The sequence below is a fragment of the Janibacter sp. CoH_79_TC_3 genome (assembly GCF_058197955.1).
On record NZ_JBXWIV010000012.1, the window covers coordinates 1 to 56,126 of the forward strand.

Consider the following 56,126-nt stretch of genomic DNA (forward strand, 5'->3'; position numbering starts at 1 on the left):
TTATGATAGTTTAATCCTGTCAGGTATTGCTGCCTGACTCAAGTAAATCACTCTCCGATATACTCGGGGCGGTTCAAATGCGACTTCAAAGTCGTCAAATAAAAATGCATAAATATAAGCACGTTGATAACACGCATAAAACCCATGGAAACCTATTGAACCGTAACTTTAGCCCAACAGCACCCAATCAAGTTTGGACAAGTGATGTGACCTATATTCGCATCAAAGGCGGCTGGTGCTACCTAGCCGTTGCTTTAGACCTGTATGCCCGTCGTATTGTTGGCTTTGCTGTATCAGATTCCCCTGATAGCGTACTGACCGCTAAGGCGTTGCAGATGGCGTATCAGCCGCGCTTAAAGCCAAGTGGCGTGTTGTTTCACTCTGATCAGGGAACCCATTACACCAGTGCAAGGTTCGCTGAATCTGTGGCAAGTTGTGAGGGAATGATACAAAGTATGAGCCGTCGTGGAAATTGTTGGGACAACGCGCCAACTGAAAGGTTCTTCAGGAGCTTTAAAACCGAATGGATGCCCAAGGGCGGCTACGAGAATATCGCTGAGGCTAAAAGCGCCATTATTGATTATATCTGGGGCTATTATCAAACCGTAAGACCGCACCGTTTTAATGATTATTTGCCACCAGCAGAGAAAGAGAAATGCTACTTTAACAAAAACCTCTTATCAGGTGTCCTAAATTAGTTGACCACTACACATTGACTTTTTGCTTTATAAGTAGCTTTCGTAACCATTCTAAGAGTGATCCTCACTTCGTAGCGTTTAGATATTACTAATCTCCTCTCAATCGGCATTTGGCGTTCAAAAAATATCTGAACTAAAATTATTTTTAGGATATAAATATTGCTACATAAATTAATCGATGATATTAGGGCGTGTCCCTAATTGGTAAAAGCGCCGATATCCTCTAAAATAAAGCATGTACTTTAGAAGATATGGGCATATAAGAAAAATGGCAAGACAAGCATTAACCGATAATCTCTGGAAACAGCTACAAATGACTATGAAAGATCATGGTTGCTATCAAACCCAAAATAGCCGAGAAGTCATGGAAGCCATTCTTTGGAAGCTGCGCACAGGTGCACCGTGGCGTGACATACCCGAAGAGTTATGCTCGTGGAAGACAGCTTATAACCGTTTTAACCGATGGTCAAAGACGGGTTTGTGGGAGAAATTTTTTTTAGCCTACGAAAAGAAATTGATACGGAATGGGTATTCATCGACGGAAGCTATATACGCTGTCACCAGCATGCAAGTGGAGCTCGGCTTGGTGAAGACCGAGCAATTGGACAAAGCCGTGGCGGAGCAACTACAAAGATACACCTATGCTGTGATGCCGATGGATATCCGCTCGATTTTAAAATCACTGGGGGTGAAGTCCACGACAGTCAAGTTGCAGGTGAATTGATTGACATGATTGGACAAGCTGATTACTTTATCGCTGATAAAGGCTATGACTCAGAAGCTATAGTGTATTAAATATAAAAAATGTTATAGGATAAAACATCTCAACAGACATACTCATTTATCATGACTTACTCACTAGATTTCCGCAAACAAGTACTAAAAAGCTTAGATGACGGTATGACCTTTGCCGAGGCGGCTGAGTTCTATAATCTTAGCCCAACCACCATACAAAACTGGAAGAGACGTGTTCATAGCAAAACAACCCGGCAAACCAAACCCTATAAAATACCAGATGAAGCACTACGAAAAGACGTTGAGAGTTACCCTGATGACTATCACTATGAACGAGCAAGACGGTTCAATTGTACTGCCCCAGCCATTTGTGAGGCGTTGAAACGCTTAGGTATTAGTCAAAAAAAAGACCTTAGAGCACCCAAAAGCGTGTCCAATAAAAAGAGCGGCATATCAGAGAAAGCTTGATAGCTTTACGCAGCAAGGCTATCCCATTGTCTATATGGACGAAAGTGGCTTTGAGCATGAGACCATCCGCTCTCATGGTTATTCACTAAAAGGCACACCTTGTATTGATCGCTACAACTGGCAAGGTAAAAAGCGAACCAACGTTATCGGTGCTCTATATGAAAAGATGCTGTTTGCACTGGATTACTTTGAGCACAACATTAACAGCAGCATATTCTACGATTGGTGCAAACACACGCTAATCCCAAGTCTTAAAACTAAATGCGTAATTGTCATGGATAATGCCAGGTTTCATAAAAATAAGCGTATTCAAAAGCTACTTAATAGACACGGTCATCGTATTTTATGGTTGCCCCCGTACAGCCCAGACTTGAATCGTATCGAGAAGAAATGGGCACAGGTGAAGTTTCTACGACAAGGGTGGATGGAAAATGACTTATCCAAATTATTTTATGATATTTGTCCAAGGCATAACATTTTTATTTTGAACTGACTATATCAGAGACAAAGCCCGTACCCATGATATGGTGCCTGTCATCCCTAAAAGGAAAAATGCCAAACAGCCTAATCCAGAGTTTGATAGCTATTTATACAAACTGCGTCATCTTGTAGAAAATATGTTTGCAAGGCTCAAGCATTTTCGTAGCATCGCTACTCGCTATGAGAAGTTGGCTCGCAACTTTAAGTCTATGCTTTACCTAGCGTGTACCATTATTCATTGCAAGATGAATTGAGGACACGCCCTAGATTAAAAATAGGGCTACATTTATAATGGGCTTTCCTTTGACCCAATCTTTTAAAACATATCATTTATTGATACTTAACAAGGAAAGCTCAATGTTAAACCGCAAAATAGTGGCAGTCGGATTTTCAGCACTTATATTTCTAAGCATAGGTTGCAGCAATACAGAATCTAATAGTGTACAAGAAGCCCCGTCTGAAACTATAACAGAGCAAATCCCAGCGGATGTGATGATACGTGGGCACTTTAAAAGAAGTTTTGAGATTCATGAGCTAGAAGCGAATGGTAAGATTTACTATGTGTCGGATCCAAAACAGCTATTAATGAAAGAATCAAACGGAATTGGTCAAGATGGCTATTACAAAGCTTTTGATGCGTGTGTTATTGGAACCACTGGTTCTGAAGGCGGATATGGCCCGACCGGTAAATACGAGAATGAAATTACTGTAAGCGAAATATGTGTATAAAAAATATAGTCGATAGTCTGATTGTTATGAGATTTTCGAGCCTACGTCACTCATATAGTAGGATGCTACCACTCCATGATAATCATTCAAAATTTGTAATGCTATGTTTATAAGAAGATGTCCTAGCTGTCATAGTAAGGTAATAAAACCCTTATATTTTAAAAAATCTGAGTCTTATCAGTGTTCAGCATGTCTATGCTACGTAGATTCCAACATTTTGCTATCTGGGTTCTTATCTATTGGCTTAGCTCTATATGTCGGTTATCTATACAGCTTAGATATGTTTTATGGTGGGTTAGGTATTTTTCTAGTATTACTCATACGTTGGCTGTTTTTGGACAAGGTTGATGCTGTATTACTACCTCTGTATATAAGGGAATCCGATGATAGATGAAATAGGTACGATGATTGCTGGTTACATATCAGGAAATAGTGCTGACAAAAGTAAAAAACTGAAATTCTGGGCAAGTGTAACTATAGGTCTACTATTTTTCTTAATGAATTTTCTGCTGGATTTATTTGGACGTAATCCTATAGTTTTAGATGGTTTTTTGGTGCTAATTGGTTTATCTATAGTTATAAGTATAGTGGTTTACATTCTTCTAACAATATCTAGCAAGGAAAATACAGGTTAAAAATTATGTTCGAAATATTAGTCGTACACTTCTTTCTAGGCATAGTTTTACTGGCATATCTTGCCCATATTCCTTACCGAAACCTTGCTTTATATGTACTATGGGCGGTTGATATTGTCTTACTTGGATCGTCTTCAGGGTACATTATTAACTTGTTCAGTACCTCTGAACTAATAATTTTTATATTATCTACAATCAGTGCTTTTATTTTGTTTTTTTTCTTATTTAAAAAATTTCCCAGTAGAATCCATTAACCACCCAACCAACCTTTATTCAAACCACATTCTATCCAGTTAAGTTTTATATATTCCCCTGTGAGTCTGCCATTAGGATAAGTAAACACACCACCGCCAAGATAAAGCTCATCTCCAATCTTGTATGGCTTTCCTTCAAAGGTTAAAACCTCTTTATTCGCATCCCATGAGAATGAAGTATCCGCCAGTACCAGTAAATAAGCATTTTCTTTCGTTGTTACCTCTTTATTATCTCTAGTCAAAGCAAGACAGTTGTTAAAAACAGTTAGATACCCATCTGTCATAGCCAGATATCGACCGTTATATTTAGTGGGAGACCAAGTAGCAATCTGCAACGGCTGCTTAGCCTCAACAGCCACTGGTACGACTGCTTGAACGACTGGAAGATTCTCTAACCTTTGAGTAACGCAACCAGAAAGTGATAGGACGGCTAATACTGCGATTAACAAAGTGGGAAAACTTGGCAAAGGTTGCTCCTAAATTATTGAGAATCACTGTGCTATTTTATTTTATATAAATCATTATGAGTAAGGATGAAATGATGACCCCTGCCGTCAATCCCGTAGACTTAAACTTGGGAGATTTTAGTTACGCAGCTTGACGATAATAATCAAACCACACCTGTCTTGGTGATTGATAGCCCAAACCCTTTTGAATCCTCGTCTGATTGTAGTACAGCTCGATATAACTGATAATATCATTGATGGCTGTGAACCTTGTTTTATAGTCTTGATGATATACCAGCTCATTCTTTAATACGCCCCAGAAGCTCTCTATGGGTGCGTTATCAAAGCAGTTGCCCTTGCCACTCATTGAGCCTGTAAACTGATGCTGCTTGATGATCTTGTGGTAGGCATGACTACAATACTGGCTGCCTCTGTCAGAGTGCACAATCAATCTTTGGCTTGGACGTTTATTTTTGACTGCCATATTAAGTGCACGACATACTAAATCTGCGGTCATTCGCTTATTGATAGCATAGCCGACAAGCTCTTTGGTGTATAAATCTTTGACTCCAGCTAAATACAACCAACCCTCATTGGTCCAGATATAAGTAATATCACTGACCCACGATTTATTAGGACGACTGGCATCAAAATTCTGATTTAGTATGTTTTGATAGACAAGCTTGTTGTGGTTGGAGTCGGTAGTAATTTTAAAGCGTTTGTGACGACGGCATTTGATGCCATGTTCTTCTTTAATGCTTCTGACCATATACAAGCTAATATCGTGCCCTTGCTCTACTAGCTTTGCTCAGCACCATAACGTGCTTTTGTTTCACTATGTGCCGCTCTGACCAGTAGCTCAGACTGGTTACGGTGTATCTGTTGCTCACTAATATCACGACTCAGCCAGTCATAGTAGCTAGAATGCTTAACCTTTAGTACACGACACATAGTAGTGATACTAAAGAAGAGATCGTTGTTTTTGATAAAGGCGTACTTCACTAACTGTGCTTGGCAAAGTACGCCGTCGCCTTTTTTAGTATCTCTCGTTCCTCTTCGGCTACTTTAAGCTGTCGTTTGAGCTGCTTTATTTCCTGAAGAGCCATCATAAGATCAGGATCATATTGTTCTGTACCGATAAGCTTGCCTTGATTGGCTTTATTATGCCAATTAGATAAGGTCTGCATGGCGATGCCAAGCTGCTTTGCGGTCGCTGAGATATTGCCATTATTACCTGCTATCTTCTTAACGGCTTCAGCTTTAAACTCTGCACTGTAGGTTCTTATTTTCTTGGTCATGGTAAACTCCTGCGAATATGCTTAGTTTACCAAGTTTAGGTGTACGGTTTCTTCAGCATAGCTCAATCTGCCTAAACTGTTTTGTGATATGGGCTGTATTTCTTTTATTGTGAACTGACTATAGCTGTACGCATCCAAAATTTGGATGAGGATTTGCGGCGATGACCATCTCAATGATAACTTCAGGCAATTTCGGTAATTCGAACAGAAGGGGATTATTCTCAGGTGTCAGCACTGTCATTTGACCTAAACTACTTTGGGCAACGACCGTAATACAATGACCTGCCATAACTAAACTGCCTATTGCGCCAACGCTATTAGCACTACAAATAACCTAGCTAATTATATTTATTTGGTTCAAACCTTCAATAGCCGCGTGGTGAAAATGACAGCTTTCTTAAAACAAAACCAATAACACCTTATTATCTTTTTTATAGTTCTCTTTTAGTTGCTCAATATCGCCATTGAAAGACCAAACCCCTTTATCCTGGTGTAAAAACTGCCCTACCTCTCCTCTTTAGCCGATGCGCGCGATACAATAGCGGTATCCAAAGTACCCAAACTTAGCATTTCTCTTAAGTGCATAGAGCTATGGCAATGAATGTGAATAGGTAAGTTGGGTTCATAGTTACGGATATGAGTAATCACTTTGGGTAATATAATCAACGTGTTTTACATAGAATTAACTCATTCTTGTGGGCTAAGTTTATAATTTGACAAACGTCACGATCTATTTGAACCTTACTATATCTATAAACTTGACCACTGTTGCTTGAAACCAATAAAATGAATTGCACCAATTAATAAACATACTACTGAACTCCATAACCAAAACTTAGGACTTCTTCCAATAGGGTTATTAATAAAGAACAGCCCAACGAGGCTACGACTGAAATATATAAAAGTTATTACAATGAGAGCTGTACGTGTGAATGGTAATTTACCAACCAAACCTGCAGCGGAAAAAGCATAAAGTGCCCAAATTGAAAAAATGAGTACGATTACAGAGGTAATGACAGTTGGTTCGACGCTACCACGTTCAGAGAGAACAGCCATTTGTTCTCCAGCACCAAAAAATCGATACCATGAACCACCAAATATGATGCAACATATATGAAGAGCTGCAGTAATAGCACTTAAAACGCCTGCAAAAACTAAAAATATGTTCATAATTCAAAAATTCCTATATTACATTCTCAACTTCAAAAGTGACTTTATATTCTAAAAGAATAATAAACGTCTTTTAGGCTATAAAATCAGTCACTTTTTGCAGAACTATCTCAGACTTCATAATTTTCCTGTGCCCAAGATTTTGCGTGGCAAAGAACTCTCCGTTGATTAGCTTGTCTTCATACCTGCGCCCCTGTAAAAACGGTACTTCCAAATCATTCTCGTCATGCACGATTAGTACAAATTGATCTACATTACCTATCCTTGATGTCATGTCTATTTCTGAAAAAGTTAACTGAACTTCTTGCTCTGTTTGTTTCATAAAGTGACCTAACACTTTACCGTGTAAACCAATAAGAGCAGCAAATGATTCAACACTATGCTGAAAATTTGATGGCCCAGCTATCGAAATAATTTTCTCAACCTCTAGGCCTTCAATAGCAGCGTATACTGCTGCACCGCCACCCATCGAGTGACCTATGATAGCTTTTAGAGGACCGAAATATTTTTGGGCTTCAAAAATGGCCTTGATGAATTTGTTTGGATTGCTTCTAGTTTCCTGGCTATCGCCATGAGCTGGAGCATTAATAGCAATTAACATATATTTAGTGGATAAAAAAGGTAAAAAAACAGACATCTGACTGGCTCTGCCTTCCCACCCATGCATGAGCAAAATCGGCTCACCTTGACCCCATACTAAACAATTAATACCGCTATCCAATACCACTGTTCGCGCTGTATCCTGCGCAGTTATTTCCCAAGGCTTCTGCGCATGTTTTCTTGGCGTAAAAAATATACTCTGTGCCTTTTTTGCAGCCATTTCAGGTGCCACATAACCCAGTATACTTATATAACTTTTTAACAAGATAAAACTCAAATTATTCATATGGCATCGGAACCTTTCGTATTTGGTATCTTTAAGAGACTATAATAATTATTTGGTATCTTCAAGATACTAATTTAATAAATTTAAATAAAAATTAGAATAGTTAGTCTCCCTTGACCATAAAAGGGTTAGAGCATGCCATAATGGTTTTTTACAAAAATCTATATCAGGCTATTATGACTAGAACATCATTTAACGAAATTAATTGTAGCTTAGCAAGAACAGTCGATATCATTGGTGACAAGTGGTCTCTACTTATTATTCGTGATGCCTTTTTTGGGGTACAGCGGTTTTCTGAATTTGAAGATAGATTGGGAATAGCCAAAACAGTATTATCCAATCGTTTAAATATTCTTGTAGAGAATGAGATATTAAAGAAGGTATCAACCAATCCAGAAGTAGATCGATTTATATATAAGCTGACGCCAAGAGGAAGAGATTTGCTTGTGACTGTTGTCTCTCTAGTCCAGTGGGGTGATAAATGGGTTTTTGGAGAAGGGCAAGAGCCGATAGAGATTTGGGATAAAGAAGAGCTAGCATCAATTCAGCAGTTAGGTCTACAAGCACGCTCAGGTAAAATTTTGGAAGCGCGCGATGTGGTGTTTAAACCAGGCCCTGGAGCCACTAGCGAAATGATATCAATGTTTGAAGATTATTATTTACAAAAATCGCAGGATGAAAGCTAACGTAATAATAATCTCATTTTTGAGTATTTATATTCACACGATTTTCACGCTTAATTCTTTTTTCTGAAGAATCGATAAGAAAAGTGGCATAATAACTCTCATGGTACTCAGCTCTAAGCTTTGGCTGCCCAGCATCAGTGATGCCTTGAGCATAAAAAGCGTCAACTTTTTCTTTTTCATAGACACGGAAACACTAACGATTGGCAAGGCTGCTATTGGGGTTTCGCACTTTAAAGACAGTTAAATAACTATGGTCATGAGCAGCTGGCGTGTTCCGAACGCCATATCTTTTTATAAATTTTTGCGATATTGCATCATATCAGTTTGAGTTGCTAAGGTGTCATAGAGAGCCCGAACTGGCGTATTACCTTCGTGAGTCACCCAATAAACACGGTTACACCCTTTATCACTAGCAACGTTATAAACGTGCTCAATAAGTTTACGACCTACTCTTTGACCACGAATGGCATCATCAACGTATAAGTCCCCCAAATAACAATATTCAGTAGTGTTCCACGTATTAGGGTGTAGTACTACATGTGTGATACCTATTAACCTATTGTCACTCCACGCCCCAAACCTATAAATAGCTACATTTTCATCAAGTAAATTTTTCCATGTCTGGTCAATCGTACTTATTGGTAAATTAGTCTCATAAAAATTTAGATAGCTTTGCCATAATCTTAACCAATCGTTGAAATCAACACCTGATAAATCAATGATTTGAATGGGTCCATTATTTTCCATATTTACCTCAATTTGGGAATTTTAGACATTTGATAGAGTATCCAGTATTGTTGCTAACCATGCGTTATTATCCTCGATATATTTATTACCATGCTCTATTATCTCAGCAGGTGATTGGACAGATTTAGGATAGTTATTAAGTTCGTTTTGGATTTCATCACGCCCATGCTCTACCATTTTGAGCATACTTTCTTGGGTCACCTCAAAGTGACACTGCCAGCCGATAACAAAAGATCCAAGTTCTTTATGTAGCGATGTTTGGTAAATAAACCCTTGGTTAGCCCACGCACCTGATGTTGCAATAGCAGTTGCTCCCTTCGGACAGTCAAAACCATCGCCATGCCAATGGAATACAGTGAACGCTTGCTTGGCTAACTTTTGCAGTAAAGGATGACTCTTTCCTTCTTCTGTCAATTCAATAGGTAACCAGCCTATCTCTTTGACACCAGAAGGCTTAACAATAGCACCCAAACAATGCGCAATGAGCTGCGCCCCTAAACAGATACCAATGACGTTCTTACTATTATCGATACTTTGTTGAATAAACTGTTTTTCATCGGCTAACCAAGGAAACTCTTCTTCATCGTGAATAGTCATCGGTCCACCCATGACTATGAGCCAATCAAAAGTGTCTTGCTCTGGCAGTGATGCCTGACTATAGAATCGAGTATAGCTGATGGTATGGCCGTGGTTATTTGCCCACTGTTCGATAAAACCAAGATCTTCAAAATCAACATGAAGTAATGCATGAATACGTATAATCATAAGATACCTTTTATTGGTCATTTAAATTGATGAAGACTAAAATTTTGATATTATACAGCGATTAAAAGTCTGTGTATGACCTAGAAGAAATACAAAGATTATGATTACTCCATTTAACCTATAAGCACGAACTATCATAAGGGTAAAAATAATGAGCTTACGAGATAAAAAACCGGCTTTGCTAGTTATTGATGTTCAAAAAGGCTTCGAAGATGAAGCCTATTGGGGTGGTAATCGTAATAATAAAAATGCTGAAAAGATTTGCGGAGAGATACTACAGAAATGGCGAGAGCATAAGTTGCCTGTTTTTCATGTACGTCATAGCTCACTTAATCCTAATTCTCGATTGCATCCTACCCATTCAGGATTTGAGTTCAGCGAATATACCCTGCCTAATAAAGATGAGACCGTGATTACCAAACAGGTGAATAGCGCCTTCATTGGTACCGATTTAAAACAACAATTAGATAATCAAAATATATCAACGGTAGTCATTATTGGATTGACGACCAACCACTGTATTTCTACTAGTACTCGTATGTCAGGTAACTATGGCTATGAGACTTATTTGATAGCTGATGCTACTGCCACATTTGATAGAGTAGGTATCAACGGTGAAAAGTATGAAGCAGAGCTTATGCATCAGACTACGATGGCAAGCTTAAATGAGGAGTTTGCTAGGGTCATTACTACTAAGGCTTTATTGCAAGCTCTTTAAGCAAAAACCTTAAAAAACTCAGCATCTAATTCCAATGACTCCTGGCCCGTTTGTGCTGCAACAATAATACCTTCCCCAAATACGAACAGAGTATCAGATTTCTGCTTAGCATTTTCCACACCTACCTGTTCAAACTTAGCAAGTAGCCATTGTCTGACTTCAGTTTTATGCTGTTTGGCTATTTGATGCGTGCAAGACTCAGCATCTGAATACTCTGCGCAAGCATTGATAAACATACAACCATAAAAATCCTCTGATGACGTCCAGTCTTTTAAGAAGGTTAAGTAGCACCTTGCAATACCTGACACATCTTTAAGCTCAAAAATATCGAAGTAATCTTTTAGCTGATCCATAAACATCTGTTGACGATATTTAAGCACCTCCTCAATAAGTCCCTCTTTATTACCAAAATGAGCGTACAAAGTCCGCTTAGTAGTCCCTGCTCTCTTTGATAAAAGCTCCACTCCACTGTTGTGAAAGCCTTGCTTATAAAAAAGCTCATAGCTTTTTCGTAAAATAGTGTCTCGTAATTGCATTGGCTAAATCTCCTATTCTTTTCGTTCCTATTATTTTATTCAATAAAAAACTATTATTTTTATATACCGTTCGGTATACTTAAATAATATACTGACCAGTATACCAGCAGTAATACCTTTAAATTGTTTATTTATCATAGTAGTTAACATGCATTCATTTTTTAATTGGTACAAATTAAATGGTCAAGTCAGTTCATGCCCAAAAAGATTGCCGTTATCGATGATACTAGTGGCTTGGCTCGGCGGAACCCTCGCAACGGCAACGCTTGCTATGCTAGGAAGTTCGGTAGAATTAATAATGATACTGGGATCATTTGGTGCTAGTTGTTTATTGATATTTGCGTATCCTGCCAGCCCTTTTGCGCAGCTAAGAAACGTCATAGGCGGACATGTTATTGCGACTTTTACAGGACTGGTATTTATGATGTTATTTGGCATTCACTGGTGGAGTATGGCAAGCGCTGTAGGCACCGCCATTGCGCTAATGCTGGTATTTAGAATGCCGCACCCGCCTGCGGGGTCCAACCCTTTGATAGTCATGCTGGGTGCGGTGAATTGGGGGTTTTGATAACACCTACCCTGCTCGGTTCTATTATTTTGGTCATGGTAGCGCTTATTTATAACAATTTAGGTAAGGATAAGCAGTATCCAACGTATTGGTGGTAGAAGACTACCTTTAATGGAAAACGAGTGTTTGTATTCAATTATCTAAATACTTCTCTAACCAAGCCAAAAACTCATCGTTAGTTGTCGATACATTGAGTCGCAGATATGTCGAAGTACGAACATCTGGGTAAAACAGTTGCCCTGGCGCGACTAGCCAGCCGTCTTTATACGCATCCAATGCTAACGGTCCGGTATCCTGCCCTGTGTCTACCCAAACAAAAAGACCTGCTTGTGTATGCTCAGGATAAATAAGCCCAATCCTTGGCAATAATTTACGCAGTCTTTCGTGCGCAGCATATATAAGCTGCTGAACCTTTTTAATTTGCCGGCGATACTCACCATGCGTCCATAATCTATGGATAACTCGCTCACCAAATTCTGGGGTGTTCAAATTACTCAAAGTTTTGATCCTCAGCATATCATCAACGAATTTATCGGGACTTACCAGCATACCGACGCGCCAACCAGACGACATCGACTTTGAAAACCCTGTTGCATAGAACACTCGTTCAAACTGATCTAGACTTGCGTAGCGTAGTGTCTGATTATTCGGTACAAAGGCGGCATATAAATCATCTTCGAATATATAAGCATCGTATTCATGAATCAAATTAATGACCTGATGCGCGCGGGCAGGATGTAGATTATAGGATGTTGGGTTGTGCAGCACGCTATTAGTGAGATAGAGCTTGGGTCGGTGCACGGCAAACAGCTTTTGCATTTGCTCAATATTAGGTCCTTGATAATCACGCTCAATCGCTATTACATTTAGGCCTTGTTGTTGTAGGCAGCTTGATAACCAATACCAACCTGGCCCATCGACTAAGACGGTATCGCCAGCTTGGGTAAGCAGCTGTGCGGCCATCGTGACCGCTTGTGAGACACCCGCTGTGGTAATAACATTATCAGTAGAGGTTTGCATACCTTGAGTACTTAAGTGTTGCACCAGCTGCTGACGTAGCGGCAAATAGCCTTGAACATTACCATAATCATAGATAAAGCTATCGGCTTGCTGGGTTACCTGCCGTATTGCCCATTCCATCTTATCATTACGTACCCAGTCTCTCGGTAATGTTCCCACCCCTGGTGAGCGATAGTGCGGGATATCACTAAAAACTTGCTGCACCAGCCAGCGCGTATCTATTACTGGGTACTTAATGACCGCTCTTTTATCATCATTCGGCTGAGCTAATTTTGCTTGCGTATTGACATAATAGCCTGAGCTGGGCTTAGCGATTAATACGTTAGTAGCAACCAGCTGCTCATAAGCTTGTACCACCGTAAAGCTTGATATGTCTAATAGTTTTGCTAATTTTCGCACTGAAGGCACGCGCTGATTGGGTAGGTAAATCTGCCAGTCAATACGCTGCTGGAGCCATTCAGTGACAGCAGCAGTTTTGGTCAAGTTGGGATTGAGAGTATAAGTTTCGACCATAATGAATGCGCTTCTTTTCTTGTCTAATTATAAATAGGCAAATAATTAAATTGTAATGTTGGGAGCAACTATACACTTTGTTCACCACTCGTGAAACTGTAGCGGGTCTGTTATGGGTATTTAAATTATAGTTGAGTTCATCAACAACTTAAAACCATAAGGACAATATACAAATGGGGTCAACCGTAAGCTTTGAAGGCAGTATAACGGCATTAGCTATTTTTATGCTGGTCAATTCTATCACCCCAGGTCCCAATAACTTGATGCTACTGCATGGCAGTATTAAACGTGGATTTTGGGCATGTCGCTGGCACATGCTTGGGATTACTCTCGGCGTCACGATTATGCTTTGGCTGAGCTATTGGGGGATGGCGGCGTTAGTCGTTAGTTTCCCTGCCGTTATGTTGATTATAAAAGTGTTGGGCACGCTATATCTATTGTGGCTCACCTATCAGATGGCTAAAACCGACTTTACTGCTATCATTAATGAGGCGCTACTACAGGAACGACAACGTCAACAAGCTGGTGAGAGTGTTATTGAGGTAAAAAAAAGCTTCGGTGAATTGCCTTTAAGTTTTGGACAAGCGCTACTGTTTCAATGGCTCAATCCCAAAGCATGGACGATGACCGTGGTCGCTCCTAGTCTAGCGATGTTTAATGCTGGCAGGCCTTGGTTAGATAACTATTCATTACTCGCGATGAGTGCAGTCATTAGTATCTTATCCATCAGCTGTTGGGCGGCTGGTGGTCACTGGCTACGTAAATTGGTGCATTTACCGCGAGTAATGCGGGTAATTCATGCGGTGATTGTACTGATGACGCTATATTGTGCTCTAACGCTTTGGCTATAGATAATAATTGCTTAACGCTTAAAATTCGACTTTAGATAGAGGCTATATGCAAACCAATAACAAACTACCCAACCATGTCTATTTTTTATTAATTGGTCAAAGTATTAATCTAACGACAGCGGTGCTATCGGTAACGGTAGCCGCTTTGGTCGGGTTATCTTTAGCGCCAACAGTGAGCTATGCCACTATTCCTTATGGGTTGCAATTTTTAGCCATTCTAGTCAGCACCGTTTTATTCTCAAAACTCATGAAAAAATTCGGTAGATATCGTATTTTTAATGCAGGTATTGGGTTTTTATTTTTGTCAGGCATTATTGGATTTTTATCTTTAACACATAATAACTTTTTGTATTTATGCTTAAGTCACTTTTTACTAGGGCTTTTTATCTCAACCGCTAACTTTTATAGATTTGCTGCTACAGATACTATAAGTAGTGAGCTTGTTCCCAAAGCCACGTCAATGGTCATCTCAGGTGGGGTGTTTGCTGCGATAGTCGCGCCATTATTGGCTATCAATTTAGCCAAAGCGTCAGACTTACCTGATTATTCGCTCATTTATCTAGCTTTGTCAGCGCTTGCCATTATTTTATTTGTCATTATTCATCTTTGGAATCGAGCAAACGTTCTTCACGGTAAAAGCAGTCTAAAAACAAAAACAGTACCCTTAAACACGACAGAGGTTAGAAAATACATCATTGTCATCGGTATATTAGGCGGTGCTCTAGGCTACTACATCATGAACCTTATGATGATAGCGTCGTCACTATTTTTAAAGCAAAGCCATTCTTTTGATTATGCGTCTTACGCGATTCAAATGCATGTACTTGCCATGTTTTTGCCCTCATTTTTTGTGGCAAAGATTATCAATCTCGTCAATAGCGTTAACACAATCATATTTGGCTTTGTTTTGATCTCCATCTCTTGCTTATTGCCTATTATTTTTGTTGACACTATTTTTATTAATATCGCTTTAGTTATTTTAGGCATTGGCTGGAATTTTACTTATTCAGGAGGATCAACGCTGCTAAGTAATATTCAAGGGGAACGAAGGCTAAGATTTCAAGGCATTAATGAAACCGTCATTGCTTTTTTTGCAACCTTAGGCGCTTTTCTTCCTGCGCCTATACTGAGCTATTTTGGCTGGATAAATACCAACTTAGTGTTCTTTATATTTTCTATTTCGATATCGGCTCTATTTATCCTATTTGTATTTGCCTTCAAAAAAAGAGGCTATTAATAGAGTGATAATTAATTAGCTTTATAGCTCGTGTAGAACTTTGAATTTAAAAGTATTTTTTCAGGATGCTCATTTTTAGAATAACAACCTTAGGATAGTGTATGACCCCAATCCACATCACCTTAGCGGTACTGGTGACCTTTGTTTGGGGTGTGAACTTTACCTTTATTGTGTGGGCGCTCGAAAGCTTTCCACCACTAATGCTCACGGCACTACGTTTTTTCTTTACCGCTGTACCACTGGTTTTTTTCCTCAAGCCACCCAAATTTAACCGTACGCTATTTATATATGCCATCGGTACGTTTGTCATGCAGTATGCGTTTGTATTCACCGCCGTGCATTTGGGTGCCTCGGCAGGATTAACAGCACTATTGCTACAAGTTCAGATATTTATCACGGTATTACTGGCGTGTGTCATCTTAGGGGAGGCAGTAAATCGCATGCAGATCGTCGGTATGTTAGTTGGTGTGCTGGGGCTTAGCGTCATTGCATTAAACCTTGGCGGTGATATGCCTTTGATCGGGTTTATCTGTATCTTAATTGCGGCAATCGGTTGGAGCTTTGGCAACATTGCATCAAAGCAAGTATCAACACAAACAATTGCACAGACGATGCAGCAAGGCGCTAGCCTGCATACTGGTTCACCTACTAACAGCAAGAATAAAGCATCGGCACTGTCTGCGTTAGCACTGGTGGCATGGGGCGGTCTGATCGCTTGTGTGATTTTGGCTCTATCGTCTCTTATATTTGAGAGCGCTGCGTGGCAGGTGGCGACGTTTACGCAAGCATCAATTAAGTCTTGGCTGTCGCTTGGGTTTATCGTGTACATCTCAACGCTGATTGGCTTTGGACTGTGGTCACACTTGCTCGCGCAAAATACGGCCTCAAAGGTTACACCATTTGCCTTGCTGGTGCCCGTATTCGGTATGGCGACCTCAGTGCTGCTTATGGGGGAAGTCGTGACGTGGTGGGCTGTGAAGGTTATGCTGTTTATTCTATCAGGGTTGGTATTAGCTAATGTGAAGATTAGTGGTGGTAAAAAACTTATTCATTCGTAGAATCAAACGACTGGTTTTTGCACTATTGCGCAAATTTATTGATGCTTTTAACTTATATCAAACTCCATACGTCTTGCAGTTGTTTGCATGGTTTGACTATCTATTAATTTCTCCACACAGTACAGGCTAGCGTGAATACCTGCACTTATTCCTGCTGAGGTGATAATATTAGTCGTCTTATCGCTAGCATCGACAAAACGAGTGTTAGCGATAACTTCAATATTGGGATAGGATGCTAAATTTTCCAAATCCATCCAATGGGTGGTTGCAGACTTGCCAGCCAGCAATCCAGCTTTAGCTAATAGCAAAGCGCCCGTACAAACTGAAAGCGTTAACTTGGTAAGCTTTGCTTGAGAGATGATCCAAGCAATAACCACTGGATTGTTTATCTCAACCTTCTCAGCACCATAACCGCCAGGAATAACTAATATGTCTATATTGGGATGATTGTCGAAGCTATAATCAGGGATTACTTTTAGCCCATTTCTAGCAGATATCGATGCTTGATGTTCAGCAATGGTAATGACCTTGAAGTACTTATCACTGGTATTAGCAGCCTCAGCCAACGAAAAAACCTCAAAAGGCCCTGCAAAGTCTAATACTTCAACTTCGTTAAAAAGTAATATGCCAACGGTTCGCATAGTTGTCATGGGGTGTCCTTCAGTTAAGATTCTTAGATTAAATATCGCTCATTCATACCCTTATAATCAAGCTTAATCTTCATTTACCTTTTCAACTAACATCGCCATCCTACCAGCCTTAAACGTTCCAAGCTGTCGTAAACCGTGGATTATCCCTGCCCTATTCTCAACCGTTTTATTTTGACTCAGCTTAAACTGGGCTTGAACATCAGTTATATCGACACGAATACCAACGATGGCGCGGCACATCGCCTGAATGTACTCTACAGGCGCATCATCAAGTGACCAAGGATGTGGTTGGCTAGCTTCAAAATCGGCCGTTTGCTTTGATAAGATTTCAATAAGTGCTTCAGGCGTGGTTAATAAGCTGACATTACCCGTAATATATACGCTTTGATAATTCCAGGTCGGCACTTCTTTATGGGTCACTGCTTTACTAGGATACCAATTAGGGCTAATGTAATGCCCAGCATCTTGAAAGATAACCAGCCACGGCGCAGCAAGATTGACACTGTTATTTAGCGCATTTACCTTAGCAATATGACCATATAGGCAACCAAACTTACTACCATCATCTTGCCAGTACATGGGAATATGACAAGCTTCCAGTACGTTGCCCGTTTGTGCAATGACCGTCGCTAGCGGTTTTTCTTTAATAAAGGCTTGTATGGTCTCAAAGTTATCTTCTCTAAAGGATTTTGGTGTAAACATCGTAGCTCCAAGTCGTTTTGTGGTATATCTGGAGTAATAGTATTACCTTACGACCTGGCCGTACCGATGCATTTTTTAAAATTACCAACAAAGTGTATAGTTAGATAGCCCTTGACAGTTATGGGCATAAGAACTGACCTCTGATAAGCCAACTATCTATGAATGACACTCTCACTCTTAATCCTAATATCAGTAAAACAGCCGCTGTGGCCGAATGGATTCAGCAGCGGATTGATAGTCAAGTCTACAAACCCTACCAGAGAGTGCCTTCCGTACGTAAACTAGCCATGATTTTGGATGTTTCGAGCTTTACCGTGACCCAAGCTTATGAGCAACTAGTCGCTACGAATGTGTTAATGGCTAAGCCAAATTCCGGCTATTATATTTTACCTCAAGTGAATTATGATAGAAATCCAGAGCTTGTGGAAAAGGAAGCTATGGTTGATACCAGCTGGCTAGTACAGCAGATGTTGAACGATATTCCTAATCACCGAGCACCAGGATCAGGTGAGCTGCCTGTTGAGTGGATTAAGAATGATAGGATGCAATGGGCGGTTAGACAGGTTAATCAAGATATCGATAGCTTTATATATAACTACGGTGAAACTCAAGGTTATTTACCTTTACGTGAGCAATTAGTACAGTACTTAGACTTGCTAGGCATTCATACTAGTGCCGATAATATTATTACTACAACAGGAGTTTCGCAGGCTATTTTGACGGTTACTCAGCTCCTACTAAACGTAGGCGACACGGTCTTAGTGGATAGTCCTGGTTGGTATTGGACATCAAGTACCTTGCAGCAACAAGGTTATCAGGTGGTATCAGTTGCACGTGACCACCAAGGCCCAAATATTGAACAAATGAGACAGATTTTAGAAGAATATCGTCCCAAGTTATACATTACTAACAGCGTACTTCATAATCCAACATCCTATAATTTGCAACCTGCCCGCGCCCATCAAGTTTTAAACTTAATGCATGAATACGATGTTTCTATTTTTGAGGATGATTTATACGCCGCATTTTTACCTGATGAAAAGCCGCTTAGGTACGCTAATATAGACCAGTTCGAGCGAGTGTTTTATGCTACTGGTTTTTCAAAGTCGATGGCATCAGGATGGCGCGTGGGCATCTTGGTAAGCCCTGATAAATTCATTAATCAAATAATTAAGCTTAAAACCCTTAGCAATATGACCTCACCAGAGTTTGGCGAGCGCGTGGTTCATCGGCTATGGACGCAAGGAGAATATCGCCGTCAGCTTAAGAAAGTACAGCAGAAACTCTATACTGCTCATCAGGATATGCGCGATGCCTTATCAAAAATAGGTCTAACCTACCCTGAACATACCAATCCGGGTATTTTTGTGTGGATAGATACTGCTGTGGATTCTGGTAAGCTGGCTTTAGATGCTTATAAAGACGGTTGGCTTGTTGCGCCTGGTCAGTTGTTTGATCCAAGTGCTCAGCCTTCAACTTATTTAAGATTAAATGTGGCGACGACGAGTCATGAGTTTCTGAAGTGGTTATGCGTGTATTTAAACCAAGTCAATAATTACTTATGAAAACTCATCTCGGATTTAAATACTTATTGTATAAGGACAACTTATGACTGCCGCTCACACGCCTATCTTTTGGCGCGATTCTAGAATGCCACATATAGAGCTGCGTAAAGTCACGGATGGATGTAAGGTTTATTATAACCTTCATAGTCATACCCATTGGTCGTTAGGTGCAATTACACAAGGCGTAAGTACCTTTATCTACCGCGAAAATAGCTATCATGTCACAGAAGGCGATTTGGTACTGATGAATCCAGACTGGCCGCATGCCTGTAACCCTATCGAAAACCAGCCTTGGGCTTATCTCATGCTCTATGTAGATACTACTTGGCTGACGCAGCTGCGCTATGATGAAGGTCTATTACAACGACCGCGCTGGCAAGATATCGCTAATGCGGTTATTACTGATAATCACCTATATCAAGGCTACTGTACAATGGCGGCGACTCTTTTGGACGATACCCGAGAGCTACTTGATAAGCAAACGCAAGTGATTGAATACTTATCTACTCTTATGCATACACTTGATAATCAAAAATTAGTACTTGATAGACAGACGCCCGCAGCATTGAATAAGTTAGCCATCTACTTAAATGAGCACTGCACTGAGGAATTATCGCTTGATGAATTATGTACATTGAGTGGCTATAGTCCCAGTTATCTTATTCGAAGCTTTAGGCAACACTTTGGCATGACGCCCCATGCTTATATTGTCAATAAACGCATTCAATACGGTCAGCAACAACTGAAAAAAGGGATATCTATTATCGATACTGCTTTAAATGCCGGGTTTTCTGATCAAGCGCACTTTCAGCGTACTTTTAAACGTTTAGTAGCAGCCACACCCAACCAATATCGCAAATCCTCAACCAATCACTAACAATACGCAACTGCCTGCAAGCAACACGGCTAACACTCGATTGATAGCCCTCAATGTTTTAGGCTGCTGAACCTTTTGGCGCATAAAAGCACCAGCATAAACCCAACAACTTAAAGACAGCCAGCATATAGGCAGATATAGCCCAGCAAATAACAAAACCTGAGCAAGCTCTCCATTATTAGTATAAGCACCGATACTAGCGGCAGAAGCAATCCATGCTTTTGGATTGAGCCATTGCATTAAAAATCCGGTAAAAAACCCAGGTACTTTTGTTATGGCTTCTGCGTTTATCTTGCCATCATCACGCGCTAAGCGGTAACTCAGATATAACAAAAAAGCGATACCTGCCCACGTCAACCATTTTTCAAAATTTGGAAAAGTGACTAGCAAAGCACTAAGACCGTAACCTATAGCTAAAAATAAGATAACGAAACCAAGTGTGGCACCAGTAATAAAAATTAAGCCTTTAGATAAAGGATAGCGTGCACCACTACTCAAACCAACGATATTCACAGGGCCAGGAGAAATAGAAGCTACTAAGGCGAAGGCAGACATCGGTAAAATTAAGGATAGGCTCATAACCATTACTCGAATAAAATAACAATTTTGCCTGAGAACTATTATGAAATATTGAATAAAATTACTTAAGAAATACCCTATCAGTAAATGGTGTGCTAGTTGCCGTTCATACCTATCTTATCAAAGCGAAGGTTTACTTTATGACTCCTAAATTTTGGAAAAATGCATGGCAAAAGAGCCAAACTAATTTCACTCAGAAAAAACTAAACCCCATGTTAATAAATTTTCTCAAAGCAATTAACACACCTAAAAATAGTCGTGCTTTTATGCTTTTATGCTTTTATGCTTTTATGCTTTTATGCGGATCGTAATGGCTTTATCGATAAGAATATTCCAAACAACATTATTTATTTATACTTTTTTTAACTGAAATTATCTCGCATTCTAAGCTTGTAAAAGTCATATTCATACTCTATATTTTTTCCATATCAGGTCGCACATGACAAAAATAATTGATTCGTTAATACAAGCAAAAGCTACTCAAGCACCGCCATTATTAAAAAGAATATATACTAAAACAGATCTGTATAAGCAATGTGCTCATGAGCTTCAAGAAGATATAGAAAGACTGGAAAGTGACCACTTAGCATTATTATTCGCCCAATACGCATTTATTACTGGTCGGCATCCATCAGAATACAAAACCCGTTTAATTAACTGCGACAATGGCAATATTGCATTATGTGGTATTCGCTTTCGTGGTATGGATATCTCCCAACCATTTGTCACTGTAACGACTACGCTAAAACCCCTCAGTGTAAATAGCATTAATATATTGGTAGATAATATCTCAAAGGCATTTCATGCCTTTAAGCCCCAATATGCTCAATTCTATATTCCAAGCTATTTAGACATTGAGCCTGCAAACTTTTCCTCAGCCCATTGGGACAATCGTATACTAGCAAATTCCTTGTATACGCTAGTCGAAAACGAAGTACAAGATATAGCCTGTCCTGCTCATACCAAATGTGAGCTATTATCTGCAAACTCTCTTACGTTTTATAACCAATATGAAATGACATATAACAAGTTGCTTGATGAATTCCCTCAACATGCTGTGATGATGGAATTAAAGCCGATAGAGGATATGAGAGCTTGGGTGGCTCAGGGCTTTGTTAATCTGTTATGTGTCAACGATAAGTTAGCAGGCGTGATAATAGTAGAGCCTAATAATAGCTTAGGAATGACAGGATTTTATATTATTGAGAACATTATATTTTCTGAATATAGAGGACAGGGTTTAGGGAAATGGATGCAACAGGCTATGATATATCAGTTGGTTAATAATCAAAGTAGACAATCAAAAAGACAGAAAACCGATATGTTGTTTGGAACAATCCATTTTGATAATACCTCAGCTATTCAGTGTGCAAAAAGCATCGGGCGTGGTGATATCGGAGGATATTTGTGGGTGGCAACAGGTATCGAATAGGATGGTGGCAGGCTTCCTTTTTATTGCAATTAACGGTTTATATAACTCACTTTAATAGAACTAGAAAAAAGGCATATAAGATAATTAGGCATTAAACTACTTTAGCAAGCTTAGTACCGTCCATAGTAAAAGAACAAGGCGGAATCAGTCTATTACAATAAAGGTTAATGTTATGAATCCTGAATTTTGGAAAAATGCATGGCAGAAGAGCCAAACTAATTTTACTCAGAAAAAACCGAACCCTATGTTAATGCATCATTTCAAAGCACTTAATACATTTAAAAATGGACGCGTTTTTGTGCCTTTATGCGGTAAGAGCGTAGATATGCTATGGTTTACAAGTCAGGGTTTTGACATTATTGGTGTTGAGCTGTCAGAGATAGCAGTCATACAGTTTTTTGCCGAAAACGATTTGCAAGCGCTAGTATCACTACATCCCACTACTCCTAATCTCACTTGTTATCAATCTGAACACCAAGGACAAACTCTCAAAATTTGGGTGGGTGATATCTTTGATTTAAGTGCTATTGATATTGGAATAATAGATGCTGTCTATGATCGTGGTGCATTAGTAGCTCTTCCAGATATTGAGCCTGATAATCTACGTACACGCTATACACAGAAAATTATGGCGCTTAGTAATAAAGCAAGCCAACTTCTCTTATCTTTTGCTTATGACGGCGAAAAGCAGCGCAGCGATAATCATAAAAACTTACCACCTTTCTTAGTGACACGATCTCAACTTGAACAATATTATGCTGAATATTATGAGATAAACTTGATAGCAGAAGAGAAAGCAGACTATGTTTCGACCGCAGGTGATTCAGGATATCGCCTTGTATATACCTTAGTATCTAAAAATTAATTCCTAATCTACATCTGGCTTGTCTAATCAAGAAATGATCTAGAATGTTCGCTGTTTTAGTAAAGAGTTTTGATGATAAAGTTGATATTAAGAATTAAAAATCCTGCTTTAAAGTTAATAAATCTTTTAGTCAAAGCGAACAATAACTCGTTAAAGCCAACGTTAGAGGGCATCATATGTTAAACGTTAAGATTAAAATTTTGAGCGTGGATGAGTCTAACGATTTCAGAACTATCAGACTTTCAGCTTTGGAAAAGTCTCCAGAAATGTTTGGATCCACCTATATAGCAGAAGTAGAGAAACCGTTGGTTTTTTTCAAAAACTGTTTGTCAAGTTCAACTGTATTTGGCGCCTATTATAAAAATAAAATTATAGGTTTAGCAACCTTAACACAAGAGAATGGAATAAAATTCTCTCATAAAGCCTCTTTATCAGGTGTATTTATTGAACCTGAGTTTCAACAAAAAGGTGTAGCAAGCAGCTTACTCAGCGCAGTAATAGAGTATGGTGAAAAATATGCGGAGCAAATTTTACTTACTGTTGCCGATGATAATAAGCCTGCGATTCATCTATACAAAAAATTTGGTTTTGAAACTTATGGTATAGAAACACAGGCAATGAAAGATAATGGGCAATATATTAATGAAATCTTGATGAAACGGTTTATGTCTTAATAATTTTCACTATATTTAAAGACATATGTTCATAAAACTATAAGGAAAATATCTCCCAGCGAGGATTTGACAATTTGGCAATAAACCCTATTATTAACGATTTTACTTGTTAAGATAAAATCGATGTACTTTACAATATACCTATCGGGCAGATTAAGCGCTTTTTAACTCAATGCCTAACATCCATTACCAGTCTTGTTTGGGCAAGCTCATCAAGATACTGATCTATGATTTGAGTATTTTCTTTATCCAGATGGGCATCCCACTCATCAAGCATGACAATCGTACTTCGGTCGTCCTCTCTAATTTCTTGAATTTGCTTGATGAGTTGTTGTCCTGTTGAACCTCTATGGGCTTTGTCTGTTTTGTAATTGAAATACAAATTGTGCTTGGCAGGTAAATAGTAAGCCTGTTCTTGGTAGTGGTCTTTGAGCTTAAGCAACATACAAGATTTACCAACGCCATTATTACCAACCAACGTTACTCTACCTTGCTTGGGTAATTGTGTTAAATCAAAAATATCCCCTGTTTGCTTCACACGTATTTGGTCTGCCTGAATGTAGGTATCTAAATCCACAGTGGCAGGTTGTAAAACCTCTAAAATACCATCTAGCATCGTTTTGATAACGCCAATACTGGTATGGTAGCCAATCAAGGCATAGCACATTTGTAGTAGCTGAATTTGTCTTGGCAGCGTGGCGATTAGCACAGCCATCGTCGCAGCATCATGCCAATTTTTATTAAAAATAAAAGCAGTGACCACAAAGACAGGCAGCATAAGTATGATCATGCCTAAGCTTGAATTCATATGCTGGATCGAGGTGGATTTAACGCTATTATTCTTGGCTGTTGCAAAGCTTTTTTCAACAATGTTGTTATAGAGCGTGTAATTATGCTTATTGAAAATAACGACATTATCCCAACTGTCAAAAAGTTTAGCGGCTAAATTCAGCCGTGATTGCTGGTCTGTTTTGGCAGCCGTTTTTAGGGTTTGTCGTCTGAAATGCACAAACATGGAGGCAAAAATAATACCTACTGCATAACCAAGCAGTAATGTACCATCTAAGAACCAAGCAATAACCAACACATTAAATAAGACATTGAGTACCAAAGCTGAAATATCAAAAATACTATCAATGACTGTTTCAAGGGTGTAATTACTTTCTTGGGCGAGCGTTGTCGTTGCCGTACTCTGTAAATCGTCGCTGGATAGCAAATATGTCTTGCCTAAAAAGACAGTATGAAAGCTATCGTTGTACAGCTTATGAGCGTCATACTTGGCGCGCTCTGTATTGGTAACACAAAAATATGCAGGCACATAAACCGCTACTAAAGAGAGGGCAAATAGCACCATATATAAAATTGAAATAGTGTCCTCGGTCAGACTTTGTGCAAGGCGAGCAATAAAATACGTTGATGACGCCACAATAATTTGCTGGATTAGCAAAAATACTAATGCTATACGCAAATGCTTGTTTGAGATAATTTTATAGATCAAGACTTTTGATATCCCTTAAAATTGAAGCACGTGAATCTCGCAAAGAATGGCTTATTGCTGACATACAATCTTATTATTAACTTTCAGAGTTTTTTGACTATACAAGGGAACCAGTAGTTTAATGTCATATTGAGTAGTCATTGCTTATTTTCCAGTTAATGGCTTATAAGCAGTTACCCATTTTTTATGAAAGGCTCTACAAAAAAATTATGGATACTTTACGCCTCGAACTTCTATCCTCATAAACTTATCGAGTAGGCAGTGAGACGGTCCTTCAGTGATAAATTTGCCAACATATTTTTTTGCCAAAGGCTGCGCAGAAACATCTCCGTTTTCTCCTATATTATACGTTTTGTTGCCTACCCTTATCTGAGCGTCACCTTTTGTATATTTCGTATATTTCGCTGGAAGTATAGGCGTATGAAGCTCATTATCTGCCTCAAATAATAAACACTCGTTTTGCGTGACAAACTTACCTATTAAAAAGTATTCTACGGGTAGGTAATATCGTGCAGGGTCGTCATAGTAAGTAAATATTCCGCTGGGTATAGTGGACTTATCTATATCAGGCTCAGTTTCACTGTTATTGTCTTTCATATTGCTCGTTGACGCACAACCAGCTAGAAGACAAGTTGCCACAATTACACTTAGTGTTTTATTCATCAGTGAAACCTTTAAGTTAAAAGTTATTTTCTTTATTCCTAATTTATTGGCTTATAGCTAGAGTAACACCTATTTCAGAAAGGTAGTCAAGAGAAGATAGATATACGTTTGTAATTCCGTTAGTCACTGTGCCGCCACTGAGTATATTTAAAATAATAGATATTAGAGTAATTTTACCATTCTAATATCTGTTATTTTGGTGTCCTCGTATAACTCTTCATCACATTGGCCGTCAGACTCAAAACCAAATTTTCCATAGAAACTAATCGCAGATAGATTGGTTTTTAACACCCATAAAGATAGACTAGAGCAGCTATTACATTGAGAAGCGTCAATTAGCGCTGCGTTCATTAAATTAGTACCTATCCCTAAATTTTGGTACTGCGGTAAGAGATACAGAGTGGTTATTTCACACTCGTGATCTTTCTTAAAGTAAGAGATAAATCCTACAGCAGTATCCTCAGAATCATATGCTATCCAGGTATCCACACCAGAGCTAGGTAATACCTTTTCCCACATTTCCATTTTTTGAGATAAGTTATTTTCTTTGTCTCTATACGTTTCAGGTAAAAGGTTCGAATACGTAGCGTTCCAACTTTCATAGTGTATATGAGCAATATCTGATACATCGTTCTGGTTTGCCTTCCGTATAAAAAACATGTGGCACTCCATAGTTAAAGGTTAGGGTAATACCACAGCGTAGCAAAATTCATCATCTAAGATCTCTAAACAGCTTCGATATTGTCGGAGACTAAATCTCATTCATCGAATCGCATAAAGGTAGCTTATGGCAAATCGGTTTTGGTAGTGACTTTTTACATTTATGCATAACACTGAAATAAGCTATCTTAGATATAAACTTTATCAGCATCATCCATTTTTAGCTTTTCGAATTCTTGCCATCTGATAGGCATTGACATACTCGCCGTTGCGATAAGCGTAATCCACCATTTCACCTTCTATCACAAAGCCCAAGCTTTTATATAAACCAATGCCTCCGGTGTTATCGGTGTAAGCAGTAATCTCAATACGTTTTATATCCAGCCAATTATCGGCCAAATCCAGTGCTGCAGTTATAAGCGCTCGACCCACACCTTTGCCTTGTGACGCAGATTCTACGCTGACTTCAAAGCTTGCTACATGACGTCAACGTTTTGATATCATGGTCTCAAGCCTTAGACCCCCTACTATTTCACCCTCAACTTCAGCCACCAATAAATGACTATTATCAGGTATATCCGCCAGTCTCTTGCGCCATAAAGTTTTAGATGGCATAGGCAACTGCAATGCCTCTGCATCTTCTAGCTCAGCATGACGTATTTCAATTTTCATTATACTTATCCTTATATACGAATTATTATGTTGACTAGTGTCGACTTTGGCAGTAAAACGAACAATATTTTGCTATTGACAACCCAAATATTGAACCTTTAATTTATCCCAATTGACAGCAACTTGCCATAAAGGTTTAAGTTCCTACTAAGATGCAAAACGCTTAGTATTGAAGTAAGACTCTTCCATTAAAGAGTGTCAATTTCATTGTAGAATTTCTTAATTTAGTCGATAATAATCTATTAAAAGAAGAATTGTGTTTATATTTATAACCAGATTTTTTTACCTCGTTTTATATGAAGTCTAATTTATTAATATCTTTTACAGGAAAAGCTCAATTTCTAACTTCAGATTGGCAGTAGCAGGGTTTGCGACACTTATATTTATGAGTATAGGTTGCAGCAATAAAGAGTCTAATAGCGTTAATGAAGTCAAAGAAAACTCATCAGAAACCATAACAAATAAAATTCTAGAAGAAGCAGAAGTGCGTGGAATCTTTAAAAGAAGCTTTGAAATACATGAGCTAGATGCGAATGGCAAATTCTACTATGTGGCAGATCCCAAACAGCTTTTGGTGGAAGACTCAAATAAAACTGGTCAAGACGGCTATTACAAGTTGTTTGAAACTTGCGTGGTCGGAGTGATCGGCTCTGAAGGTAGTTACGGACCTACTGGTAAGTACGAAAACGAAATTACGGTTAGCAAAATCTGTGTATAAAGAAGGGTATACCCTTACTTCAGCGTTTTGCTAATATGATGAGGCGTTAATTAAAATAGGGATTGGTAATGATCTATTTGAAACCATTTATACCTGATGACTATGATTTTTTGAATAGCTGGATTAGTAATGAACATGAATTGATTCAATTTAGCGGTGGTATTTTTCAATACCCTATTGATAGAGAGCAAATAAAAGAATATTTAAACGATAGTCTAAGGTATTCATTTAAAGTTATTTTCACAGAAAGTTATGATAATGGATTACTAAACACCCAAATTATAGGAATGGCAGAGATTTACCGTGAGAATAATGAGACGGCTAAGTTATGTAGAGTTCTAATTGGTCATCCTGATATGCGGGATAAAGGTTTAGGTAAAAAAATCATACGACTATTACTGAACAAGGCTTTCGATGATATGGCGTGTGAATACGTGCATTTGAATGTATATGATTGGAATGTAGGGGCTATCAAATGCTATGAGCAAGTTGGCTTTGTCAAAAACCCACTGATAAATCAACATGTAATGGTTGATGGTAAGCAATGGACGACTATTAATATGTCTATTGACAAATCTAGGTGGAAGTCTGTTATCTATGAATAAGTGTTATTAACTTTAATTAAACCACCCCGAGATTGCCATATACTTAAAACTCTGAGAGACAGCCGATAGTTCGATGCCTGTATAGCGCACCGAACATGTTCCCATAACAGAAGTTATTGTAAATGGTGGTTAGATGTGGATGAAAAGAAACTAAAAAATCTCTTTAAAAGGCTTTTTTTGAGACAGTGTTTTTGAATAGATGAATCTATATTTGTTGTTTTATAAGCCTCCTAGCTTTATATTTAGCGACCATAAACTGAGCTAACAGTATGCCTGTAAGCATTATTATGGCACCTATCACTTGGATTACAGATAAGTTCTGGCTCAAAAGTAAAGCTGCGAAAACAGTAGAAAAAATAACCTCTAAGGTTGCAATTTGACTTACAACTGCTAGCGCTAGGTACTGCTGCGCAGTTATGCCTGCTAGATAAGCAAAAACAGTAGATACTACAGACAGCCAGATCAGTAATACCCATATTGGTATATATAAGTCACCAATCAAAGCAACATCATGTACAACAGATAGCCAAGGAAAGCTGGTTATAGGACTCAAAATGTTGAGAGCAATTAAACCTATAGGCGTACCCAAAGCTGTTAGTAAAAGAGGCTTATGAGTTTTTAGACCATGTTCCGATAGTAAGAACCTTGCAGCTAAAGCAATTGCTGTACCTAATCCTGCTACGACACCAATTACGTCTAAATGAAACCCTGACCAAGCTTCGCCTACCATGAATAAGCCTATAAGAACAGACGCCACGCCTATCCATATAGCTGGTGGAAAAGATATTTTTCGAACAAATCTTATCCATAAAATGATCAGTACTGGAGCAAGATATTCTAATAATAGGGCAATACCTACGGGTACTCTTGAAACTGCTACCCTATAAAGAAATTGGTTAACACAAAAAGCAAGTAGACCGAAGCTTATTAGCATAAGCCACTCTGAACGAGCTACTAGTAATTGTTTAGGATACTTGAATAGGACTAATAGTAGTCATAATAATGCAGCTACTGTCATTCTAGCTTGTGTAATCTGTAAGGCAGTCATATCAGCAGAAGCTAGAGCTTTTGTGACTGGAGCGCCAATGCCAAAAAATAGTGCCGAGCTTGCTGCTAGTAAGATACCAAAAATTATAGGGTTGATAACTTTAGGCGATGTAGGTTTCTGTATATCAGGTGCTTTAATTTGCATTTATACTCTCATAACTTATGATGGTGGTAAGTCTTATACTTAGAAATGATGAGTGTTTAAAGGCGAGACAAAGCCATTATTTAACTAATCGTTAAAGAGCCTCAAAGTACCTGTGAGTGGTTGATACGATAATTAGCAAGTTCACTGATATCTAATACGTTATAGATTTTAAATTAATTAGTATGCAAGCTGCCAATAAGCCTTACCTTTCCTCTTGTAACCAAAATTAAGGTGTCTACCTTAGCATTTGTATAACACAGGCATAAAAATTGCCATTAAGGTTTAATGACCTAAAAACAGCTATTAGACTTCTTTGATTGGTTTTGTATGAAGTGATCCAATAAATTCTTGATAATTGTTTACGATATTGAATATAGGTAGAGCTTTCCTTAAAACCTCTTTGGAAGGTGAAAACAAATACCCCTGAGAGACTGCTTTTAGCATAGTAAAATCGTTAAATGCATCACCCATCGCAATACTATTTTCTAAGGATAGGGGATATCTTTCTATAATCTCATGCTTACCTTCTTGACGACTATAAAGCACGTTCTTAATATAGCCGTCATCATCAACCTTTAAACGATGGCAGTATACCGTCTCCATCGGGACTTCTAGCTTTTGTAAAAAACCTTCTAGTAATTCATGAAAGCAGTCCGATACAATCTGAATATCAAACCCCTTCACTCTCAATGTTTGTAAAAACTCTACTGCGCCTTCTATAGGGTTAAATTGACTAATAATATCTTGTATTTTTAGTAGAGTAATCTGATTTTTATTCAAAATATCGATGCGATATAGCATTGGTTTTTTGTAATCTTCTACCTCTCTTGTGGTTATGCTCAGCTCAGCTATATTTAGCTGACTAGCCAAGAACTTCCATATTTCCGGAACTAAAACCCCTTCCATATCGATAAAAGCAACTTTATTCATGTTTAATTCCTCTAGTTTAAGTTTGCAAAGAGCAGGAACACACCTAATAGCCCTAATATAAAACCAATGACACGATTAATTGCGACTTGCTGCTGTAGCATTTTTTCTCTTAGCGTCCGTTGAGAGAACAATAAAGCCACTAAAGCGAACCATACGAAGTGAGCTAGTGACATGAACAAGCCATAACCGATTAAAATAGATTTTGGGGTACTGGCGCTAACAATCTGCGTATACGTGCTAATGACAAATAATGTGGTTTTAGGATTCAAGGCATTGGTAAAAAAACCATAGCGCAATGCTTGTCCGGAACTGATGCGCGCAGAAGAACCTACGTCATGTACAGGCTTTTGTGTGAATGTCTTATAACCAATATAAATAAGATAAAGTGCACCAAGATATTTTATGATGGTTAAAAAATTTGGTGCAAGTTTCATTACAATGGCAACGGCTACTAGAGTATAGGTAACGTGTACTAAGACACCTAATGCTATGCCAATAGACGTTAATACACCGACCGAACGCCCATATAGATAGCTGTTTTTAGTGACAATAGCGAAATCAGCCCCAGGGCTAATTACAGCAAGAACGGTAATCATGATAACGGTAAAAAATTCTGTCATTTATTTAACTCTGTAAAGGAAATACCAATATATAAAGAGTTTTATCTTAAGAAACATAGCTGTTATGCCTTTATCTATATTTTCTCTACTCACTATCAAAGCTCTAAGTCAGTAATTCTTCATATATCAGTTTTTCATGTTATTAATTTAAGTGCATTCTCCTACATTTACAGATAAACTAAAATTGAGTTTATTACATCATCATCTATGAGTTTTTGGCATGATAGAAAAAATATCGTTGAATTCATTAAGGTTCTTTTACTACGTTGCAGAGCACAATAGTGTGACGCTTGCTTCTCAGAAACTGTTTGTGACACAAAGTGCAGTGAGTAAACAGATTAAGAATTTGGAAGATGCTTTAGGTATCCCATTATTTAATCGAGTCAATAAGAAACTGGTGCTCACAGCCAATGGCAATCTACTTTTTTCTTGTTGTCAGCAAGTTTTTGCGAAATTAGATGACTGTCTTGTGGATCTAACGAGGCAAGATCATCGAAAAAAACAACTGGTACTCTCTTGTGAGCCCACTATTTCAATGAAATGGTTAATACCGCGTTTGGCTGAATTTAATGCATTAAATTATGGGTTTGAAATTGTATTGCTGACGGGTGGTGGAACAGTAGATTTTCAAGGAAAATCTATCGATATTGCTTTGCGTAGAAATGATTTTGAATGGGACAAGAATATATTCCATGAGAAAATTATTGAAGAATATATAGTCGCTGTCCGCAACCCTAGAACTGAGCAATCGAATACCCTATTACTGACTTCTTCTCGACCAAATTTTTGGCATCACATAAATAAGTCTAAGTTGTTCAGTAGCAAGATTTTATCGTACGAGCCCATGGTGTTAGAACACTTTTACTTATGTATTGAGGGGTGCTTAGCTGGTTTAGGAACTACTATTGTTTCAATTTTTATGGTGGAAAAGGAACTTTCGCATCACTTTTTAGAATTGATTCATCCTCCTGTGGCAGACAACTCATCCTATCACTTATTGTCTTATTACCCTTTTTACGAAGATGAGAGAAAGGTGGTGTTTAAAGATTGGTTAAAAAAAGAGATGCTGAATAGCAAAATGCAGTCTATGGAACTCTGAATTGCACACAACAATTATGTTGTAATATTTCGACACTATTTAGATTGGACTTACTCCGGTATGTGAGAGTCTGATATAGTTATCCGCTTTAAAAAAAGACTATTCGCATTTTAAAAAGTGCCCTACTCGAATTACAAAAATTTAATGTCAGCTCATTTTACGTATGCAATTTTTTAAATATATCATTTACTACTTTCAGCGGGTTTTTGAGTCTGATAAATGAACAAACTTGTACAGACCAATATGACACCAAAAATAGTTAATGCGCTCAAAATAGTATCAAAAACCAGACTCTCCAAGATCATTGTCAGTAAAGGCAACAAAAAGAATAACGTACTTACTTTATCTGCCGAGCTATATTTGAGCATAAGCATCAATAATAAATAAGCCCCTACGGAAACCACTGCGCCCATCCATATCAATGCAAGCAGAGAGTAAGCATTGACCTCAAAAAACAATCCTTGATAAACAATAACAACTGAGAATATCAAGAATGAAAAAATAGTCTGAATCAATAAGGTTAAAACAGGCGACGCTTTCACCTTAGCTTGAGCGATAGTACCAAACGTGATGGATAGCAACGCCAGTACTGAAAGTACAATGCCTAAAGCATTTATCTTATCAACGGTATGATAGCCTAATGTGGACAGAACCAAGCCTGAAAAACAAATCACTAATAGTATGACGTTTTTAATGCTAATCGTACTTGCACTTAGTAGTGACGTTATAATTGGTTGTATACCAAGCACCAGTATAATTATGCCAAGGGATAGCCCCGTATTAATAGCGGAAAAATAAAACGTTAAATAGAATACTTGTAGTAATAGACCTGAAAATATAATGCCTTTGAGCTGATCCTTCTTAAGCTCAGTAATGTCTATTTTTTTATGGGTAGATTTTAGATATATGGCTAGAAGTAGTAACAAGGCGATCGCTGATCTTAAAAATAAAAAGCTCCAAGCGTCGGTATATTGCAAACCAGCTTTTGCAAAGATGGCACCGCCACTCCATATTGCCAAAAATCCTATAGGGGCCGCAAGATTTACAATGTCCTGCTTTGATTGGGTGTGAATATTCAATTGCACTTCCTTACCTAGCGTATATTTATATCATGTGGCTATGGTAATGAAGTTGATGCTCAAAGGTTTGTCGGAATAGATTGAAATATGTGCTGATTAGCTGATTGTTGGCTGCTTCATATTCTGATTGTGACAGCGAAGTCTATATGGCGTCTGATGATAGACAGTAGAGAAACGACGTATAAAAGCAGACACGTTATCGTAACCGCACTTCTCAGCCACAATCGTAATCGGTATGTCCGTATTTAGAATAAGACCAAGAGCAGCTTGCATACGAAGGTTGGTAATATAGACGTTAGGCGTACAGCCAAGATGTTCCTTAAATAAGACTTTGAACTGACTTTCGCTAAGACAAGCGATCTCAGCAAGTGATTTCACCGTATGATTGGTGGCAATATTACTTTTTAAGGTATGAAGGACCGCAGTTAAACGAGTATCCAATCGCTTACTCATTTTAATGGTTCCAAGAAGCTCTTTTAATAACTCAAACATCATCCCTTCTATCTTTTGGTTGTGAGCAGAAATCAATTGTTTTTCAACGAAAGAGATATATAACAACGTTTTTTCATCCATTGCAAAATGGATCTCACTCAGTGACAGTTGTAAAAATTCCGTATCCTCTATATTTGCTACTAAAAAGCGAAAGTCTTCTTTTGCCTGAAATTGATGATAAACGCCTTTTCTAATAACTAAAGCCTCTCCATAAGAAACGTTAATAGCCTGATCATCGATTATCATTTTAATGTCACCCATTAATGGCATGAGAATTTGATGGTAATCATGAGTATGACCTTCCAGCTGGCTACCATATGTCCTAATAAATAAATGTTTTATTAACTCAATATCTTTCATGAGGTCTATCCACTGTTTGGAACATTTATAGCTAATTAAGTTATGAAAATTGCGACAATAAAGCCATTTTGGTGATTAATAAACTATTGTTTCAGTAAGCCAATGTTACTTCCTATGAGAAGCTAAATCTAATTATGAAAATTTACGACATCATGAAAAAGTAACTAATATTTTCATAAGAAGTCTACGAGTAAGCTAAGCATAGTTCAATCTGAGCTATATTGAAAAAACCGTAGGAATAACTAACGATTAGATAAGGATCTTATCATGCCTAGGCGGGTGTATGATTAAAGTAAGAATTGAAGGTAAAGCTGTCAAATGAGCTGCAGAAAATAGAAGCAGCTTAAGCACGATTGCTCAGAAGAATATGATTAACATCCTCAATTCTTCTGAGCAAACTGCCACTATTTTAATGTAACTTTTTAATTCGTGCCAATCCACTCAAAATAGCTGCCGTAGTGCTATTGGTATGTATGCCCACACCAAAATAAGAGACAGATAGCTCTATGATGGCAATGGCTTCGGCATCATTACCTTGACTCAAATTACGTTCTTCATAAGACATCACCGATGCTTGCATAGATAGGGATAGGGCATTAAGTGTTGCGGCAATGGGTCCGTTTCCTTGACCTTTCACTTGCCTATACTCACCTTGTGTAGACTTCAAGTCTAATACGATCTCTTGACGTGATGAGGTTTCAAACAATGAGTGGCGTTGATAGCCATAGATACCTGAAGACAACTCAGGATGTAGATACGTTTGAGAAAATAACTCCCAAAGCTGTTGGCTTGATAGCTCAGCTTCAGCACTATCTGCCTGTTTTTGTACTATTGAAATAAATTCAACCTGCATTCGGCGAGGCATTTGAATGTCGTAGTCTTGCTCTAATAGGTAAGCGATGCCCCCTTTACCCGATTGACTATTTACACGCACAATACCATCATAAGTACGCCCTATATCTTTAGGATCAATAGGCAAATACGGGACGCGCCACAGCGCATCGGCTTCTTGCTGTTTAAAACCCTTGGCTATTGCATCTTGATGAGAGCCTGAAAAAGCGGTAAATACTAAATCCCCAGCATAAGGACGACGTGGATGTAGCGCAATCGCCGTACAATCCTCCACTGTTAACGCTAAGCCTAAAATATCAGAAAAATATAAACCTGGATGTATACCTTGGGTATACATATTCAAGGCCATCGTCACCAAATCTAAATTACCACTTCGCTCACCATTTCCAAACAAGCAGCCTTCGACACGATCGGCACCCGCTAATAGAGCCTGCTCTCCACAAGCCACCCCAGTACCACGATCATTATGTGGATGTACGGATAAAACTACTTGATGACGACGTTGTAGTTTATGATGCATCCACTCAATTTGATCTGCAAATATATTTGCTGTACTGACTTCAACGGTAGTGGGCAAATTAATAATCATGGTTTGAGTATCATCCTCTAACCATTCATCCATCGCCGCATGACACATTTGCAAAGACACGTCTAACTCCGCCATACAGAACGTTTCTGGCGAATACTGTAACACCCATTCTGTTTCTGGAAAATTTGCTACTCGTTTTTTTAGATAACTGACATGCTCACGTACCAACTGTTCGATCTGTTCTACAGATAATCCAAAAACCATCTCACGCCAAGCAGGTGCAATGGCATTATATAAATGCACAATAACGCGCTTAGCGCCACTCATACTCTCTACTGTACGATCAATTAAATCATGACGTAGCTGAGTCATAACCATAGGAGTCACATCACTAGGAATTAAATCTTACTCAATTAACTGACGGCAAAGATCAAAGTCAATTTGTGAGCCTGCGGGAAACCCTACCTCTATCTCTTTAAGCCCCACTCGAACCAATTCCTGGAAAAGTCGGTGCTTTTTAGATATATTCATCGGCTCAAATAAAGCCTGATTCCCATCCCTTAAATCGGTAGATAACCAAATTGGAGCCTTTGTAATTTTCTGATCAGGCCAGTGGCGGTCCGTCAGCTGCACACAAGGATATGGAACATATTTATGACTAGGATCAAGTAACATAGCAAACTCCCTAACAACCAAAGATAGATTGATGTGTTAGAGGTTTACATGACCGCCCTACTATCTATAATAGAGCTATATATGTAGAGAAAAAGACATTTATGAGTAAAATAGTAGAAGATCTAAAAAAACTTAACCAGTTTGAATCGTCACCATTACCTTTACACGGTATAGCAGTAGATTATTCTAAAGGGCATATTATTGCGCCACACACTCATACCAATAGTGCCCAACTTTTATACGCTATCTCTGGCACTTTGCTGGTTCAAACTCACGCAGGAAGATAACTTATACCCCCTAATGACGCCGTTTGGCTGGCGGCTCAAGAAGAGCATACCGTTATGATGCGGAGTCATACCAAGGTGCGTAGTTTATTTATTAAGACTGATGCCATCTGCACGAGCTTACCCAATACTAGTTATGTAATTAACGTCCCTCCGTTACTCAAAGAGCTAATATTAGCAGCCACTTTACTCCCTGTTAATTATCAAGCAAATACTTACGCCAATTTATTGGTGAATTTATTGTTAGAAGAACTAAAACGCCATACTACTTTAAACTTACTTCTTCCTTGGCCTAAGGATGCCCGTTATCACAACATCTGTGAATATCTAATACACTATCCCACCGACTCTCGATCTATACCTCGATGGGCAAGTGAGCTCCATATCTCAGCTAAAACCTTTGAACGTCAATTTTTAAAGTTAACAAGTATCCCCTTTGGGAAATGGCGACAACAAGCGCGACTGCTCTATTCATTAGAAGCCCTTAGTGAAGGGCTACCTATCATCCATATCGCTTTTCAGTTTGGCTATAATAGCCACAGTGCCTACAGCGCAGCCTTTAAGAATTTTTTTGGTCAACGTCCTTCTGATTTCATGGCAGGATTTGGATCTTCGGCTGTATTCTACTGACTTCGATATTTTTATTAAGTTATAGAGTTACGGTATACTTGTGCATTAAGTAAGCTTTTCAAGAGTAGGTTCGGTTGTTTTCAATTATTGTCGCTATATGTATTATTTATCTCTACATAAAGCTATATTTTTTATCTAAACAATAGGAAGTTGATTCTCAATTTTCTTTAATAATAAATTGAGAATAAGTAGCTCTTCCTCACTCATATCACTCATCAAGTCATTCTCCAATTGCACGTGTGATGCGACGGCTCTATCAATCAATTCAAGACCTTTGGGGGTTAGTTTGACTAATAAGCTTCGTTTGTCCTCTGGGTTATCAATGCGCTCAATAAGTTCCTTCTTTTCTAAATGCTGTAAGCGATTGGTCATCGTACCAGAACTCACCATCATGCTATCAAATAAAACGGTTGGGCTCATTAAATATGGAGTGCCTGTGCGTCGTAATGTCGCCAACACATCAAATTCCCAATGCGATATTTGATAATTTATCTTATAGTTAGCAGATAGCTTTCGCATTAATATTACTTCTAACCGCTTTATACGCCCTATAGTCTCCATTGCTAACAAACTATCAGTAGCAAATCCTTGGTTTTGCCACTGGCTAATAATCTTCTGTACTGCATCTTCTTGTGTACACCCTTCAGTTTGCATTGATTTACTCCTCGTTATGATCAAAATATTTATGATTTTGGAGATATTAAAGCTTCTATTCCTACTGAGAAACTGCTTATAAGCAGTAATAATAGCAATATTTTTATCTTGACATCAAGATATTAAATGATATTCTGATATCAAGGTCATTTTCGACCGCTAGGATATTATATGACTAAATTTACAGAGCGAAATGGCTCTCCTTGTAAAAGTGTATGGCTAGTTCCTTTAATTTGTCTTCTGGTTGGAGGCGCGTTACTTGGTATCTCTACCAATGTGGCAAAATATGCGGGGGAAATCGGTTTATCTCCGCTTGCTTTTTTATTTTGGTCAATTGCTGGTGCTGCTACAATCTTGTTAGTTATTGCGTTACTACGCCATGAACTTCCACCCCTCAATAAACGCAGCTTTGAATATTATTTTATCTCTGCTTTGGTCAGCGTTGCAGGCTCTAACTTACTTTTCTTCTCCGCTATTCCCCATGTCGGTGCCGGTTTTGTAGCCCTAATTATCTCCTTACCACCACTTCTCACCTATCTTGGGGCACTAGCGTTAGGGATGGAGCGATTTCAGACAGTTCGAGCTCTTGGGGTTGCAGCTGCACTTGCCGGTGCAGGTATACTAGCTGCCCGTAAATTTTCTGCACCAGATGCCAGTGTGTTTTGGATTTTGATAGCACTCTGTGGCCCTGTTTTGCTCGCTATTGGTAATCTCTATCGTACATTGCGTTGGCCGAAAGGAGCGTCTCCCAATGCGCTTGCTCCAGGCATGCTTATTGCGGCTGTCGTCTTACTTGGCGCAACAAGCCTCCTACCGGACTTCTCACTTACTGTTCCACTGGGAGGTTTCCTGCCACTTGGTTTAATTACCTTACAGGCCTTCATATTCGCCGGTCAGTTTCAATTATTGTTTCTACTTCAAAAAACGGGTGGCCCGGTTTTACTAAGCTTACTAGGATCTGTTGGAGCAATTGTAGGTGTGCCTGTCGCTGTTTTTTTACAAGGTGAATCTCCACCGGACGGACTCATTCTAGGCGCATCTTTGATTGCACTCGGTGTGGCACTTGTCACATGGGGTGGCATGAAAATGATGGCACGATCGGAACAAAGACTTAAAGTGCCTGATAAGACCTGAATTTAAGAAGTTTGATTTCCTTTGTAAGTTTATTCAATAAGCCTGACAAACATTAATCACACGATATAAATAACATTCTATTTAAAAATATTTAAAAGGATAAAAATATGCCGCAATCCAATTCAGCCAACCTACAACAAGCCTTCACTAAACGTCGGTCCATTTATGCTTTAGGTGGCAACTTACCAGTAAAACCACAAGAAATTATTGATATTGCTGAGCGCACAATACTAAATACCCCTTCAGCCTTCAACTCACAGACGACACGTCTGGTAGTGTTGTTTGGTAAGCAGCATAAGCAGCTATGGGATATCACTGAAACCCATTTACGTAAGGCGGTTGGTAGTAACGACTTTTCAGGTAGTAAACAAAAAATGGATGGTTTTCGTGCGGCTGTGGGTACAGTTATGTTTTACGAAGATCAGGAAATCATACAATCGCTGCAAGATAAGTTTGAATTATATGCTGATAGATTTCCTATTTGGGCACAGCAAACCTCAGCAATGCATCAATATGCTGTGTGGCTAGAATTAAGTGCTTTAAATATTGGTTCAAATCTTCAGCATTATAATCCACTAATCAATAATGATATTGCATCAGCTTTTTCAATTCCTAAGCAGTGGGAACTGGTTGCTCAAATGCCATTTGGTAACATCGTTGAGCCAGCTGGCGAAAAAAACTATCAGTCAGCCAGTGAACGTATCAAAGTGTTTGGACTGTAGTAACAATGCCTTGATGCTAATGTCAGTATGCCCGGACATCCTAAAGTCAGATTTTCTCGGATATATACAGTAGGCAGAGCCATTAAACTTTGCGATTTTTTAGATCTAAAATGCTAGCGTATATTTGATTATTGCTTGGTACTACTGCAAAAGATAACCAATTGAAATCGTGATAATGCATCGACTCATAACTAAAAAAGATACATAAACAAGAGTGCGAGGTAGAAAATGAGTAAGTTTAGTTATAACCAATGGATACTAGCCACCATAACAATAATCGTAGGTCTTAATCTTAGGCCTATTATGGCCTCGATATCTCCAATCGTACCCGTGTTAGCAAACGATATAGGAATAAATAATCAAACTGCTGGATTATTGACTACTTTACCAGTTGCAATGATGGGCTGCTTTGCACTTTTAGGTCCCAGAATTCAATCTAGAGTAAGCGAGTATATAGGTATATTAGTTGGATTATTGGCGATAGCACTTTCTTGTGGCTACCGATTTTTTGCTGACTCTACATTACTTCTACTGATGACGTCTCTCATTGGAGGCATTGGTATAGCAATCATCCAAACTCTGATGCCCGCCTATTTAAAAAGAATTACGCCAGACAATGCTAGCGTTTTTATGGGGTTGTTTACAACAGGCATTATGGCTGGGGCTGCGATTTCAGCTGCTACAACCTCTCCTTTAGAAGGAGCATTTGGATGGAATATCGCTTTATCGATTATGGCTATCCCTGCCATATTGGCAATTATAATGTTTTCCTCTGGTATGCCACATATCAAGAGCAGTAGAAACGGCTATTTACCTCTACCTATAAAATCTAAAAATGCATGGCTGTTAATGCTTTTCTTTGGTATAGGAACAGGCGCATACACATTGGTTCTAGCTTGGTTGCCATTAAACTACACCCAGCTTGGGTGGAGTAGAGATGCTTCTGGTGCTTTACTAAGTATTTTAACGGTGGCAGAAGTAGTTTCTGGCATCTTAATTTCTATATTTATCAAAAAATTCAACGATCGCCGAAAGCCATTATTTGTCACTCTATCGCTCATATTAGTTGGTTTAATATTGCTTATCTATATTCCCTCAAAGCTTGCATTTTTAACCGTTATAATTTTAGGGTTAGGGATTGGTGCGTTATTTCCTTTATCTTTAATCATAGCGCTTGATTACGCCTCTAACGCCAAGCAAGCCGTGACTTTATTAGCTTTTGTGCAAGGTGGCGGATACTTAATTGCTTCAGCATTCCCATTCATGGCAGGTATTTTGATTGATGCTTCAAGTGATTTAACGGGAGCGTGGATTGGAATGATTATTGGGGTTTTACTGTTATTCACTATTTGTAATAAATTCTCTCCACGAGATTTTGTGGTTCGTTATTAATATGCTCGAATGAGAATATTTATTAAACTTTATATACCAACAGTTCCTGACTAACGTACTGGTTTGTATTATTCGTATCTAGTCCGCTAGACTGATTAAAAACAAGGGTTAGTACTCCGTTCGCATTCTCTAATTATTAAGTGGTGAGTTTAAATCGATAATTACGTGTTTATTATATTTTTCATGAATTCGCCCTTACTTTCTAATATTTCTTTATATAAGTAGTAGATATTAGTATTTATAAAATCCACGTACCTATAATTATTTTCTGTTATTTGAATAAGGTCAATATCAGGCATCAGCATAATAACTGGAGAATGAGTAGCAATGATAAACTGCGCCCCTTCCTTTGCCAACTGTATAATTCGTTCTACAAAATCAATCTGACTTGCAATTGATAATGATGCTTCAGGCTCATCGAGTATGTAAAGCCCTCCCCCTCTAAAACGATTGAAGAATAACGCTCTCATGGACTCTCCATGTGAGATTGTATGTAAGTCTCTACCTCCATAGTAGCTATTTATCTTAGGGTCAAAACTTAATTCTGAGTCAAGACTTCTCATTTCAGTGAGAAGATTATAATAAGTTTCAGATCTGTAGAAGAAAATATCTTCTATTTTTTTACCGCTTTTTGAGATTCTCAGATGCTTAGTATAATCCAGATGTGTATTCTCAGTTTCATAATGAAAATTTATAGAACCGCCTTCGGCAGGGCAACCTAATTTGACTGCTAGAGCCTCTAAAATAGTCGATTTGCCAGCGCCGTTTTCGCCAGTAATGACGGTGATGTTCTTTGTGAAACATAATGGATATAGGTGCATAAACGGAAAATCATGAGGGATAGTATTTAATAAATCTATTCTTTTCAACATAGGTGTATTTCTATACATAAAGCTAATCCTTATAGTCAGTCCACAATTAAATTAGTGCAACCCATATCGTGGAACAGTTTATTTAAATTATTCTCCATCCACCTTTGGTGCAGAAACTTCGCTTGTCAGTCTCCCCAGTATTATCGGAGCAAGAAATGCATTATTTTATTAATGTTTATTTAGGTTATGAAAAAATTTCGTATTCTTTATACGTACATACTTATCCTCAAATGCACTTGTCCGAAGCTCGATAAAGCTTAGTAACCTTTAATCATTGTCTAAAATGAGCTAGCTATTAAAGACTGATTATTAAACTTTGTGTAGCTAAGACTACCTGACGATTGCATTAAATCATAATTATTCCCCTATCCACATACTTGTAAGTCTTCCTAATACCTTAGGTTGATTCATATATTACCTCAGAATTTATTAGCATATGTTTACTAAATCAGCCTAAACCCTTGTATATAATCAGGACATCATCCGAATTATAAAGAGGTACAGCGCCGTGAAAAACTGTAACCAATACCAATACATTTATAAAAAGCCAATAATGAAGCTCAGCATGGGTATGCTTGCTTTAGGCAGTTTACTGGCAATCGCTGGTTGTAATAATAGCTTGGTTGACAATCAACTGATAAAAGCGGCAGCTGAAAAACCTGTAGTTAGCAAGACTGAGAACCCTTCAACCCCAAAGACTGATAAGAACTATATCGCTGCTGACGACTCTGCTTCAACGCCTGAAGGTATCAAGCAAGTCGTTAATGCCAACAATCAATTCGCTATTGATCTGTATCAGCAGATAAATAAGCAACCTGCACAATCAGATAAAAACATCTTCTTCTCGCCCTATAGCTTGTCCACTGCCATGGCTATGCTCTATGCCGCAGCAGAGGGTGAAACAAAGCAGCAAATCCAAAAGACCTTTCATTATCCAACGCCAGCTATCCTTAATCCCAATAGTGCCGCGCTCTACAATCAATTTAATAAACCCAATTCAAATTATGACTTAAGCACGGTTAATGACTTATGGATGCGTCAAGGCTTGAGCCCCAATCAAACTTATTTGGATACGGTGCAGCGCTATTACGGTGGTAAAGTCACCACTCTTGATTTTAAAAACAGTCCTGAACCTTCCCGTCAGACCATCAATAAGACCATTGCCAAACATACCAAGCAGATGATTCCTGAGCTGCTCGCAAAAGATAGTATTAAAGCAGATACAGCTGCTGTATTAACCAATGCCGTTTATTTTAAGAGCGAATGGGCACAACCTCTAGGCCTACGAGGTAGCACTCAACCTTTTTATAACCTCAATGGCACAACCACTGATACGAATTTTATGTATAGCATAGAAAGCTTTGATTACATGGAAGATGAGCGAGTACAAGTGGTAGAACTGCCTTACAAAGGCGATGAACTATCGATGCTAGTTGTCTTACCAAAGTCAAAAGAAGCAGCTGCCATGCAAAAGCTGATTGCAAACTTGAGTACCGCTCAGATTAATAAATGGACTGAGCGATTAGAGAGCAAAGAGATTTTTTTGAATATGCCCAAGTTCAAGTTAGAACAGAGCTATAAGATGGAATCGATTTTGACTGAGATGGGCATGCCCATAGCTTTTAGTAATAAAGCTGATTTTAGCTTGTTTAATGACAAGTTACCTTTAGCAGTAGATTCAGTTATTCATAAAGCGGTGGTTGAGGTTGATGAAAAAGGTACTGTTGCGGCAGCTGCTACAAGTATAGTGCCAGTAGTCGTCTCAGCTTCATACAGCGCTGAATTTCATGCCAATCACCCCTTCGTATTTATGATTAAAGACAACAAAACCAATGCCATATTGTTCTTAGGACAAGTGAATAAGCTATAGTTAGCACATACCTGCGGTTAACTAATCAGACGCTTTCACCTGTATGGTTCCCTAATGAGGACTTGAATCTTAAGCTATGTACATAGGTGGTAGTGCCAATATATTTGTGAATGTAACTTCAATTACATTTTAAAAAATAAGTCTTTAGTATGACTACTAAAATTTAAAGAATGCAAATTATGAGCAGAAAAATAATATTATTTTTTAGATCTATTAAGGAAGTTTTTTCTGCATGTGCTAAGTATCATATAGCAATGGCTATATGTTTGCTTGTCGTAGGGATAATGCCTGCGCTTAATGTATATACGACTGGTGAGCTTGTCTCTCTTTTTGAGAATCCAAATGCTAAAAGCTCAATTATTTTTGTGATAGTAATTTGGGGCGTAAGCATGCTTACACCGACCTTACTTGATCCTCTAATAAGTTATCTCCAGTCACATATAAATCAGCTAGTGACAAACAGGGTTATAACCCAGATCATGAAAAAAAACGCATCGTTTAATGGTCTACACGCTTATGATGATGTTGAGATTCAAGACGATATAGCAGTTCTAAAAAACCAATCTAGATTTAGACCAACTAATTTCTCGGTGATCTTAGTCACAATAATTAGAGAGTCTGTTACTATCACAGCCCTATCCTTTCTGTTATTTTCTATCAAATGGTGGATTCCCTTCGCAGTTTTACTCTCTTCTGTTCCTTTATCTTACATTAACTTTAAAGTGGCTTCGTTCAGTTGGCAAGCCTTAATGGAAACAGGCAAGCAAAGCCGTTTTATGGATTACTTTTCTTCTTTAACCTTTTCAAGAGAAGCTCAAAAAGATATTCATCTGTTCGAAGCCTATGAATTGATAACGGATAAGTATAATAATGCCTTTCAAAACGTTTATAACGAGCTAAAGAAAGCACAATTTAGTATTTTCACAAAACCCATACCCTTCCAATTCATAACGATTATAGTCATTAGTGTGGTTCTATTCTCATTGTATGAACAGAATAAAGCCTCTGCTATTACAGTTTCATCGATTGTTATACTTTTACAGTCAATATTTATGTTAAACAATCGTATGGAGGTACTGATACAGCATGGATCTATACTGTATGAAATACTCGATTACTTTAAAAAGTACTTTTCCTTTCTAGATTATTCACATGACATAAAAGATGGCAGCTTAGTGATACAGCGAATAGAAAGCATTCAATTCATTAATGTGAGTTTCAAATATCCTGATACTGAAAAATACATCCTCAAGAACATAAATTTCTCTGCTAAGATCGGTGAATCAATCGCTATTGTGGGTCATAATGGAGCAGGAAAATCAACACTCGTTCATTTAATCTGTCGGTTTTGGGATGTTACTGAAGGTCAAATCTTAATAAACGGTCATGACATACGTTTATACAAAGTATTGGAGTTAAGAAAACGCATTGGGGCAGTATTCCAAGATTCTTATAAGTTTAATTTGACCATCAATGAGAATATCACACTCAATAATAACTCGGCACCTGACCCTAATACAGTAAGAGACGAGCTGGGATTACCTACTAACTGTTCTTTAGATACATTCATAGGTAAATCATATGGAGGTATTGAGTTTTCAGGTGGTCAATGGCAAAAACTCGCTATCTTACGTTGCTTAAATTCTAACAGCTCAATGATTATTTTAGATGAACCCACATCAGCCATAGACCCCAAATCGGAAGTAAAGCTCTATGCTGACTTTAAGGAACTATCGAATGGGAAGCTAAGTTTTATGATTACCCATCGATTAGGCTCTATTAATGGCGTTGATAGAGTTTTAGTGATAGACAAAGGGGTTTTGGTTCAAGATGATTCTCCTGAAAACTTAAAGACTATAGATGGTGTTTTTAAGGAGTTATGGAACATACAATCTAGTATGTATGTTAAGTGAATTTGCCTCCCGAATTGTATAACTAGCTATGTTTGGTGCGCTATACAGGCATCGAACTATGGCTTATTTGAATATGAAAAAGCCTATAGAATGATTATCTAAACAATATTAAAGACATGGAACAAATATGAATATTATAGGATGTGATCATGCTTAAAGTACGCGCTTTTATGAATATTAACGATCTAATTCTTACCATAAGTCTCAGTGCGGTAATCGTTGGCTGTGCGAGTAACCCAACATCGCAATCGGAGTTTAAAAAAAATAGCATCAATGCTATTAGTAAAAATACTTTAAGCAGTGCAGGAGAACCTATTAATACCGATACTAGTCAAACAGGAGTAGTATGGCAGCTTATGCCTGAAGCTCCAGGAGGTCTAATAGCACAGGGCAATGGCTTGTTTGTATCTCTCGTAAAACCTACGACTTCTCCCAAAGTAGTTGCTGAAGTTGGCTATCAACCCTATATTTCAACTAATGGTCGTGACTAGACACTTACTCCTTCATGGATACCTGCGTCAGGAAGAAGCTTAATCTTTGCTAATGGCTGGTTTTATGGTGCGGGTGAAGGCGTACCACAAAATAATAGGCTGGGTGTCGTTGTCCGTAGTAAAGATGGCGTAAATTGGGAGAAGGTTTATTCGCAAGGTAGTAACCCTTTTACCACTATTCGTTATTTAAATGGCGGGTTTGTCGCTACTGGTCAATTCGGAGTAGTGGCTACCAGTCATGATGGTAAGCGCTGGCGACAGCAGCGAATAAAAAATGTACCTGCTTTTTATGATGCTGACTATTTTGAGGGTGAGTATTTACTAACGGGTGACGCTATGGCTCTTTATTCATCTGATAACCTAGCCAGTTGGCGAAACCTATCAACTGAAAATCTATTAGGTGCTGGTCCACGTAATCTACAACACAATTCAGACACCCTATTATTACAAACTGACGATTATCTTTATATCTATCGTGATAAAAGTTGGTTATTTAAAAAGCTGTCAAAGGATGACAATAGATTCGATTATTACATCAGTAAATTATTACCCTCATCAGAGGATTTCGTTGTTACCAATAAAAATAAGCAGGTACTTCGATCACAGGACGGGATAAATTGGACAGTATTGAGTCAGCTACAAACTGCCGATCCTGATACTACCTGTGAGGCACGTTGTATTGTTTATGATTATCAAATTGTGAAATTACCGAAAAGCTCAATACAGTAGCCTATACTTTAATTACTAGGTGAAGCGGTACTTCCTGCCAAAATACCACCGTCAATAGTTAATTCAGTTCCAGTCACATATCTAGATTCGTCACTTGCTAAATAAAGTGCAGCGTAAGCGACATCCATAACATCTCCCATATAGCCTAACGGGATATCCTTAGCAATTGCTTTAATAGCTTTATCACGCTCGTCACCTTCACCTAACATGTTATCCCACATAGGCGTATAAATAGCCGCTGGATGAACAGAATTACAGCGAATATTATATTCATTTTGGGCACAATATAACGCAACTGACTTGCTGTGATTTCTTACTCCAGCCTTACTTGACGCATAGGCTGCTGCTAAAGGGATACCGACCATACCTGAACGCGAAGATACATTTACGATACTTGATGTGCTTTTTTTATCCGCCGAACGGTTTTTCATTAAAGCTATAGCCGTCTTACAACCTAAAGCTACTCCGTCAAGGTTAACTTGATGTACCTTGTGCCAACTTGCCATATCTAAATTTTCAGGGTCATGAGCCCCCGTCGTTTCGATAAACCCTGTGATACCTGCATTATTGACTAAAATATCTAAACCTTGATAATTTTTCTCAATATATTGCTTAGCGTGTTGCCAATCGTTTTCATTTGCAACATCGAGATGAATATATTCTGCTGGTTTCATACCTGTCAACTTTTGAAACTTGCTATTAATATCATGACAAGCTTGTTTGCCTTTTTCATCATTGATATCACTTAATATGACTATTGCACCTTCTTTGATATATAGCTCTGCGATTGCCTTACCAATCCCTTGAGCCGAGCCTGTAACTAATGCAATTTTATTAAACAACCTCATAAATTTGTCCTTATAATTTTTTTAATTATTATGCAAACTAGGTGTTTGTTAGTTGAATATATTTTATTGAACCTATCGTAATAGGTCGTTTTGAACTATCCTGAATATATCGCGACGTAATTTACTTAGGCAAGCAATCGTTTAACATACGTCCGTTGTTGGAATCAGAGTGGTTTTTTAGTATCAATCAAGGGTTCTTAAGATAGTCTTTGTACTCATCACAAACCTTCAATCCAATTTGTACGGCATCGCTTAAATCAGCATTTTCTTTGATACTGTAAAGCACATTAGCGCTCATATTGGCTTGATTCAGAGCATCTACCGATGATTTATTGAGTGGCGTACCGATATAGGATTCATCGGTGTATCCTTCAGCCTCAAAATATACCTCACGACCAAAGCCAGGGTTAGATACGCATGAAATCTCTCCTTTATACACTGTAAATGGGTAGGGAGTCATATAATTTTCGCTCCATATATGCTCATTTACAATCATATAGCCTGCACCGTAAAGATTATCCTCTGCAGTGTCTAATCTACAGCCCACAACAAGAATAGATGCTACTACGATGATTAACCCCTAGGGCATATTGATTCGCATGGTACACCATCCTTATCACGATCTAATCTTTTGTTACCGCATTTAAGCGCTTGCTTAGCTCGTTCACAGCTACTCATTTGCGTACAAACGCGAGGTAAGCCTTTGCACTGCGTACCACCTGATCCTTTGGCAAACAATGGATGCTCTACTTCAACATCGCTATAAAATCGATTATCAGCAACTGTGACCGTAGCATTGGATGCCAAAGCAAAGAGTGATAGAGCCATACTCAGAAAAACCTTTTTAATAAAACTAGCCTTTGTTAAATAATATAGAAATAATGTTTACTATAATTCATATTCACTTAAAAAAGTAATCAATGTTCGACCTAGCTTCGATAAGGCATACCTTCTTAAACTGTATTCTCTAATCTTATGTAATCCATATTACCAATAGCTTCTATAAATTTTTCGTCGTGAGAAACTAAAATGAGAGCACCTGTGTAATCGTTTAATGCTTGCTGGAGCAAATTTTTTGATTCTATGTCTAAGTGATTGTCTGGCTCATCTAATAGTAATAATGCTGGCGCAGTAGCACCGCAAAATAAGCACGCCAAAGCGACTTTGAGTTGCTCACCACCGCTTAGAGTATGAACTGGTTTTATTGCAGCGTTACCTTTGATTCTAAGCTGTGCTAATCGGGTTCGATACAAGTCTTCTGTCCAGCCAGATGATTGCTGACGAAAATTATCTAGTGCTGATAACTCCTTATCAATAAAAGAGAAATGCTGATCCATTAAACGATAGGAATCAGTCACTGCTATTTCACCTTGCTTTGCCTTAAGCTGACCTGATATTACTTTTAATAGTGTAGATTTTCCGCTGCCGTTTTTACCAGTGATAGCAATACGCTCACCTTTATTCACAATTAGGCTAATAGGCGTTGTCGCACCAAACGGTAGAATGATGTTAGATAAATGCAAAAGAGGATTGCTAGCAGCTTCAGGTGGCGCGGTGACAATTGCTAGCGGTTCTATGATCTCTAGCTGAGCTTTAGCACTGGCTGCTTGATCAGATGCATTTTTTGTTCGATCATCATGAAGCTTAGCTTTGCGTGATTGTGTAGCTTCAGATCGTCCTAATTCACGGTCTAAAATAATTTTGCTTTGATTGCTATCTTTGCGCTGATTTTTGCCACGACTTTGACGCTGTTCTGTCTTTTCTTGAGCAATTTGCTGATCACGTTTAGCTTGCTGTAATTCTTTCTTTGTTTGAGCTGCCTCTCTTTGAGCGCCCAAAAGCAATTGCTCCTGACTTTGTAACCAATCATGCCAACCACCATGACTAACTGATAACCCTGTAGAAGTTAGCTCATAAACAATCTGTACTTGCTCTAGCAAGATAGTGTCATGCGTTACTAGTAAAACCCCACCGCTAAAATTTTTTAGCCACTGCGCAAGCCACGTACGCCCATCACGATCTAAATGATTGCTTGGCTCATCAAGTATTAGAAAGTCACAACCTTGTTTTTTAAGTGCCAATAGCTTTAGACGTGTTTGTTCGCCACCGCTTAGCGTCTTAAACGGACGATCAAGTATATCTAGTGTTAGCTCCCCTTCTGCTAAAAACGCTTCTGTTTCAACCTCCCAATTCCATTTATCATCCATAAAGCTAAAGTCTTCTGGTGTGCCTTTACCATCTAGGACTCGGTTGCTGATTTGCTGTATCTGACTTGTACCTAAAATATCACCTGCTGTTCCTGTTAATACTGTCTCACCTTGAGCCACATAACCTATATTGCAAAAGCGATGTACGCTTCCTTCACTAGGTTTTAATTTATCCGCTAGTATTGCTGCTAAATAGGATTTTCCTACTCCATTTCTGCCAATAAGTGCTTGTAATTCATCAGTCAAGAATAGATCAATTCCTGAAAACAATGGCAAAGGCGAATCAGGGAAATTTAAGCTTAACTGTTTTGCTTCGATCAAATTTTGCATTTTTACTCTATTTTTTAGAATTATAGGATTTGTGACTGACAATATACCTATCATAATCAACGCCTAACATGCTTTTTAACAATTAACTACTGTCCAAGCGCACCACATTAGCGTTAAATCCTAACAGCTGAGCACTACAAGCTATTGATGGGATACAGTGATCTGACAAACAAATAAGCCTCGCTTAACAGACGTTATGATAAATCAAAAGTAACTTGAAATACTCGCGAAAACCCAGCTGCATGTACACTACGAAGCACACTGACATTATTTCAATACGCTAATCTATTAGCCCATGTAGCACAGAGGCTAATATTCAAGTCTTCACCAGCGAACCAAACACTGGTCGATAATACCTGTGGCTGTCTTGTTTAGTTATAAAGATGGCGGCAACTGTACATAACAAAATACATGTTAACCAACGACGGCTATAGATTGGCTATGCAGCTCTTTGAAATCGCGCATAGCACATGACTTCTTAAGTGTGCCAAGTAAATACTATAAAACTCTTTAAGGTCTAAACATCAGAGGATTTTCAAAATGAAGAAAGATATCCTATCTATTTTCACTATAATTTGTACAGTAGTACTTCTCTATATGCTATTCATTCAAAAGAACCCCTCTGATAGAGATTATATTATTTCATCAGTACTTGCAGTTGTTATAGCCGTTTTAACATTTTTAAGTACCAGAAAGCATACTGTTAAAAAGAGAGATGATAGTTAAAAAATCATCTTCTCATTCTTATTAGTTTTTTGATTAAAAGAAGCACTCGATCTATCGATTAAATGCGTTTTAGTCCTTTTCTTTTTTAGCCTGACTCTAATTAAGTAATTCCAGTACCTACAAGCTATTGGGTTTGGTTAGTGTAAATCTGAATATAGACCGTACACTATGAATTAAACAGGCTTCTAAATACCTAGTCTGTTATATTTGAGTTGTTACAACCTAATTGATATCCATTGTTACAAGCCTTAGAGAAGTACTTTTTCGCTATAACTGTATTTCGACGTACGCCTATGCCATTAAGATACATCATACCAAGGTTATATTGAGATCTAGCATCTCCTTGATTGGCGGCTTTTAGATACCACTTAGCGGCTTTAGCATAATCCTGAGGTGCACCTTCGCCATAGCTATAAATTGTTCCAAGTTGGTATTGGGCAGGAACATATCCTTGGTTAGCGGATTTTGTATACCACCCGATAGCTTTGGGGTAATCCTGACGTACACCTTTACCCTTGTAGTAAGCGTTACCAATGTTGAATTGAGCCTCAGTATTGCCTTGGTTAGCTAATTTCTGCCACTCCTCAACGACTTTGGCATCATTTTGAAGCACACGCTCGCTCTTTCGATGTGGTACGCCATTGATGAATTTCATGGGACCAATCCCTTGGTCAACAGTTTTTGTAAGCCACTCGATATGTTTATCGTAATCCTTATCTGTACCTTTGCCATCGTAATTGTAGTAAGTTTTACTAAGTTCGAGTTGAGCTTTAGCGTAGCCTTGGTTAGCAGATTTTGTGAACCATTCAATAGCTTTAGAGCGATCCTGAGCTACCCCTTCGCCATCGTCGTACATTATTGCAAGGTTATATTGAGCAAGATCATATCCTTGGTTGGCAGATTTTGTATACCACTCAACGGCCTTAGCGTTATCCTCGCGTATACCTTCGCCATCGTCGTACATTACTGCAAGGCTATATTGCGCCTCAGCATCGCCTTGATTGGCTTGTACTGTCAGGTCTTCAAATTCTTTTTCAACAGCTGATTTTACGGCTGAAACTACTTTTTGAGGACTACTTATTTGAGTATCAATGACTTTATGACATCCAGTAAGCATCAAGCCAGTCAGTAAAAATGTTGCTAGTCTTTTTTTCATAGCTGCTTGTCCCGTTCATTAATCAAGGTAACACTATAATTTATCATTTACATGCCTATCGTGATGATCTTAAATACATTAGTAGATAGTATTGTTAGGCATACCCTAAAAATGACAACAGCATTACCTTTTTATTCTGCATAGCCTATATCCTCAGTAGCATAGCCATCGTAAAATTTTATACGTACTGGTGATTTCATGACTTCTTCACCGATTTTTTTAAGTTGTTCTGGTGTGAACCCTGCTTTTTTTGAATCAGCTTAATGAACGTCTATGACAAATAATCCTTCATCTTCCTTGTAACCCATACCTACTAGCATCGGAATACGTTTACGTAATTCTTCAGATCGCGCTTCATAGTTATCTATTTGCTCTTGAGTGAGCGATTTGGATTTAGAATTATCGATAAATTTAACTTTAATAGCGGTTGGGCTTTCAATGAGAGATACAGCATTATCGATATCCATTTGAGTGATAGCAAAGCCTTCTGCCCTCATTTCTTTATCCGCTGCTGACAATATAATAGGTTTGTTCTCTAATTTGTCAGCATTACGGTATATGGTGCGATCAGGTGGCGCACAATCACCAAATAGGCTTACGATGAGCGCAAACTCTGGCTCATTAGTGAATCCAGCATCGTCCAACCTATCAGAAAATTCTTTTTTGATAGCATCAATCTCCTCTTGGGCATCATTCATGACAAGCATACGGCGCATTGCTTCAACATGGCTAACCTCATATGCTCGTGCATAATGCTTTGCATCTATGGCTAATGCTTGAGCTTTACTCATAGGGATAATTTGGGTCTCTTTAGTGTCCTGAGTAACGGTAGAAACAGCAATAACTTCTATCGTTTTATCCTCCTTAGGAATTTTAGAGACAATATCAATACTGCTGTCTTATGTCGATGTGCAACCACTAAGCAAGCTACTAGTAATAAGTAGAGTAGCTAGTGCTTTATACATTTTATGCTTTGTCATAGTAGGTCTGCTCGAGGTATGTTAATACCATTCATTAACCAAATTTTTTCAGCTTTACAAGTCGCTAAAGGTGGGTTTTTCCAATCACTATCAAATGAAGCCATATTTTTATAGTCAGCTTGTGAGCCACCTACTAAAGCAGTATCACCAATTTCAAAAATAAATTCATTGATATCGGATATCGTAAAAGGGTCTTGAGTCCAGGTAATATGTGGGCTACTTACAACGAGTAAGAGGTCATCCATATATAAACAGCCATTCTTTATATTCAATACCCCATGAGCCGCAGCGGCATCACCCATATCCGAATCAACATCAAAGGCAGTCACATTGCTGCTTGCGCGTGGGTGCTTCGTCTTCAGTAGGTTTGTTAGCAGCACTCTCATCTACCACTTTAATAGTTTGGGCATTATTATTACTATTTGTCTTTTCAACAACAGGATCGCAGGCTGTAACGGATATCAAAAATATCGGCACCATATACCATTTAAATTTTGGTTTCATTATTCGCTCTCTTAAGGCTTATTCACCTGACCTAAAAACAATATCGCATCCGTTTTATTGTCTTTAATCATAAACATAAACGGGTGATCGGCTTTAAACGTGACTGGTGGATACATAGAACCAGATATGTCTACTGAAACAGCGCCTGTCGATGCTGCCGCCTCTGTTCCTATTTCATTAACGTCGATCACTGCTTAATGATGAATATCGTCAATGGCGATGGGCGTGCTATCTGTAAATACGTTAAATTTAGCTTGATTCCCAAATGCGCTTGGCATACCCATATCCGTCAGCACTGCCTTAATCGGGTAGCCCGCATCTATCTTAAACTTTGGTAGATTGAGTTTGATATCGTGCTGCTTTAGACGTTTGGTCCAATCACTAATTTGTGTCGTCGACAAATTCTTGATAAGCATCTGCATGGCTGACGGCTCTTTAGACTTTGGTAAAACCACTAGCATCGATAATTCATTACCTTTATAAGGCAGCTCAACGACTTGTACTTGCTCATCTTCGCTATACCTAAATTCAGTATTCTGGAACATTATATCTACATCACTGGTTGTGCCATCGAAATAATGAAAAGGCATATCACCACTGACCGTGAAACGACTGCTCCAATCCGCTTTAAAATAAACCGCATTGGTCAATATTGCTGAGGTAGTTGGCTGAACACTCTCTTTTGAGAGCAGTTCAGGAATCATCTGATTGGTATGTTTGGCTGTCTTGTCATTAATCATTTGACGAGCGGCTGCGGTGTTGTTTTTAAAATCAAGCGTGTTGATCTGTCCACCATAGTAGCGTTTTACCGTATCGACATAGGCTTGGTTGGGAGTACGACCCTGTTGCAGCCATAAGTCATTAATGGTGTTCAATTTATAGTTTGGGCTGGGTTTGTTAAATTGATTATAGAGGGCGGCACTGTTTGGATTCAGGATGGGTAAAGACGGATAGTAGAAGGTTTTTTGAATTTGCGCTTTGGTGTCGCCCTCCGCTGCGGCATACAGCATGGCTACGGCACTGGTTAGACTATAAGGTGAGAAGAATACGTTAGCATCCACTTGCTTTGATTGACCATTTAGCTGTTGATACATGGCCACTGCGAATTGGTTGTTGGCATTGACAACGGCGGTTATACCCTCAGGTGTTGAGGCAGAGTCGTCTGCAGTATTAGGGTGATCTTTACTATCAGCTTTAGAGTCCGATTGCTTTTTAGTCTTGTCTGGCAAGGAAGGTATATTGGTCACTGTTCGGGCAGCTTTGGTGTTTACAAGGCTATTATTACAGCCAGTAATGGCCAACAATAAGCCACTAAGGGCAAGACTACTGATGATATACTTGTTCGTCATAATCTTGATTGAATTGTTGTTATTCATGGTATTTTATACTTTTGATATTTGAAAAATGCTTTGATTATATACAGGGAGGTAAACTTTTTTAGTAAACATATGCTAAAAAATTTTGAGATAATAGATGAATCAGCAATAAGCGTATGAGGCGTTGATGAAAAAAATTGTGTTGAAATGGCTGGTTATACTAGCGGTAATGGTTTCCGCAGTTTGGATATTTTTAGATATCGTAAGCGTGAAAGAGACCAAGTCATTTAGTAGCAGTGACGGTGATATTCTCAATAGCCATGCGGCCGATAAAATTTCCAGCTTTCTCACGATCTTTAGTAACCAAGGGAATGAAAAGGAAATATTCTATGAAAAACTTGATAAGCTGGGAAACGTTAATCATGAATTAGACGAAAATGTAGAAGCAGTAGAAGATAAGACCTCTGAAGACAAGTAAGGCTTTGGGAAGTAGTGTTTATTTGTGACGGTGTAAACGTACTTAATTAACTCACTCTATATTTTAATATTAACTCTGGTGACAGTAGAATGCTTAAATGGATTGTGCTTTATATTTTTCTTTGCTTACTCTTCAGATGGCTTATCCTTTCTGATATTACAAAGAGATTTGGCTCTTGGGGCTGGACTTCAGATCAAAACAAACTCTACCTGTCAATTATGTGGCTGTTCTCAACCTGTGTATTTCTGTACGGCATATTCAACAGTAGTTTCCGCAATGCTTTCTTACTAGAGTATTTGTTCTAAACGCGCTCATCTTTTTATAGTTAGAAAACCAGAATTAACCCTTCAAATCTGAGCAGGTCATGAAACTGAACCGCCCCGACTTTATCGGAGGCTGATTAA

General features: G+C 38.4%; 61 protein-coding genes and 7 pseudogenes. 32 read left to right on the forward strand and 36 right to left on the reverse strand.

From position 1 onward, the window contains the following. The first annotated feature begins 77 nt into the window (after positions 1-77). From AC2FA3_RS10390 to AC2FA3_RS10420, 7 genes and pseudogenes are all read left to right on the forward strand, one after another. Entirely contained in the window at positions 78-698 is a 621-nt protein-coding gene (locus AC2FA3_RS10390) for an IS3 family transposase (RefSeq protein WP_490509498.1), read from the forward strand. 268 nt (positions 699-966) lie between these two features. Then, positions 967-1,484 (forward strand): annotated as a pseudogene (locus AC2FA3_RS10395) (IS5 family transposase); the annotation flags it as partial. Positions 1,485-1,544: 60 nt separating this feature from the next. Further along, positions 1,545-1,901, forward strand: a complete 357-nt coding sequence (locus AC2FA3_RS10400) for an IS630 transposase-related protein (RefSeq protein WP_490509499.1) — start codon at positions 1,545-1,547, stop codon at positions 1,899-1,901. Beyond that, on the forward strand, positions 1,870-2,394 hold the full coding sequence (locus tag AC2FA3_RS10405; protein ID WP_490509565.1) for an IS630 family transposase: 525 nt from the start codon (positions 1,870-1,872) through the stop codon (positions 2,392-2,394). The genes AC2FA3_RS10400 and AC2FA3_RS10405 overlap by 32 nt, the downstream gene beginning before the upstream one ends. 4 nt (positions 2,395-2,398) lie before the next feature. After that, positions 2,399-2,635, forward strand: a pseudogene (locus AC2FA3_RS10410) (transposase); the annotation flags it as partial. A gap of 103 nt (positions 2,636-2,738) precedes the next feature. Continuing rightward, positions 2,739-3,110 (forward strand): hypothetical protein, encoded by a 372-nt coding sequence (locus AC2FA3_RS10415; protein WP_490509500.1) that lies wholly within the window; start codon positions 2,739-2,741, stop codon positions 3,108-3,110. Positions 3,111-3,493: 383 nt separating this feature from the next. Beyond that, a complete protein-coding gene (locus AC2FA3_RS10420) occupies positions 3,494-3,745 on the forward strand; it encodes a hypothetical protein (protein ID WP_490509501.1) in 252 nt (83 codons plus the stop codon). Between the two features lie 250 nt (positions 3,746-3,995). Here AC2FA3_RS10420 and AC2FA3_RS10425 read toward each other — a convergent pair whose 3' ends face one another. The 5 genes and pseudogenes from AC2FA3_RS10425 to AC2FA3_RS10445 form a co-directional block, all read right to left on the reverse strand. Continuing rightward, entirely contained in the window at positions 3,996-4,466 is a 471-nt protein-coding gene (locus AC2FA3_RS10425) for a hypothetical protein (protein WP_490509502.1), read from the reverse strand. 121 nt (positions 4,467-4,587) lie between these two features. After that, positions 4,588-5,743 (reverse strand): annotated as a pseudogene (locus AC2FA3_RS10430) (IS3 family transposase). A gap of 118 nt (positions 5,744-5,861) precedes the next feature. Continuing rightward, positions 5,862-6,032, reverse strand: coding sequence for a hypothetical protein (locus AC2FA3_RS10435; RefSeq protein WP_490509503.1), 171 nt, complete (start codon positions 6,030-6,032; stop codon positions 5,862-5,864). Positions 6,033-6,493: 461 nt separating this feature from the next. After that, positions 6,494-6,913, reverse strand: coding sequence for a hypothetical protein (locus AC2FA3_RS10440; RefSeq protein WP_490509504.1), 420 nt, complete (start codon positions 6,911-6,913; stop codon positions 6,494-6,496). A 73-nt stretch (positions 6,914-6,986) separates the two neighbouring features. Then, positions 6,987-7,799 carry an alpha/beta fold hydrolase gene (locus AC2FA3_RS10445; RefSeq protein ID WP_490509505.1) on the reverse strand — a complete coding sequence of 271 codons (813 nt, stop codon included), beginning with the start codon at positions 7,797-7,799 and terminating at the stop codon, positions 6,987-6,989. 176 nt (positions 7,800-7,975) lie between these two features. Between AC2FA3_RS10445 and AC2FA3_RS10450 the strand changes: the two genes are divergently transcribed. After that, positions 7,976-8,485: a winged helix-turn-helix transcriptional regulator gene (locus AC2FA3_RS10450; protein WP_171996330.1), complete on the forward strand. Its 510-nt coding sequence runs from the start codon at positions 7,976-7,978 to the stop codon at positions 8,483-8,485. A 291-nt stretch (positions 8,486-8,776) separates the two neighbouring features. Here AC2FA3_RS10450 and AC2FA3_RS10455 read toward each other — a convergent pair whose 3' ends face one another. Together AC2FA3_RS10455 and AC2FA3_RS10460 are read right to left on the reverse strand one after the other, a co-directional pair. After that, positions 8,777-9,232, reverse strand: coding sequence for a GNAT family N-acetyltransferase (locus AC2FA3_RS10455; RefSeq protein ID WP_490509506.1), 456 nt, complete (start codon positions 9,230-9,232; stop codon positions 8,777-8,779). Between the two features lie 21 nt (positions 9,233-9,253). Next, positions 9,254-9,997, reverse strand: coding sequence for a type 1 glutamine amidotransferase (locus AC2FA3_RS10460; protein ID WP_490509507.1), 744 nt, complete (start codon positions 9,995-9,997; stop codon positions 9,254-9,256). 151 nt (positions 9,998-10,148) lie between these two features. Here AC2FA3_RS10460 and AC2FA3_RS10465 point away from each other — a divergent pair, with 151 nt between their 5' ends. After that, positions 10,149-10,715, forward strand: coding sequence for a cysteine hydrolase family protein (locus AC2FA3_RS10465; RefSeq protein ID WP_490509508.1), 567 nt, complete (start codon positions 10,149-10,151; stop codon positions 10,713-10,715). On the opposite strand, the gene AC2FA3_RS10470 is transcribed toward AC2FA3_RS10465, so the two are convergent. Further along, the gene (locus AC2FA3_RS10470) at positions 10,712-11,251 is read right to left on the reverse strand and encodes a TetR/AcrR family transcriptional regulator (RefSeq protein ID WP_490509509.1); all 540 of its coding nucleotides are present in this window, start codon (positions 11,249-11,251) and stop codon (positions 10,712-10,714) included. The genes AC2FA3_RS10465 and AC2FA3_RS10470 overlap by 4 nt on opposite strands. A gap of 148 nt (positions 11,252-11,399) precedes the next feature. On the opposite strand from AC2FA3_RS10470, the gene AC2FA3_RS10475 reads away from it, so the two are divergent. Next, positions 11,400-11,819 (forward strand): HPP family protein, encoded by a 420-nt coding sequence (locus AC2FA3_RS10475; RefSeq protein ID WP_490509510.1) that lies wholly within the window; start codon positions 11,400-11,402, stop codon positions 11,817-11,819. Between the two features lie 132 nt (positions 11,820-11,951). Here the strand turns inward: AC2FA3_RS10475 and AC2FA3_RS10480 are convergent, their stop codons facing one another. Then, positions 11,952-13,352 carry an aminotransferase-like domain-containing protein gene (locus AC2FA3_RS10480; protein WP_490509511.1) on the reverse strand — a complete coding sequence of 467 codons (1,401 nt, stop codon included), beginning with the start codon at positions 13,350-13,352 and terminating at the stop codon, positions 11,952-11,954. Positions 13,353-13,525: 173 nt separating this feature from the next. Between AC2FA3_RS10480 and AC2FA3_RS10485 the strand changes: the two genes are divergently transcribed. From AC2FA3_RS10485 to AC2FA3_RS10495, 3 genes are all read left to right on the forward strand, one after another. Then, a complete protein-coding gene (locus AC2FA3_RS10485) occupies positions 13,526-14,203 on the forward strand; it encodes a LysE family translocator (RefSeq protein ID WP_490509512.1) in 678 nt (225 codons plus the stop codon). A gap of 46 nt (positions 14,204-14,249) precedes the next feature. Then, positions 14,250-15,440, forward strand: coding sequence for an MFS transporter (locus AC2FA3_RS10490; RefSeq protein ID WP_490509513.1), 1,191 nt, complete (start codon positions 14,250-14,252; stop codon positions 15,438-15,440). 101 nt (positions 15,441-15,541) lie between these two features. After that, the gene (locus AC2FA3_RS10495; protein WP_490509514.1) at positions 15,542-16,498 is read left to right on the forward strand and encodes an EamA family transporter; all 957 of its coding nucleotides are present in this window, start codon (positions 15,542-15,544) and stop codon (positions 16,496-16,498) included. 47 nt (positions 16,499-16,545) lie between these two features. Here the strand turns inward: AC2FA3_RS10495 and AC2FA3_RS10500 are convergent, their stop codons facing one another. Continuing rightward, positions 16,546-17,148: a DJ-1/PfpI family protein gene (locus AC2FA3_RS10500; RefSeq protein WP_490509515.1), complete on the reverse strand. Its 603-nt coding sequence runs from the start codon at positions 17,146-17,148 to the stop codon at positions 16,546-16,548. A 63-nt stretch (positions 17,149-17,211) separates the two neighbouring features. Further along, a complete protein-coding gene (locus AC2FA3_RS10505) occupies positions 17,212-17,850 on the reverse strand; it encodes an FMN-binding negative transcriptional regulator (RefSeq protein ID WP_490509516.1) in 639 nt (212 codons plus the stop codon). Between the two features lie 158 nt (positions 17,851-18,008). Here AC2FA3_RS10505 and AC2FA3_RS10510 point away from each other — a divergent pair, with 158 nt between their 5' ends. Continuing rightward, entirely contained in the window at positions 18,009-19,415 is a 1,407-nt protein-coding gene (locus tag AC2FA3_RS10510; protein WP_490509517.1) for an aminotransferase-like domain-containing protein, read from the forward strand. A gap of 43 nt (positions 19,416-19,458) precedes the next feature. Next, a complete protein-coding gene (locus tag AC2FA3_RS10515; protein WP_490509518.1) occupies positions 19,459-20,292 on the forward strand; it encodes an AraC family ligand binding domain-containing protein in 834 nt (277 codons plus the stop codon). Here the strand turns inward: AC2FA3_RS10515 and AC2FA3_RS10520 are convergent. Continuing rightward, positions 20,278-20,871 carry a LysE family translocator gene (locus AC2FA3_RS10520; RefSeq protein WP_490509519.1) on the reverse strand — a complete coding sequence of 198 codons (594 nt, stop codon included), beginning with the start codon at positions 20,869-20,871 and terminating at the stop codon, positions 20,278-20,280. The genes AC2FA3_RS10515 and AC2FA3_RS10520 overlap by 15 nt on opposite strands. A gap of 140 nt (positions 20,872-21,011) precedes the next feature. Between AC2FA3_RS10520 and AC2FA3_RS10525 the strand changes: the two genes are divergently transcribed. The 4 genes from AC2FA3_RS10525 to AC2FA3_RS10540 all read left to right on the forward strand — a co-directional run bounded on the left by AC2FA3_RS10525 (position 21,012) and on the right by AC2FA3_RS10540 (position 23,842). After that, positions 21,012-21,182, forward strand: a complete 171-nt coding sequence (locus AC2FA3_RS10525) for a hypothetical protein (protein WP_490509520.1) — start codon at positions 21,012-21,014, stop codon at positions 21,180-21,182. A 128-nt stretch (positions 21,183-21,310) separates the two neighbouring features. Beyond that, positions 21,311-22,303 carry a hypothetical protein gene (locus AC2FA3_RS10530; protein WP_490509521.1) on the forward strand — a complete coding sequence of 331 codons (993 nt, stop codon included), beginning with the start codon at positions 21,311-21,313 and terminating at the stop codon, positions 22,301-22,303. A gap of 172 nt (positions 22,304-22,475) precedes the next feature. Continuing rightward, positions 22,476-23,168 carry a class I SAM-dependent methyltransferase gene (locus AC2FA3_RS10535; protein WP_490509522.1) on the forward strand — a complete coding sequence of 231 codons (693 nt, stop codon included), beginning with the start codon at positions 22,476-22,478 and terminating at the stop codon, positions 23,166-23,168. A 176-nt stretch (positions 23,169-23,344) separates the two neighbouring features. Then, positions 23,345-23,842, forward strand: coding sequence for a GNAT family N-acetyltransferase (locus AC2FA3_RS10540; protein ID WP_490509523.1), 498 nt, complete (start codon positions 23,345-23,347; stop codon positions 23,840-23,842). 169 nt (positions 23,843-24,011) lie between these two features. Here AC2FA3_RS10540 and AC2FA3_RS10545 read toward each other — a convergent pair whose 3' ends face one another. The 5 genes and pseudogenes from AC2FA3_RS10545 to AC2FA3_RS10565 form a co-directional block, all read right to left on the reverse strand. Next, positions 24,012-25,268 carry a hypothetical protein gene (locus tag AC2FA3_RS10545; protein ID WP_490509524.1) on the reverse strand — a complete coding sequence of 419 codons (1,257 nt, stop codon included), beginning with the start codon at positions 25,266-25,268 and terminating at the stop codon, positions 24,012-24,014. 279 nt (positions 25,269-25,547) lie between these two features. Beyond that, positions 25,548-25,937: a hypothetical protein gene (locus AC2FA3_RS10550; protein WP_490509525.1), complete on the reverse strand. Its 390-nt coding sequence runs from the start codon at positions 25,935-25,937 to the stop codon at positions 25,548-25,550. A 228-nt stretch (positions 25,938-26,165) separates the two neighbouring features. After that, positions 26,166-26,663: a GNAT family N-acetyltransferase gene (locus AC2FA3_RS10555; RefSeq protein ID WP_490509526.1), complete on the reverse strand. Its 498-nt coding sequence runs from the start codon at positions 26,661-26,663 to the stop codon at positions 26,166-26,168. 210 nt (positions 26,664-26,873) lie between these two features. Beyond that, positions 26,874-27,122, reverse strand: a pseudogene (locus AC2FA3_RS10560) (GNAT family N-acetyltransferase); the annotation flags it as partial. Between the two features lie 27 nt (positions 27,123-27,149). Then, positions 27,150-27,335 carry a hypothetical protein gene (locus tag AC2FA3_RS10565; RefSeq protein ID WP_490509527.1) on the reverse strand — a complete coding sequence of 62 codons (186 nt, stop codon included), beginning with the start codon at positions 27,333-27,335 and terminating at the stop codon, positions 27,150-27,152. A 385-nt stretch (positions 27,336-27,720) separates the two neighbouring features. On the opposite strand from AC2FA3_RS10565, the gene AC2FA3_RS10570 reads away from it, so the two are divergent. Both AC2FA3_RS10570 and AC2FA3_RS10575 read left to right on the forward strand, forming a co-directional pair. Next, on the forward strand, positions 27,721-28,053 hold the full coding sequence (locus AC2FA3_RS10570; RefSeq protein WP_490509528.1) for a hypothetical protein: 333 nt from the start codon (positions 27,721-27,723) through the stop codon (positions 28,051-28,053). A gap of 68 nt (positions 28,054-28,121) precedes the next feature. After that, entirely contained in the window at positions 28,122-28,658 is a 537-nt protein-coding gene (locus AC2FA3_RS10575) for a GNAT family N-acetyltransferase (protein ID WP_490509529.1), read from the forward strand. A 205-nt stretch (positions 28,659-28,863) separates the two neighbouring features. Here AC2FA3_RS10575 and AC2FA3_RS10580 read toward each other — a convergent pair whose 3' ends face one another. From AC2FA3_RS10580 to AC2FA3_RS10600, 5 genes and pseudogenes are all read right to left on the reverse strand, one after another. Then, entirely contained in the window at positions 28,864-29,388 is a 525-nt protein-coding gene (locus AC2FA3_RS10580; RefSeq protein ID WP_490509530.1) for an EamA family transporter, read from the reverse strand. A gap of 6 nt (positions 29,389-29,394) precedes the next feature. Further along, a pseudogene (locus AC2FA3_RS10585) lies at positions 29,395-29,634 on the reverse strand (EamA family transporter); the annotation flags it as partial. Between the two features lie 18 nt (positions 29,635-29,652). Further along, a complete protein-coding gene (locus AC2FA3_RS10590; protein ID WP_490509531.1) occupies positions 29,653-29,850 on the reverse strand; it encodes a hypothetical protein in 198 nt (65 codons plus the stop codon). 303 nt (positions 29,851-30,153) lie between these two features. Further along, the gene (gene thrH / locus AC2FA3_RS10595; RefSeq protein WP_490509532.1) at positions 30,154-30,780 is read right to left on the reverse strand and encodes a bifunctional phosphoserine phosphatase/homoserine phosphotransferase ThrH; all 627 of its coding nucleotides are present in this window, start codon (positions 30,778-30,780) and stop codon (positions 30,154-30,156) included. Positions 30,781-30,791: 11 nt separating this feature from the next. After that, positions 30,792-31,400: a LysE family translocator gene (locus AC2FA3_RS10600; RefSeq protein ID WP_490509533.1), complete on the reverse strand. Its 609-nt coding sequence runs from the start codon at positions 31,398-31,400 to the stop codon at positions 30,792-30,794. Positions 31,401-31,620: 220 nt separating this feature from the next. On the opposite strand from AC2FA3_RS10600, the gene AC2FA3_RS10605 reads away from it, so the two are divergent. After that, a complete protein-coding gene (locus AC2FA3_RS10605; RefSeq protein WP_490509534.1) occupies positions 31,621-32,499 on the forward strand; it encodes a LysR family transcriptional regulator in 879 nt (292 codons plus the stop codon). Between the two features lie 182 nt (positions 32,500-32,681). On the opposite strand, the gene AC2FA3_RS10610 is transcribed toward AC2FA3_RS10605, so the two are convergent. The 3 genes and pseudogenes from AC2FA3_RS10610 to AC2FA3_RS10620 all read right to left on the reverse strand — a co-directional run bounded on the left by AC2FA3_RS10610 (position 32,682) and on the right by AC2FA3_RS10620 (position 36,486). Then, positions 32,682-33,584: a DMT family transporter gene (locus tag AC2FA3_RS10610; protein WP_490509535.1), complete on the reverse strand. Its 903-nt coding sequence runs from the start codon at positions 33,582-33,584 to the stop codon at positions 32,682-32,684. Between the two features lie 90 nt (positions 33,585-33,674). Further along, a complete protein-coding gene (locus AC2FA3_RS10615; protein ID WP_490509536.1) occupies positions 33,675-34,430 on the reverse strand; it encodes a helix-turn-helix domain-containing protein in 756 nt (251 codons plus the stop codon). A gap of 409 nt (positions 34,431-34,839) precedes the next feature. Continuing rightward, a pseudogene (locus AC2FA3_RS10620) lies at positions 34,840-36,486 on the reverse strand (2-isopropylmalate synthase). Between the two features lie 101 nt (positions 36,487-36,587). Here AC2FA3_RS10620 and AC2FA3_RS10625 point away from each other — a divergent pair. Both AC2FA3_RS10625 and AC2FA3_RS10630 read left to right on the forward strand, forming a co-directional pair. Next, positions 36,588-36,773, forward strand: coding sequence for a cupin domain-containing protein (locus AC2FA3_RS10625; protein WP_490509537.1), 186 nt, complete (start codon positions 36,588-36,590; stop codon positions 36,771-36,773). Between the two features lie 54 nt (positions 36,774-36,827). Beyond that, complete coding sequence (locus tag AC2FA3_RS10630; protein ID WP_490509538.1) at positions 36,828-37,400, forward strand: AraC family transcriptional regulator; 573 nt, start codon at positions 36,828-36,830, stop codon at positions 37,398-37,400. A gap of 135 nt (positions 37,401-37,535) precedes the next feature. Here the strand turns inward: AC2FA3_RS10630 and AC2FA3_RS10635 are convergent, their stop codons facing one another. Beyond that, the gene (locus AC2FA3_RS10635) at positions 37,536-38,054 is read right to left on the reverse strand and encodes a MarR family winged helix-turn-helix transcriptional regulator (protein WP_490509539.1); all 519 of its coding nucleotides are present in this window, start codon (positions 38,052-38,054) and stop codon (positions 37,536-37,538) included. 171 nt (positions 38,055-38,225) lie between these two features. Here AC2FA3_RS10635 and AC2FA3_RS10640 point away from each other — a divergent pair, with 171 nt between their 5' ends. The 3 genes from AC2FA3_RS10640 to AC2FA3_RS10650 all read left to right on the forward strand — a co-directional run bounded on the left by AC2FA3_RS10640 (position 38,226) and on the right by AC2FA3_RS10650 (position 41,302). Then, positions 38,226-39,188, forward strand: coding sequence for a DMT family transporter (locus AC2FA3_RS10640; RefSeq protein ID WP_490509540.1), 963 nt, complete (start codon positions 38,226-38,228; stop codon positions 39,186-39,188). A gap of 107 nt (positions 39,189-39,295) precedes the next feature. After that, positions 39,296-39,910 (forward strand): nitroreductase family protein, encoded by a 615-nt coding sequence (locus AC2FA3_RS10645; RefSeq protein WP_490509541.1) that lies wholly within the window; start codon positions 39,296-39,298, stop codon positions 39,908-39,910. Between the two features lie 303 nt (positions 39,911-40,213). Next, the gene (locus AC2FA3_RS10650) at positions 40,214-41,302 is read left to right on the forward strand and encodes an MFS transporter (RefSeq protein WP_490509542.1); all 1,089 of its coding nucleotides are present in this window, start codon (positions 40,214-40,216) and stop codon (positions 41,300-41,302) included. Positions 41,303-41,463: 161 nt separating this feature from the next. On the opposite strand, the gene AC2FA3_RS10655 is transcribed toward AC2FA3_RS10650, so the two are convergent. Further along, positions 41,464-42,192: an AAA family ATPase gene (locus AC2FA3_RS10655; protein ID WP_490509543.1), complete on the reverse strand. Its 729-nt coding sequence runs from the start codon at positions 42,190-42,192 to the stop codon at positions 41,464-41,466. A 547-nt stretch (positions 42,193-42,739) separates the two neighbouring features. Between AC2FA3_RS10655 and AC2FA3_RS10660 the strand changes: the two genes are divergently transcribed. The 4 genes from AC2FA3_RS10660 to AC2FA3_RS10675 all read left to right on the forward strand — a co-directional run bounded on the left by AC2FA3_RS10660 (position 42,740) and on the right by AC2FA3_RS10675 (position 47,177). Then, on the forward strand, positions 42,740-44,044 hold the full coding sequence (locus AC2FA3_RS10660) for a serpin family protein (RefSeq protein ID WP_490509544.1): 1,305 nt from the start codon (positions 42,740-42,742) through the stop codon (positions 44,042-44,044). 179 nt (positions 44,045-44,223) lie between these two features. Continuing rightward, positions 44,224-45,957, forward strand: coding sequence for an ABC transporter ATP-binding protein (locus AC2FA3_RS10665; RefSeq protein ID WP_490509545.1), 1,734 nt, complete (start codon positions 44,224-44,226; stop codon positions 45,955-45,957). Positions 45,958-46,106: 149 nt separating this feature from the next. Then, entirely contained in the window at positions 46,107-46,448 is a 342-nt protein-coding gene (locus AC2FA3_RS10670; RefSeq protein WP_490509546.1) for a hypothetical protein, read from the forward strand. Between the two features lie 225 nt (positions 46,449-46,673). Beyond that, complete coding sequence (locus AC2FA3_RS10675) at positions 46,674-47,177, forward strand: hypothetical protein (protein WP_490509547.1); 504 nt, start codon at positions 46,674-46,676, stop codon at positions 47,175-47,177. An 8-nt stretch (positions 47,178-47,185) separates the two neighbouring features. Here the strand turns inward: AC2FA3_RS10675 and AC2FA3_RS10680 are convergent, their stop codons facing one another. The 9 genes and pseudogenes from AC2FA3_RS10680 to AC2FA3_RS10720 form a co-directional block, all read right to left on the reverse strand. Beyond that, complete coding sequence (locus AC2FA3_RS10680; protein ID WP_490509548.1) at positions 47,186-48,025, reverse strand: SDR family oxidoreductase; 840 nt, start codon at positions 48,023-48,025, stop codon at positions 47,186-47,188. A gap of 187 nt (positions 48,026-48,212) precedes the next feature. Then, positions 48,213-48,485 (reverse strand): hypothetical protein, encoded by a 273-nt coding sequence (locus tag AC2FA3_RS10685; RefSeq protein WP_490509549.1) that lies wholly within the window; start codon positions 48,483-48,485, stop codon positions 48,213-48,215. 113 nt (positions 48,486-48,598) lie between these two features. Next, on the reverse strand, positions 48,599-48,853 hold the full coding sequence (locus AC2FA3_RS10690) for an excalibur calcium-binding domain-containing protein (RefSeq protein ID WP_490509550.1): 255 nt from the start codon (positions 48,851-48,853) through the stop codon (positions 48,599-48,601). Between the two features lie 125 nt (positions 48,854-48,978). Further along, positions 48,979-50,562, reverse strand: a complete 1,584-nt coding sequence (locus AC2FA3_RS10695; protein ID WP_490509551.1) for an ABC-F family ATP-binding cassette domain-containing protein — start codon at positions 50,560-50,562, stop codon at positions 48,979-48,981. Positions 50,563-51,481: 919 nt separating this feature from the next. After that, positions 51,482-52,444: a tetratricopeptide repeat protein gene (locus tag AC2FA3_RS10700; RefSeq protein WP_490509552.1), complete on the reverse strand. Its 963-nt coding sequence runs from the start codon at positions 52,442-52,444 to the stop codon at positions 51,482-51,484. A gap of 260 nt (positions 52,445-52,704) precedes the next feature. After that, positions 52,705-53,235 carry a hypothetical protein gene (locus AC2FA3_RS10705; RefSeq protein ID WP_490509553.1) on the reverse strand — a complete coding sequence of 177 codons (531 nt, stop codon included), beginning with the start codon at positions 53,233-53,235 and terminating at the stop codon, positions 52,705-52,707. Positions 53,236-53,420: 185 nt separating this feature from the next. Then, positions 53,421-53,753 carry a hypothetical protein gene (locus AC2FA3_RS10710; RefSeq protein ID WP_490509554.1) on the reverse strand — a complete coding sequence of 111 codons (333 nt, stop codon included), beginning with the start codon at positions 53,751-53,753 and terminating at the stop codon, positions 53,421-53,423. Beyond that, the gene (locus tag AC2FA3_RS10715; protein ID WP_490509555.1) at positions 53,740-53,928 is read right to left on the reverse strand and encodes a hypothetical protein; all 189 of its coding nucleotides are present in this window, start codon (positions 53,926-53,928) and stop codon (positions 53,740-53,742) included. Before AC2FA3_RS10715 ends, AC2FA3_RS10710 begins: the two co-directional genes overlap by 14 nt. Before the next feature lie 11 nt (positions 53,929-53,939). After that, a pseudogene (locus AC2FA3_RS10720) lies at positions 53,940-55,304 on the reverse strand (serpin family protein). A 127-nt stretch (positions 55,305-55,431) separates the two neighbouring features. Between AC2FA3_RS10720 and AC2FA3_RS10725 the strand changes: the two are divergent. Further along, complete coding sequence (locus AC2FA3_RS10725) at positions 55,432-55,722, forward strand: hypothetical protein (protein WP_201508701.1); 291 nt, start codon at positions 55,432-55,434, stop codon at positions 55,720-55,722. Positions 55,723-56,126: the final 404 nt, after the last annotated feature.

What these genes read in the sequence shown, in the direction of transcription:
- AC2FA3_RS10390 (WP_490509498.1), top strand. Translation starts at nt 78, where the DNA reads ATGCGACTTCAAAGTCGTCAAATAAAAATGCATAAATATAAGCACGTT.
- AC2FA3_RS10400 (WP_490509499.1), top strand. Translation starts at nt 1,545, where the DNA reads ATGACTTACTCACTAGATTTCCGCAAACAAGTACTAAAAAGCTTAGAT.
- AC2FA3_RS10415 (WP_490509500.1), top strand. Translation starts at nt 2,739, where the DNA reads ATGTTAAACCGCAAAATAGTGGCAGTCGGATTTTCAGCACTTATATTT.
- AC2FA3_RS10420 (WP_490509501.1), top strand. Translation starts at nt 3,494, where the DNA reads ATGATAGATGAAATAGGTACGATGATTGCTGGTTACATATCAGGAAAT.
- AC2FA3_RS10435 (WP_490509503.1), bottom strand. Translation starts at nt 6,032, where the DNA reads ATGGCAGGTCATTGTATTACGGTCGTTGCCCAAAGTAGTTTAGGTCAA.
- AC2FA3_RS10440 (WP_490509504.1), bottom strand. Translation starts at nt 6,913, where the DNA reads ATGAACATATTTTTAGTTTTTGCAGGCGTTTTAAGTGCTATTACTGCA.
- AC2FA3_RS10445 (WP_490509505.1), bottom strand. Translation starts at nt 7,799, where the DNA reads ATGAATAATTTGAGTTTTATCTTGTTAAAAAGTTATATAAGTATACTG.
- AC2FA3_RS10450 (WP_171996330.1), top strand. Translation starts at nt 7,976, where the DNA reads ATGACTAGAACATCATTTAACGAAATTAATTGTAGCTTAGCAAGAACA.
- AC2FA3_RS10455 (WP_490509506.1), bottom strand. Translation starts at nt 9,232, where the DNA reads ATGGAAAATAATGGACCCATTCAAATCATTGATTTATCAGGTGTTGAT.
- AC2FA3_RS10460 (WP_490509507.1), bottom strand. Translation starts at nt 9,997, where the DNA reads ATGATTATACGTATTCATGCATTACTTCATGTTGATTTTGAAGATCTT.
- AC2FA3_RS10465 (WP_490509508.1), top strand. Translation starts at nt 10,149, where the DNA reads ATGAGCTTACGAGATAAAAAACCGGCTTTGCTAGTTATTGATGTTCAA.
- AC2FA3_RS10470 (WP_490509509.1), bottom strand. Translation starts at nt 11,251, where the DNA reads ATGCAATTACGAGACACTATTTTACGAAAAAGCTATGAGCTTTTTTAT.
- AC2FA3_RS10475 (WP_490509510.1), top strand. Translation starts at nt 11,400, where the DNA reads ATGCATTCATTTTTTAATTGGTACAAATTAAATGGTCAAGTCAGTTCA.
- AC2FA3_RS10480 (WP_490509511.1), bottom strand. Translation starts at nt 13,352, where the DNA reads ATGGTCGAAACTTATACTCTCAATCCCAACTTGACCAAAACTGCTGCT.
- AC2FA3_RS10485 (WP_490509512.1), top strand. Translation starts at nt 13,526, where the DNA reads ATGGGGTCAACCGTAAGCTTTGAAGGCAGTATAACGGCATTAGCTATT.
- AC2FA3_RS10490 (WP_490509513.1), top strand. Translation starts at nt 14,250, where the DNA reads ATGCAAACCAATAACAAACTACCCAACCATGTCTATTTTTTATTAATT.
- AC2FA3_RS10495 (WP_490509514.1), top strand. Translation starts at nt 15,542, where the DNA reads ATGACCCCAATCCACATCACCTTAGCGGTACTGGTGACCTTTGTTTGG.
- AC2FA3_RS10500 (WP_490509515.1), bottom strand. Translation starts at nt 17,148, where the DNA reads ATGACAACTATGCGAACCGTTGGCATATTACTTTTTAACGAAGTTGAA.
- AC2FA3_RS10505 (WP_490509516.1), bottom strand. Translation starts at nt 17,850, where the DNA reads ATGTTTACACCAAAATCCTTTAGAGAAGATAACTTTGAGACCATACAA.
- AC2FA3_RS10510 (WP_490509517.1), top strand. Translation starts at nt 18,009, where the DNA reads ATGAATGACACTCTCACTCTTAATCCTAATATCAGTAAAACAGCCGCT.
- AC2FA3_RS10515 (WP_490509518.1), top strand. Translation starts at nt 19,459, where the DNA reads ATGACTGCCGCTCACACGCCTATCTTTTGGCGCGATTCTAGAATGCCA.
- AC2FA3_RS10520 (WP_490509519.1), bottom strand. Translation starts at nt 20,871, where the DNA reads ATGAGCCTATCCTTAATTTTACCGATGTCTGCCTTCGCCTTAGTAGCT.
- AC2FA3_RS10525 (WP_490509520.1), top strand. Translation starts at nt 21,012, where the DNA reads ATGACTCCTAAATTTTGGAAAAATGCATGGCAAAAGAGCCAAACTAAT.
- AC2FA3_RS10530 (WP_490509521.1), top strand. Translation starts at nt 21,311, where the DNA reads ATGACAAAAATAATTGATTCGTTAATACAAGCAAAAGCTACTCAAGCA.
- AC2FA3_RS10535 (WP_490509522.1), top strand. Translation starts at nt 22,476, where the DNA reads ATGAATCCTGAATTTTGGAAAAATGCATGGCAGAAGAGCCAAACTAAT.
- AC2FA3_RS10540 (WP_490509523.1), top strand. Translation starts at nt 23,345, where the DNA reads ATGTTAAACGTTAAGATTAAAATTTTGAGCGTGGATGAGTCTAACGAT.
- AC2FA3_RS10550 (WP_490509525.1), bottom strand. Translation starts at nt 25,937, where the DNA reads ATGAAAGACAATAACAGTGAAACTGAGCCTGATATAGATAAGTCCACT.
- AC2FA3_RS10555 (WP_490509526.1), bottom strand. Translation starts at nt 26,663, where the DNA reads ATGTTTTTTATACGGAAGGCAAACCAGAACGATGTATCAGATATTGCT.
- AC2FA3_RS10565 (WP_490509527.1), bottom strand. Translation starts at nt 27,335, where the DNA reads ATGAAAATTGAAATACGTCATGCTGAGCTAGAAGATGCAGAGGCATTG.
- AC2FA3_RS10570 (WP_490509528.1), top strand. Translation starts at nt 27,721, where the DNA reads ATGAGTATAGGTTGCAGCAATAAAGAGTCTAATAGCGTTAATGAAGTC.
- AC2FA3_RS10575 (WP_490509529.1), top strand. Translation starts at nt 28,122, where the DNA reads ATGATCTATTTGAAACCATTTATACCTGATGACTATGATTTTTTGAAT.
- AC2FA3_RS10580 (WP_490509530.1), bottom strand. Translation starts at nt 29,388, where the DNA reads ATGGTAGGCGAAGCTTGGTCAGGGTTTCATTTAGACGTAATTGGTGTC.
- AC2FA3_RS10590 (WP_490509531.1), bottom strand. Translation starts at nt 29,850, where the DNA reads ATGCAAATTAAAGCACCTGATATACAGAAACCTACATCGCCTAAAGTT.
- thrH (WP_490509532.1), bottom strand. Translation starts at nt 30,780, where the DNA reads ATGAATAAAGTTGCTTTTATCGATATGGAAGGGGTTTTAGTTCCGGAA.
- AC2FA3_RS10600 (WP_490509533.1), bottom strand. Translation starts at nt 31,400, where the DNA reads ATGACAGAATTTTTTACCGTTATCATGATTACCGTTCTTGCTGTAATT.
- AC2FA3_RS10605 (WP_490509534.1), top strand. Translation starts at nt 31,621, where the DNA reads ATGATAGAAAAAATATCGTTGAATTCATTAAGGTTCTTTTACTACGTT.
- AC2FA3_RS10615 (WP_490509536.1), bottom strand. Translation starts at nt 34,430, where the DNA reads ATGAAAGATATTGAGTTAATAAAACATTTATTTATTAGGACATATGGT.
- AC2FA3_RS10625 (WP_490509537.1), top strand. Translation starts at nt 36,588, where the DNA reads ATGAGTAAAATAGTAGAAGATCTAAAAAAACTTAACCAGTTTGAATCG.
- AC2FA3_RS10630 (WP_490509538.1), top strand. Translation starts at nt 36,828, where the DNA reads ATGATGCGGAGTCATACCAAGGTGCGTAGTTTATTTATTAAGACTGAT.
- AC2FA3_RS10635 (WP_490509539.1), bottom strand. Translation starts at nt 38,054, where the DNA reads ATGCAAACTGAAGGGTGTACACAAGAAGATGCAGTACAGAAGATTATT.
- AC2FA3_RS10640 (WP_490509540.1), top strand. Translation starts at nt 38,226, where the DNA reads ATGACTAAATTTACAGAGCGAAATGGCTCTCCTTGTAAAAGTGTATGG.
- AC2FA3_RS10645 (WP_490509541.1), top strand. Translation starts at nt 39,296, where the DNA reads ATGCCGCAATCCAATTCAGCCAACCTACAACAAGCCTTCACTAAACGT.
- AC2FA3_RS10650 (WP_490509542.1), top strand. Translation starts at nt 40,214, where the DNA reads ATGGCCTCGATATCTCCAATCGTACCCGTGTTAGCAAACGATATAGGA.
- AC2FA3_RS10655 (WP_490509543.1), bottom strand. Translation starts at nt 42,192, where the DNA reads ATGTATAGAAATACACCTATGTTGAAAAGAATAGATTTATTAAATACT.
- AC2FA3_RS10660 (WP_490509544.1), top strand. Translation starts at nt 42,740, where the DNA reads ATGGGTATGCTTGCTTTAGGCAGTTTACTGGCAATCGCTGGTTGTAAT.
- AC2FA3_RS10665 (WP_490509545.1), top strand. Translation starts at nt 44,224, where the DNA reads ATGAGCAGAAAAATAATATTATTTTTTAGATCTATTAAGGAAGTTTTT.
- AC2FA3_RS10670 (WP_490509546.1), top strand. Translation starts at nt 46,107, where the DNA reads ATGCTTAAAGTACGCGCTTTTATGAATATTAACGATCTAATTCTTACC.
- AC2FA3_RS10680 (WP_490509548.1), bottom strand. Translation starts at nt 48,025, where the DNA reads ATGAGGTTGTTTAATAAAATTGCATTAGTTACAGGCTCGGCTCAAGGG.
- AC2FA3_RS10685 (WP_490509549.1), bottom strand. Translation starts at nt 48,485, where the DNA reads ATGACTCCCTACCCATTTACAGTGTATAAAGGAGAGATTTCATGCGTA.
- AC2FA3_RS10690 (WP_490509550.1), bottom strand. Translation starts at nt 48,853, where the DNA reads ATGGCTCTATCACTCTTTGCTTTGGCATCCAATGCTACGGTCACAGTT.
- AC2FA3_RS10695 (WP_490509551.1), bottom strand. Translation starts at nt 50,562, where the DNA reads ATGCAAAATTTGATCGAAGCAAAACAGTTAAGCTTAAATTTCCCTGAT.
- AC2FA3_RS10700 (WP_490509552.1), bottom strand. Translation starts at nt 52,444, where the DNA reads ATGAAAAAAAGACTAGCAACATTTTTACTGACTGGCTTGATGCTTACT.
- AC2FA3_RS10705 (WP_490509553.1), bottom strand. Translation starts at nt 53,235, where the DNA reads ATGAGTAAAGCTCAAGCATTAGCCATAGATGCAAAGCATTATGCACGA.
- AC2FA3_RS10715 (WP_490509555.1), bottom strand. Translation starts at nt 53,928, where the DNA reads ATGAAACCAAAATTTAAATGGTATATGGTGCCGATATTTTTGATATCC.
- AC2FA3_RS10725 (WP_201508701.1), top strand. Translation starts at nt 55,432, where the DNA reads ATGAAAAAAATTGTGTTGAAATGGCTGGTTATACTAGCGGTAATGGTT.